The sequence below is a fragment of the Paraburkholderia sp. GAS334 genome (genome assembly GCF_050436625.1).
GTDB lineage: Bacteria > Pseudomonadota > Gammaproteobacteria > Burkholderiales > Burkholderiaceae > Paraburkholderia.
The window spans coordinates 114046-159130 of sequence record NZ_JBNDMO010000016.1 but is presented as its reverse complement, the minus strand read 5'-3'; the positions used below and the strand labels follow the sequence as shown (position 1 = coordinate 159130).

Sequence of the window (45085 nt, the reverse complement as noted above, 5' to 3'; positions counted from 1 at the left end):
TCGCTTCACCAGGAATCATTTGTAGAATGCAATTGACGTCCTGCCAGACGGCAGGTCTCTATCTGCCTTGCACACAAAAATTCAGACACTCCCGCACCCGCAGCGTCAATACAAAACGCTCGACCCGCGCAAACCTTGCTGTTTCACTCCAGCCTGAAACATCTCCAAAAGACCGGTGCTACCATGCCTGCGAGTCGCGACCCAACTGCGCGCGACGCACCTCCGATGGCCATCAAAAATCTCATACAGCTCCTCATCCTCGCCGCCTTGTGGGGCGCGTCGTTCCTCTTTATTCGTGTCGGCGTAACCGATTTCGGCGTCGCGCCATTGATGGCGTTGCGCGTCGGCATCGGTGCGCTGTTCCTCTTCGTCGTCCTGCTTGCACGACGCCCCGCCCGCGAAGCGTTCGGCACGCTGCGCAGCCGCGCGTGGCCACTCCTCGTCGTTGGTGTGCTGAATTCGGCGGCGCCGTTTTGCCTCTTCGCGTACGCCGAGTTGACGCTCTCCGCAGGCGCCACGTCGGTCATCAACGCGACCACGCCACTCTGGGGCGCGCTCGTCGCCTTCCTTTGGCTCAAGGACCGGCTGAGCGCACTGCGCAGCCTCGGCATGGTGATCGGCTTCGTCGGCGTATTGACGCTCGTCTGGGATCAGATCGCCACGCCACAAGGCGCCGGCGCCACGCCCACGACCACCGCGCTCGCCGCGGCCGCCGCCCTCGCCGCGACGCTCATGTATGGCATTGCGGCGAACTATGCAAAGCGCCATCTGACCGGTGTCGATTCGCTTACCGTTGCGACCGGTACGATGACGGGCGCCACCCTCCTCCTGCTGCCGATCGCCATCGCGACCTGGCCGGCCACTCCGATCTCCGTGCACGCATGGGCCGCCGAGATCGCCCTCGGGGTCGCCTGCACAGGCGTCGCCTATATGCTGTTCTTCCATCTGATCGCGGTCGCCGGGCCAGCCCGGGCCGTCAGCGTCACGTTTGTGATCCCGATCTTCGGCATCCTGTGGGGTGCGCTCTTTCTCGGCGAGCAGGTGTCGGCCGGCATGGTCGAAGGGTGTGCCGTGATCCTCGTCGGAACGGCGTTGGCCGCCGGCGTCATCAAGCGCATTCCCGGCTTCGGAACGCGAAGCCGCGAAGCCGGTTGACCTGACGTGGGCTCGCACAGCGGCGAGCAGTGCTGTCGGGACGGCGCCAGCCACGGAAGTAGTCCACCGCGTCTCCGGGTTCAGAACGCGTAACCTCGAAGCTGCATCAGCCGGCACGAGCCCGCCCTGTGTGGCGCAAGAAAGTTGTCCGCGTGCCGTGGTGGAGGCACGCGGGCGAAACCGTCACCCTGCGAGGACAGGCGACGGGCCAGCGAGGCCCTTGATTTTTATCGGTTTTTATTTCCCTGCAACTTAACAGGGAAGACTTGCGGGGCGTGTTACGGCGAAACGTCACGTAGACGCGACTGACCAGAATGCCCGCGCGGCGCCATCAGCCAAACTGGACGGATTCAACAGACATGAAAAAACCCGCCTGTGATCACACCAGGCGGGTTTTTTATCGCGCGAAAACCGCGGATCAGTGCAGCTGGTCGACCACCAGCGCCATGATCTGCTTCGCCGGCGCGGACGAATCGATCTCGCCCTTGTCATCGACGACAGCCACGCGCGTCTGGTTCGGCGTCACAGCGCGGACATTGACGCGGTACTGCTTCGCGACCTTCTCCTTCTTGCCGTGGAACACCTGGCTCCAGAAGCCCTGCTCAGCCGAGCTCATATCCTTCGGATCGACGTAGCGCACGAAGTACAGGCCACGCGTACGGTCGCGATCGTCAACCGTGAAGTTGCTCCGGTCGAGCGCAAGACCCACTCGCAGCCAGGCGCGGTCGTACGGCTCGCCGAGCGTCAGTTCCGTCGACGTGTACTGGCTGCCACCTGCAGCATCCCGTTCTTCCGCCGTGGGCACCTGCGCAGCGAGCGCGACATTCTGCGCAGCGGTTGCGGCCGCGGCGGATTTCGCACCGGACGCGCCGGTAGCGGCGGCAGGCGCGGTTTGAGCCCCAGCCGGCGACAGCGCGGCGCTCTGCAAATCCCCCGCTTTGCCACGAGAATCAGCCAGCGACAGCGATGCCATCAGACGCTTCAGGTATTCGGTTTCGAGGCCTGGATCGTTAGGCTTCGGCTGCCACTGGCTCGAATCGTTGTTCGGACCGGTCAGCGCTTCACGCATGCCCTTCTGGCTGACGAACACGTAAGTGCCCCCGTTCGGCGTGGCTTCGAGACGGGTGCGATATTTGTTGCGCTCGGACGTCACGTACGAGTTGCCCAGCGCCTTCGACAGCGTGTTACGGATAAGGCCGTCGCTGATCTGCGCGTGCGTTTCGTTCCAGTCGGTCTCCATCACGCCCTTGTCGCGCTGGTCGACGACCAGCAGGAAACCCTGCTCCTGCCAGAAACGGCGAATCTGCGGCCATGCCTGATCGGGCGACTTGTTGTCGATCACGAGCCAGCTTTCCGTGCCATCCCGCTGGATATGCATGTTCGCGACCGTGGGCACCACGGCGTTCGTGACGGGCGCGGTGTCCTGGACCTGCTTCAAGGTCGACAGTGACGTTTCGCCGCCCTGCGGCGGCAGGGACCGCTGATCGGACGTTTCTTCGATCATGTTCGGTGGCACGGCCAGTGACGTTTCCTTCGATTTCGAGTCGCTCTTGTAATCGACTTTAGTAGGCGACGGCGCGCTGCAGCCGGCGACGAGCCCGCCTGCCACCAGCAATGCTGCGAACCGCGAGGTAAGACGAAGATCAGTCATGTTCAGGGAATCCTTCCGCTACGCCACGGCAAGTTTCCGTGGATCAACCCGTGATTTTACCGGTCCCGCGCCAGGAAGTGCAAAAACCGGTGTTCGGGTGTGAATTGGGTGCCAGTTCGGGGGCGAATTCGGGCGACGACGATCCGGATGTTCGCGGGTTTGGACGCCTTCGAAATTTAACAGTTGATAACCATTTTAAGCTGAATTAAGACCACATCAGAACGCACCCTAAACTTATGTTTTATAAGACGTTTTCACAATATTTAGATCGACTTTTATGAGATCGCCCCGTGCTATCAGAGGGCATTTCAGTTCATTTAGGAAACCCAGGTGTTATCTTGAAATTAACGTCCCAAAACACCTGAAGAGACTCTCCTGGACAAGTCAATGAGCAAGGTCATCCTGTTTCACGCCGCGTGCGCATCGGTGCTCGTCAGCGCGATGAGTGCACCCTGCGCGTCCCACGCTGAACTGGGCGGTACAGCGACGTCAACTCGCGCTACAGGCGGCGCCGTCGTGCATTCGCTGCAAAACGGCCCGTTTCAGGTCCGGACAATGACCGACGAGGGCGGCACAACGATCAACGAATATTCGTCCAGCGCCGGCCGGATATTCGCGTACACCTGGCAAGGCCCGACGATGCCAGATCTGCAGACACTGCTCGGCAACTTCTACGAATCATGGCGCGACGGTGCCACGTCCGATCGGACACCGGTGAGCAGCCTTCATTCGACACGCGTCACGCGGTCCGACGTCGTTGTCGAATCGGGTGGCATGATGCGCAGCTACGTTGGGCGCGCCTGGTTGCCCGACGCGCTGCCCGCCGGCGTCTCGGCCGACGATCTGCACTGACGGAGCCGCGCGATGCCGACGAAGTTGCTTTGCGTGCTACTCCTTTGCGCTGCCATCACCGGTTGTGGCGGCGGGGGCAGCGGTGAGACCGCCAATACTGGCGCAAGCGCACCGACCTCAGCGACGCCGCCCGCCAGCGCGCCAGTCGGCGCGAGCACGCCCATCAAGGTTCCGGTACAGCAGTCGACGGTGCCCAACGTGCAACCGGTCACCGTCAGCGCGACACCGGGACTCACGCGCAACATGCTGATGACGAGCGTCACACTATGCGAACCCGGCACCGACCACTGCGCGACCATCGACAACGTTCAGGTCGACACGGGCTCGCAGGGACTGCGCGTGCTCGCTTCAGCATTGCCGGCAGGTCTGGCGTTGCCCGCAATACCGTCCACAAACGGCACCGTCGGCCAATGCGCGGTGTTTGGGACCGGCTACACATGGGGCGCCGTGCGCAGCGCCGACGTGCGCATGGCCGGCGAAATCGCCGCCGCGTTACCTATTCACATCATCGCCGATGCATCTGTTCCAACTGTGCCGGCGGACTGCGGACGCTCTGGACTCGCAATGATGTCGACGGGCGCACTTCGCGCCAACGGAATTCTGGGCGTCGGACTGTTCGCCGCAGATTGCGGCGGCGCCTGCGCGAACAGTCCGCTACCGCGCTGGTACTACGACTGCGTGCCGGGTGGCACGTGCACATCCAGCACGCAGCCCGTCGCATCCCAGGTCACCAACCCGGTCAGCCGCTTTGCGTTCGACAACAATGGCGTCGTCATTGACTTGCCTGCTGTACCAGACACTGGCTCTCCGTCCGTGTCCGGTTCGCTGATTTTCGGCATCGGCACACAGGCGAACAATGTCCCGGATGGCGCAACCGTTCTCAAAGCGAATACCGGTACGGGTTACATCACGACGACCGTCGACGGCAAGGTCTATACGCAAAGCTTCTTCGATAGCGGCTCCAACGGACTCTTCTTCGCCAGTACGACATTGAGCGTGTGTGGACTCTGGTACTGCCCGACGTCGCTGCAAACATCGACTGCCACGATCAAAGGCACGGACGGCGCGACAAACATCCTGTCGTTCCCGGTCGGCAACGCTCAAATGTTGTTCGCGACTTCAAACTACGCGTTCAACAATCTCGCCGGTACCGCCGGGAATGTTTTCGACTGGGGCCTGCCGTTTTTCTTCGGACGCAAAGTCTTTACCGCGATCGATTCCCGTCCGACGCCGGGGGGCCCCGGGCCGTACTACGCGTTTTAGCCCCGCCATGCCGACGATCAAGTCGCGACGCCCGCGCGGATCGATCGCGGCATGACGATGCGCTGCCTGCTCACTGCGATGGAGCGACTGCCTTTTGCCCGACGAACCGGATGTCCACGCGCCGGTCCGGCGCCAGACATTCGATCAAGGCTTTCCGGCCACGCACAGCACACGCGGTACCCGGTTGGGCCTTGCCATAGCCTTGCGCGTCGATCGGAATCGTCACCCCCTTGCTGACCAGATATTGTTTCACTGAGTCGGCACGCTGCCGCGACAACCTGAGGTTATAGGCCGAACTGCCGAGTCTGTCCGTATAGCCCGACACAACGATCCTGTCGGTCAAGCCACTACCTCGTAGCCGGTTCGCGATATCGTCAAGTCGCGCCCGTCCTTCCGGCGTGATTGCTGACACATCACCGCGATCGAAAACAAACAACGCATCCGCGGAAAGGGAAACCAGTTTCGGCAGCGGCGGTTGCGGCGGCGCAGGAACCACGCAAGTCGACAGCGCCTGCTCGCTAGCGTGAACCTGCTCCTGCAGCAGGTCAGTGCGTTGTTTCGCCTTGTCGAACGCGCGCGTCCAGGCTTCGTGGCCCGCGTACATCAATTCCACTTCGGAACATGCGACGAGCTTTCGCGCCTGCGGACACCAGGCGAATCTCGGGTCGACCCGGACCCTCATCAGTTGATCCCACAGGTCCGGACGCACCTTTGCCACTGTTCGAAGCGAGGGGTCCGTCTGAACCTGGGATTGAGCGGCAGACTGGGTCCCGCTATCGCCAGCATCCAGACTCGCTGTCAGCCGCGCTGCCTCGCCAATCGCCTCTTCAACGAAACCCCAGTCGTCATGGGCCGCGAACGCTTCCTTGCCTGCGTTGATCCAGCACTGCGCTTTCGCGCCCACATAGGTGTCTTTCCGTGGCCCGGAAGCATCGAGCCTGGCTTGCAGGGTATCCAGCACATCGCCACGGTGCTTGATCTGCGTGTAGACGTCGGTCCATTGCTTTGTAGCCGCACCGGAAGAGACATCCTGCGGTGCACCGAAACCACGCTGCAGAACAGTCGGATCCTGAATATTCAGTTGATCGCGCGAAGTTGACCCCGCACAACCGGTAAGCGCGGCAGCCATGGCCGCCGCGAGAATTGAGTGTTTCATGTCTTTCCTTCGGAACGGGCAATCGGCGATCGACGTACCAGACCGCCCGTTCCTTCACACAGTGACGGACGCCCGGATTCGATCAGTCGCCGAGAACGATGCCGATGCCGGCACGCACAATCGTGCTGGAGCTGCCCGAAGACGCGACACCGGCGTTGAAGTTGATCGTGCCTTTCTCATTCCAGCGCGATACACCAAGGCCCAGCGCGGCCTGCCCGCGGTACCCCGCCACGCCCGCGTTCAGCGTCGTGCGCCCGGGCAGATACGACGTCACGATCTGCAACGCAGAGGCTGCGGCAATCCCTTTACGCGTACTTCTGTCGAGATCCTGGATCGACTGACTGGTTTGTCCGAGCGCAGCGTTCAGCTGATTGACGTTCACTGCATCGGTGCCCTGTGTACCCGGCGCCACGTTTGTGATCTGCCGCTCAGCGCCGGCGCTACCCACCGAAACCGAATTGGTCCGATCCGCCACTGATCCCGCGCCGAGCGCCACTGCGCCATCTGCTGTTGCCGAACTGCCCCAGCCGAGTGCGGTCGCGTTGGTGGCACGCACACTCGCGCTGGACCCGACGACGGTCGCGCCGTTTCCAGTAGCGGCTGCGTTCGCACCGAACGCAACTGCGTCAGTTCCATTCGCTACGGCATTCGCGCCCAGCGCAGCGGCGTGCGTTCCGCTTGCCAGCGCAGGCTCGTTGTCACGGTCGCCGTTCACGCTCAGGAACGGGCTGCCGCCGCTCGCGATGTCGTTCGAGATTTTTCCCAGCGCATCGTTCAGTTGCCCGACATTCACCGCATCAGAAGCGAGCGTGCCCGTGCCTACGTTATGCAGGACCGTGCCGCCCGCGATACCGGCGCCAAGCGTGACATTGCTGAAATCGGTCGCACCGTCCCTGGTGTCATACGTGACCGCAGTCTTTGTGTTTCCATTGCCATCAATGACACCAGCCTGTTTCAGCTGCGCGACATTGACTGCGTCGGTATCCGCGGTACCCGCGGCGACGTTAGTGATCTGCCGCTCATGCCCGAGCGACCCCACGGATACGGAGTTGGCCCGATCCGTCGATGAATTTGCACCTATCGCAATCGAGTTATCGAAAGTCGCCTGCGCATTTCCACCGATTGCGACGGCGTCAGCGCCTGTCGCGACCGAGTCATCGAGTTTCGAATTGACATGCACGTACTTGACGCCGACGCTCGAATTCGTGATGTTGTTCAGGATCTGCGTAAGGTTCGTGATCGAGTTCGTGTTGTTCGTCACGCGCCCGTCGATGTTTGTCACTACATCGCCGACGCTGTTATACGTTTTGCCGTCGATGTTGTAGATCGGCTGGGTAATGGAGCCGTCCGGATTGACCGAGGTCCCGCCGCCCAGCGCATCGGCCACGGTACTCGCGAGGTTGTACATCTGGCCGCCATTGATCGCGTCCGTGCTACTGGCCGCGACCACGCCGGGCGCGACATTACCCAGCCGCACCGGTGTCGTGGAACCGAACCCGCCCAACGTGACGCTCAAGTGGTTGGCATCGTCATACATCACGGCATTCGCGACGCTGCCGGCGACGATTGATTTCAGCTGGCTGACATTGACGCCGTCGGTATCTGCCGCGCCCGCCGCAACGTTCGTTATGCGACGCTCCTCGCCCGCCGATCCAACAGACACTTCACCCGCAGGCACTGCACCCGCCACCGTACCGTTGCCCGGTCGATACGCCGGCTGGCTGAGGTCGGCTGTTGTCGTCGAATTGGCACCGAGTGCGACTGAGTTCAGCGCGCTTGCCCGCGCGTTACCGCCGATCGCCACTGACTCCGCTCCGCTCGCCACCGCATCGGCCAACGTGGAGTTGGTCTGGAAATACTTGATGCCGGCGCCGTTCTGAATGTTGTTGACCACATTCATGACGTTGGTCACGTCACCGTCGATGTGCGTGATTGCATCCGCCACGTTCGTGTAAGTGTCACCCCCTACCGTGTAGGCAGGCGGCGAGATTGCGCCGTCAGGTGTGACAGCCGCGCCCCCGCCCATCGCATTGGCGACGCTATTCGCGAGGCCATACAGTTGCCCACCGTTGATTGCGTCCCCGCTATTTTCGGCGACAGCGCCCGCTTTCAGGTTCGAGACTCCGACTGGCACCTTCGCATCCGCGCCGCCCAGCGTCACGTGTCCTTTCGACGTGTCGTCGTAAGTCACAAACGCGTTGGTCACGTTGCCGTTACCGTCAGTGTTAATGCCAGCCTGGCGCAATTGCCACATGTTCACGGCGTCGGTATCCGCCGAGCCCGCAGCGACGTTGACCAGTTGGCGCTCATCGCCAGCAGCACCGATGGAAACCGTGTTCGCACGGTCAGCCAGCGCATTGGCGCCGAGCGCGACCGAATGATCAGCGGTGGCCCGGGCATTGCCGCCGATTGCGACGGCCTCCGGGCCCTCAGCGGACGAATCGTCGAGCGTCGAGTTCACATGCAGATACTTGATGCCTGCGCCGTTCTCGATGTTATTAACGACGTTGGTCACGTTAGTGACCGCACCGTCCACATGCGTGATCGCGTCGCCAATGTTCGTGTAGGTGTCGCCTCCGATGTTGTAGGTCGGGCCCGTCATGGTGCCGTCCGGATTGACGCTCGCGCCCCCGCCGATCGCGTCCGCGACGCTGCTGGCAAGCCCATGGAACTGGCCGCCGTTAATCGCATCGAGGCTACTTTCCGTGACAGCGCCCGCCTGGACGTTCGAGATGCCGACTGGCGCGGCCGCGCCAGCGCCGCCCAGGGTGATATGCGCCTTCGACGTGTCGTCGTAGGTCACGAAAGCATTGGTGACGTTGCCATTGCCATCCGTGTTCATGCCGGCCTGGCGCAATTGCCCCATGTTCACCGCGTCCGTATCAGCCGTGCCAGCGGCGAGGTTGACCAGTTGACGCTCATTGCCAGCAGCACCGATCGAAACTGTGTTTTCGCGGTCGGCCAGTGCGTTCTCACCGAGCGCGACGGAGCGATCAGCCGTCGCTCTGGCATTGCCACCAATAGCGACCGTCCCTGCACCTCCGGCAGTCGAATCGTCCAGCGTCGAGTTCACATGCAGATACTTGATGCCTGCACCGTTCTCAATGTTGTTGACAACATTCGTCACGTTAGTGACCGCGCCGTCAACATGCGTGATCGCGTCGCCAATGTTCGTGTAGGTGTCACCGCCAACGGTATAGGACGGCGGCGTCATCGTGCCGTCCGGATTCAGGGCCGCTCCGCCGCCCATCGCGTTGATGACGTCCTTCAACTGCGTGACGTTCACCGCGTCGTTATTCGCCGTCCCCGCTGCCACGTTGACGATCTGCCGCTTCATCGTGCCGTTGCCCACCGAGACCGTGAACTCGCGATCGGCCACCGATGCAGCGCCAAGCGCCACTGCGTCATTCACGCTTGCAGAGGTGCCCGCTCCCAATGCCAGCGACCGGTCGGCGCCGACTGCGGTGAACGCATTCGAGCCAAGCACCGAAGAATCGTCGCCGTGCGCGATGGCGTCCGTTCCCACGGCCAGCGAATTTGCGCCGTATGTTCTGGCGAGGTAACCGATCGACACTGAGTTTTCGGCCCCGAATCCTGTTGTGGCGCTATTCCCGATCGCGGTCGCATTCAAGGCGAGCGCGCCCGCCGTCGAGCCGACAGCCGTCGCACCATCCCGGGCCGCGAACGACCCCGCTCCAATCGCATTGGAATTTTCGCCGACAGCGGACGACACCGGACCGATGGCCATTGCGTTCGTCGCCGAACTGGCGTACGTCGCATTGCCCTGCGTCACGTTAGGACTCACCGCAATGTAGACGGTCGGATCAGGTGCAGCCATGAGCGCTAGCGGCTGTGCAACCGAAGCCTGCGCAGCCTGAGTACTGAGCAGGCCGGCGAGAACCGTCTGCATCTGTTTGCTGTTTGCCGTTTCCGCGGCATCGGTTGCCCAGGCCGCAGGCATGCACGCCATCGCACCCAGCCCGACCATCGCCACGGCCACTCCCGCCCGCCTCGATGCCTTACTACGTCTTGCCGTAGCGAGTTCAGATACAGCAACCCAGGTTTTCGTGACGTCGTTCCAGACGACGCGATGCGATTTATTCATTTGAGACCTTAAGACGAGTAATGACTGCCTGGCTGAGCGCCGGCTTCAACGCGGCTTGCCTGGATTGAAAAGCCGCACCAGATACACATCTCATTCGCAATCCGAAATGACAGGGAGATAAAAGAGACCATCAAGAGGCACACCGACATCCTGTGTGCTCAACGTCCCACTCCCCGCCCACGCGTTGCAAATGCATGACGTGCCCGAAAGTGCCACTCCTACATGTCGGACAGAATTGCCCTACACATACGACAGTCGAATCCTACGAATCGGGTCTGCTTCGAGATACAAGAAAACTCCCAAAATCCGGAATCGTGCTCACCGCCGGCCTGGTTTTCTGCGAGAATCAGTGACGCGCAGATTTCGCCTCATGGTTAGTCATCCGTATTTTTTGAAGATTGATGAATACGTTTCCGCCCTTGTCCCTTGACTTTCTCGAGCAACACGTTCACTCCGGCGAACCCGGTCGCGCGTGCGACCCGCTCGTCAAGCTCCTCGCCCATCTACGCATGAAGCAAGGCGAGCTGGACGGCGATTTCTGCGCGTCGTCGATGGAGGGCCTTCCCATTGCCGCGCAGCACGAACGGTTTCTGGTTCGTCTGGCGAGTGCCATTTCGGCGCTCCTGATACATCCAGGCTTCGAGCCGACGCGGTCGCAGACCAGCGCGCTTCTTGGCCTGCACGCGTGGATAGGTGCGATCTACGCAGCGACGGCTTTCGGCAACGCGGATCACGTCGCGCGGTATATGAGCCCGTGCGGTGCCGGCGCCGACCTCGCTCAGCCAGACCCGGCAGGCGCCAAGCGCTGCCTGCTCTACTCGAACGAGTCAGACCTCGCGCTCGATCTCGAATCGCTCTGGATGCACGACAGGGCACTTGCCGCCGGCCTCGCACTCGCCCTGCTCTCGCCTGAGTTTCAGGGTTCGCGAACCGCGCATGACAAGCGGGAAGCGTTGCTCGCGTGGCTGCCCGGCAGGCTCGCCCAGATCGACGATCTCGATTCGTTGCCCACCGGGGTCCTGCACAACGTCTATATGTATTGCAGTTATGCCGATTCCCCCACGCGACACGCGATCAGGAAGGACATCAATGCGCTCGTCCGGCGCAAACTCGCGCAGCTCGGGCTGGACGACCTTCCACCGCCTCCGGTCGCATCGCACGGACGGGTCCGGAAGAAGCCGTTAATGATCGTCGTCGTGGAATGGTTTTCGGGCGGGCATTCGATCTACCGGACGCACTCGCGCGCGATCGAAGCGGCGCGGCAGCATTTCGAGGTCGTGGGGTTCGGCTTTGGTTACGCTGTCGACGCCGCGGGGCGCGCAGTATTCGACCGGTTCATCGAGCTGGCGGAACCTGAATACATCGGCGAATGTCTGGCCACGATCCGCGAATTTGCCCGGAACGAACAGGCGGACGTGCTGTATATGCCGAGTGTCGGCATGTTCGTGCTCACGGTGTTCCTGTCGAATCTGCGCGTCGCGCCGGTTCAGGTGGCCGGGCTCGGCCACCCGGCCACGACGCATTCCCGGCAGATCGACTATGTGAGCGTCGAGGAGGATTACGTCGGCGACCCGGAATGCTTCAGCGAAGAACTGCTGATCCTTCCCGCTGACGGGCAACCCTACCGGCCGTCAGCAGGCCTGCCCGGCATTGCGCCGCGCGTACCCGCACGGCGCGATGTCGTCGATATCGTCGTCACGGCCAGCGCAATGAAGATCAATCCACGCTTTCTCGAAGCCTGCGGTCAGATTCAGGCGCGAGCGGACGTGTGCGTGCAGTTTCACTTCATGACGGGCACGCGCAACGCCTTGCAGCTCACGCATATGCGCAAGGTCATCGCGCGAGCCGTGCAGGACGCGCAAGTTCACGGTTTTCACGACTACGGGGCCTATCTCGCACGCGTGAACAACGCGGACATGTTTATCAGCCCGTTCCCGTTCGGCAATACGAACGGCATCGTCGACGCGCTGACAGCTGGTTTGCCGGGCGTCTGCAAAACAGGTCCCGAGGTGTTCGAACATATCGATGGCGCGATGTTCGCGCGCGCGAACATGCCATCGTGGACGGTGACGGAAACGGTTGGGGCCTATATTGCCGCGGCGCTGCGCATGGCAACGGAACATGACGAACGCGAAGCGCTGCGCAGACGGCTGATCGACGCGAAAGCGGTCGACTGCTTTTTCACAGGACGTCCGGAGCAGCTGGGCGAGCGGCTGGCGCAGTGCGTACAGCAGAGACGCGCGGCAAGCGCATCGCGCGCGACGCAGGACGCACTATGATCCGCTGGCGAGCACCTTTTCGAGTGCCATTGAGCGGGCCGCCTCTTCGGCATCTTCCGCCGTCTCGAACACGCTTCCTGAGACGTGGACGTGATGCCACTCAGGCTGATCGGTAGCGTCGCGAAAAATGCGGAACCTGGCGCAGAAGCCTCGCGGGTTGACGGGCACGACGTCGATGTCCACCGACGCGCCTTCGATTTGATGTCTGACAAAGCCGTCCATCACGGGTCCTCCTGGTCGGCGATGTTTTTATCGTAGCACCGGCAGGCGCGCGTTGTCGGCTCTACAGTATCTATTCCGACGCTTCGCCCGCCGGACTGGCCAGATCGGATGGCGCGAGCCAGTGGAAGGCTGTCAGATCGAGTCCGGAGAATGTGCACTCGGCGGCAGCGGCGGTATAGACCTTCTTTTTCTTTCCCGTCACAGGTGTAGCCGGCGCGCCCGCCACCACAGCACCGCTCGCCCCAGCAGCAGGTGCCGACGCAACTGAAGCAGCCGAGGCGCCCGGCACACCCGCTGACGGGACAGCGCCGGAGGCCGAAGCAGAGCCTGCTCCACCCGGTGCCGGACCAGCCTGAGAACCCGCGCCAACGCGGGCCGCAGTCCCGGGGCCCGCATGCCCCACCACCACGCCCGAAGCCCCAGCCGTATCAGTTGCAACTTTTGGGGGCGCTTCAAACTGCCCTTCGACCACCACGCGCTCACCGCGAATGCCCGCACCCGTATGCGAGATCGTCAGCTTCTGCGGATACTTCTCAGCGAACTTGTCGCGCGTCATCTGCTCGCATGCGTCCGAATTTTTGTAGACAGCCGTACATCCTGCCGAGAGCATCGCAGCAGACGTCGCACATGCGAGAGATAGAGTCCGAATCTTCATTGGTTTTCCGTTGTTCAGGCCGCCGGCAATTGTATCGTACGACCGCGACACGCATGCCCCGCCCGCGACCGGAATCGGCCTGCTACGAAAAACCGGTCTACCGGAAAACGGAAACGTAACCTCGTCAGCCGCGTGCCGCCTTCGGAGGAGCAAGCTCACCGACCAGATCGATCAGCCGTCTTAACGGAGCCGGCTTGCGAAAAAACGCGGCCCATGGCACCACGCCGACGCCAGGCGGCGATGACGCCGAGACCAGCATCACCGGAATTGTCGCCAGTGCAGGCTGACGCTTCATCTGAAAACACAGTTCGACGCCGTCCATACAGGGCATATCCCAGTCCGTGATCACGACGTCCGGCTGCTCGCGCCGTGCTGCGAGCAGTGCGTGATACCCGTTTTCGACCGTCACCACCCGATGCCCCTCCTGTTCCAGAGCGAGCTTCAGTGCTTCGATGTCGCGGGCGTTGTCGTCAGCCAGTAAAACAGTGCCCATGGAACTCCCGACGCCTTGATGCGTGTTCATACATAACCCTGTGTCAGCAACGACCGTTCCTGCGGTAGTTATTTACTTCCCGAAAACCCGCCGTCGGATTGCTGCGCCGCCACAGGCAAGGCTTCGCGGCACCCGGTGGGGGCGGTGAGGCCAGTTGCCGCTTTCCTCGACGAACGCCCCAAACCGACTCCCTTAAAACCAGGACATGTCACAATGCATACACACGACCCAACGGCCGGACCGTCGTCGCATCGCGATCACCATGGCGTTTGCCAGGCGGGCACGAACCGTGCGTACCCGATGCGAACCACGTGCGTATCTGCGCGAACCCTGCCCGCGCGTGGCGGTCCCACTTCCTGATCCTGTTCGAACCGCGATCTGACATGTGTGGAGCGGATTCATGCCTTTCCTGACAGAAGACCACGACTGTCCCGGCTGGCGAGGTGAAATGGCCGGGCGCATTCGCGCGTTCAACTGGTCGGATACCGAACTCGGTGCGATCGACACCTGGACGCGCAGCCTGAGCGCAACCGTGAAACTGCTGCTGGCCTCGCCCGTTCCGCTCGTGATGCTGTGGGGCCAGCGCGGCTACATGATCTACAACGACGCGTATGCGGAGTTCGCGGGCGGTCGTCATCCGTACCTCCTCGGCGCGCCTGTCGAACTGGGCTGGCCGGAAATCGCTTCGTTCAACCGGCACGTGATGGACACCTGCCTCAGCGGCGCCACACTCTCCTATCACGACAAGGAACTCGTCCTGTTGCGTAACGGCCAGCCCGAAAACGTCTGGATGGACCTGTACTACAGCCCCGTCGCCGATGACGACGGCGCACCCGCAGGCGTGATCGCGGTCGTCGTGGAAACCACGCGTCGTGTGCTCATCGAGCGTCACCGGCAGATCGCCGAAGCCGCGCTGCGTGACACCAACGAACGGCTGCAACTGGCGCTCAACACGGGCGCCGTGCTGGGCACGTGGGTGTGGGACATCAAGTCGGACATCGTGCGCGGCGACGAACGCTTCGCACGCACCTTCATGTTGCCGCTCGACGCGACCACGCGAGGCATCCCGCGTGCCGGCATGAATCGCACGGTTCATCCTGGCGACGTCGACCGGATCGATCGCGCGATCCAGGCGTCGCTCGAATCGGGTGAACCGTATAAGGTCGAATACCGGATCCAGCAGCCGGACGGCCGCTATCTGTGGATACAGGCCAACGGCCGCTGCGAGTTCGATCGCGAGGGCGCGCCCTATCGCTTTCCTGGCGTGCTGATCGATATCCACGAACGCAAGATCGCCGAAGATGCATTGCGCCAGCTGACCGAAACGCTGGAGCAACGGGTCGCTGATGCACTCGCCGCGCAGGCCGTCGCTGAAGAACAGCTTCGTCAGGCGCAGAAAATGGAAGCGATCGGCAGCCTGACGGGTGGCGTTGCGCACGACTTCAACAACGTGCTGCAGGTGATCAACGGCAATCTCCAGATGCTCGCGACCACCGTCGGCGGGGACGCGGCCACGCAGCGCCGGATCCGCGCCGCGACCGACGCCGTGCAGCGCGGCGGCAAGCTCGCCGCGCAACTGCTCGCGTTCGCGCGACGTCAGCCGCTGTCGCCGGCGGTGGTGAATCCGCGCCGGCTGCTCGACGGCATGGACGAAATGCTGCATCGGGTGCTTGGCGAAACGGTGCGTATCCATACATCGCTAGGCGAGGACCTGTGGAATGTGCTCGTCGATCAAAACCAGCTGGAGAATGCGCTGCTCAACCTCGCGATCAACGGCCGCGACGCGATGCAAGGCGATGGAACGCTCACCATCGCGGCATCGAATGTCGTGCTGAGCGCCGAAGACTGCCGCGCGCGACCGGAAGCGTCGCCCGGCGACTATCTGACGTTTTCGGTTTCCGATACCGGTGTCGGCATGCCGCCCGAAGTGCTCGAACATGTGTTCGAGCCGTTCTTCACGACGAAGCCCGATGGTCGCGGAACGGGTCTCGGCTTGAGCATGGTCTTCGGCTTCGTGAAACAGAGCGGCGGCCACACGATGATCACGAGCGAGGTCGGGCGCGGCACGACGGTGAAGCTCTTCTTTCCGCGATGCGACGAGCAGGAATTACCGCTGTTGCCGGTTGAGGTCGCGGCGCCGGTCGGTGGCCGCGAAACCATTCTCGTCGTCGAGGACGATGCAGATGTGCGTCTGACCGCCGTCGAGATGTTGACGCAACTCGGCTACAAGGTACTGACCGCATCGGGCGGCGACAGTGCGCTCGAACTGCTCGATACCGGCGTGCATATCGACCTGCTGTTCACTGATGTCGTGATGCCCGGCACGATCCACAGCGCCGAACTGGCGCAGCGGGCGTCGGCGCTACCTACGCCGGTTCCCGTTCTGTTCACGTCGGGCTATACACGCGATGTGATCTTTCACCAGGGCAAGCTCGATCCCGGCGTGACGCTGCTCGGCAAGCCGTATCGACGCGACGACCTCGCGCGCAAGGTGCGCGGCGTGCTCGATGCGCACCGGCGGCGGCAGGCGGAACAGATCCAGGCGCCGCCTGCGCATGACGGCAACGCAGAAGCATCGGCGCCGGAGCCCACACGCGTAAACGGCACGGCGGTATCGGTGTTGCTCGTGGAAGACGATCCCGATTCACGCGCCGCGATGCGCGACCTGCTTGTTGCATTCGGCCTGCAATGCACGGCCGTCCATAGCGCCGAAGAAGCCATCGAACTCGTGCCCGCGCAGCGTTACGACGTGCTGCTGACCGACATCACGCTGCCGGGCATGTCGGGCAGCGATCTCGCGCGCACACTGCGTCGCGTGCAGCCGGGTATTCGTGTGGTGCTGGTGTCGGGATACGGCGATTCGACCGTGATCGGCGATAAAATCCCCGGTGCGCTGCTATTGCCGAAGCCAGTCGATATCGCGACGTTGCGTCGCGAGCTCACCGGAGCGGGCGGCTAGCGTCCCGCCTGCCGCGCACGCTACACGATCAACGGCTCATCCCACCTGCCACCAGCGCGGCAGTAACTGCCGCACTTCGGCGCGTCGATAGCGGTCGTCGATCAGATGCACGACGCCCGCGTCGTCCTCGGTACGGATCACGCGACCGGCGGCCTGCACGACTTTCTGCAAACCTGGAAACAGATACGTATAGTCGTAGCCCCTGCCGAACTTCGCTTCCATGGTGCGCCGCATCTGTTCGTTGACGGCGTTCATCTGCGGCAGGCCGAGCGTCGCGATAAACGCGCCGATCAGCCGTTCGCCGACGAGATCCACGCCCTCCGAAAACGCGCCGCCCAGCACCGCAAAGCCGACGCCCTTTCCCATTGTCGTGAAGCGGGCGAGAAACGCGTCGCGGCTGGCTTCGTCCATGCCGGGTTCCTGCGCCCACACCGGCAGTTGGGGATGCCGCTCGCGCATCAGCGCGACCACCTGTTGCAGATAGTCGAAGCTGCTCAGAAAGCCGAGGTAGTTGCCCGGTTGGGCCGCGTATTGCGCGGCGATCAGATCGGCGATCGGCACGAGCGAGCGCTCGCGGTCGCGCCAGCGCGTCGACACGTTGCCCGCGACGCGCACCGTCAACTGCTCCGCGCGGAACGGGCCATCGACATTGAGCCAGCCACTCTCCGCCGGCAACCCAAGCGTGTCGCGATAGAAATGATGCGGGCTCAGCGTGCCGGAGAACATCACCGTCGTGCGCGCCGCCGCATAGCGTGGTGCGAGAAACGGCGCCGGAATCACATTGCGCACGCACAGGACCGAGTTGACAGTCGCGCGGCCCGCGTAGCGTTCGGTTGTGAGCGTGACGTCGAAGATCGAATGCGCGCCGAACTGCTCGACGAGCGACGTGAAATGCATCGCATCGAAATAGAAACGCAGCAGCGTTTCATTGCCATCGATCGTGTCGGGCGCTTCGGCCAGTTGCTCCGTCATCGCGCTGATCAGATTCTGCGCGGCCACTTGCAGACGCGCGGGCACAGCCGCGTGGACCACGTAGTTTTCGGTTTGCGTGCGGTTCAGCGCATTCCATTCGCGCGACAGCTTTTCGAGCGGCTTTTTCAGCGCTGCGGGCGCGGTCTTACGCGCGATCCGCAATGCGGTCTGATCGAGGCTCGCGGTGTACATGCGGCGCGCGCGCTCGAGCAGGTTATGCGCTTCGTCGACGAGCACGGCCACGCGCCACGGGTTCATCTGCGTGAGCGCGTACAGCAGCGCGCTGCTGTCGTAGTAATAGTTGTAGTCGCCGACGACCACATCGCTCCAGCGCGCCAGTTCCTGCGCGAGATAGTACGGACAGACATCGTGCGCGAGCGCCGCCGTGCGCACCGACGCCCGGTCGAGTCGCCCGGATGCGAGCGCCGCGCTGCGTGCGTCGGCGAGCCGGTCGTAGAAGCCGCGCGCGAGCGGGCACGATTCGCCATGACAGGCCTTGTCCGGATGCTCGCAGGCCTTGTCGCGCGCGACGAGTTCGAGCACGCGCAGGGGCAGCGGATCACCCTGCTGACGCAGCGTTTCGATAGCGTCGAGCGCGAGCGCGCGACCCGGTGTTTTCGCGGTCAGGAAGAAGACGCGGTCGATCTGGTCCGCCGCGCACGCCTTCAGCAACGGGAAGATCGTGCCGAGCGTCTTGCCGATGCCCGTCGGCGCCTGCGCCATCAGACATGTGCCATCACGGGCTGCGCGATACACCGATACCGCGAGTTCGCGCTGACCGCTGCGAAACGCGCGATACGGAAACTGCAGCGCGGCCAGCGCCGCGTTACGCGCGTCGCGATGCGCTTCCTCTCGCGCGGCCCAGTCGCTGAAACGCTCGCACTGATCGACGAAGAACGCTTCGAGCGAAGCCCCCGTGTGGTGCTCGGTGAGCAGCGTTTCTTTCTGGCTCGCGATGTCGAAATACACGAGCGTGACGTCGAGCGACGACAACCCACGCTGCTGGCACAACAGATGTCCATACACGCGCGCCTGCGCCCAATGCAGCGCACGGTGGTTCGCGGGCATCGTATCGAGATCGCCGCGATGCGTTTTCACTTCTTCGAGACGGTTCAGCACGGGATCGTAGCCGTCCGCGCGGCCCCTGACGGTGAGGCCACGATGCGTGCCGGTCAGCGTGATCTCGGATTCGTATCCGCTCGCGCGACGCGCGGATACCGTGGCGTGACCCGCGATGCCTTCCAGCGCGGTCGGCGCAGGCGTGAAGCGCAGGTCGAGATCGCCGCGCTTCGCCGCGAATTCGCACAACGCCCGCACGGCGACGACGTAGGTCATGCGTCTGATCCGTTGGCTCTGCCGGCCAGGCCGACCCGGTCAACGATGGGGGTTTCATCAACCCCGTCGACGCAGACAGCCGGATCGGCGACATCCCTGCCCTCGAGCGGAACCACAGCGCCAGCCGCATCAACGTGCCCGTCAGCCCATCGCACATCGACTACGCGCACGGGCATCTCATGCTGCACGCAGTACTCCAGCCAGCGGATCTGGTTGTCCTGCAAACGGTCGCCGGGACCTTTCACCTCAATCAGTTCATATCGCTGTTCGGCGGGCCAGAAGCGGATCAGATCGGGCAGCCCCGAGCGGTTGCTCCGGATATCGGCCAGCAACCGTTCGAACCAGCGCTTCAGATGCAGCGCCGGCAGGCAGTCGAGCGCGAGCGTCAGCAGTTCGGGCGTGAGCAGCCCCCAGAACACGAACGGCGACTGCACGCCGAACTTCGTCTCGAAGTGAAGCAGGATCGTGCTCCGATACGCTGCGTTGTCGAGTTGCGCGAAACACGCATCGAACAGCGCGGCGCGACGCGACTGGAAATCGGCCGCGTGGAGATCCGCCGGACCGCGCTGGAACGGGTGAAAGAACGCGCCCGGAATCGCAGCGAAAATCGCGTCCCAGCACAGCAGCCCGAACAGCGAATTGATCAGCCCGTTCTCGACATAATGGACAGGCGCGTCCGCGCAGCCAAGATGGTCGCGCACGACGTACTCAACCGGTCGCGGTTCGGAAGGTCGCGCCAGCACCAGTTCGCTGCGGGCAACCGGCCGCGCTCTCGCATTGCGCGCGACCGCCTGCCCCAACTGCCGCCGCAGCCGCGGCAACATCCGGGCGACGCGCTGGCTTTCCTCCTCGCTTTCGGGCTGGGTCGCCGCCTGCAACGCCAGCGCGAGCGCCTGATCGCACTGGCCGCTGCGCTCCAGCGCGCGCATACGTCGATGACGTGCGCCAGGCCAGTCGCAACGCTCGTACACACAGAGCGCGACTGCCCAGTCGTGCCGGCGCTCTGCATGCTGGCCGATACGAAACAGCAGCTTCGCGCGACGCGTTTCGAGCCATGTGTTGTCACTGCGGCACGCCTCGACGGCCGACAGCAGGTTATCGAGCGCGTCGCCTTCGTTCAGGACATCGGGGAGCGTATCAATGCTATCGCGGCACGCATGCAGCGCGAGAAACACCTCGACGTCGGCCCGCTGCTGGAACGCGCGCGACGACGGCTCGAACGCGACGCGCTCGTACTGAAACACGCCAAGGTCGGCGAGCACGAATTCCGACCAGTCCTGGTGCAGGTTGCCGAAGAACATCAGCCGCAGACGATCGCACAACGGCGCGATGGTGACGCACAACACGCGCTCTTCGGATTGCGGATCCCACATGGAATACCGGCGCGCCTCGCCGTATCGCTCGCGCAGCGTAGCGAGCAGATCGGCCTTGCGGGTCGCGGATTTCACCGGAAGATCGGGAAACAGGCGGGCGAGTTCCGGACGCGTGACGAGACCAGAGAGTTCGTCGAGCGTCAGAAGCGGATCGGGATCGACCCAGCCTCGCGCGACGAGCGGCTGCGCGGCATCGAGCGGGCAGCCGATCTCGTCATACGTGAGCCGGCTCGAACGGAATAACGGCCCCTTGCGCATTAGCATGCGCACGAGCAGCGCCTGGGATGCTTCGGGCAGTTCGTCGAACGACCGCAGGAAATCCCGCCCGGCGGTATCGAGCAGGTCATCGTAACGTTCCTTGAGCCACGCGAGCGCGCGCTGAAAGTTCCGCAGATAGTAGTGAGGATCGGGAGAAGCCGTCGGCACGGGCATGCGCACAAAAGCTGTATGTTTATACAGCCATCATATCAGGACCGCGACGGGAGTCCGGCGCACACGCGCCACGCCCGCCATCGCAGGCGAAGCGCTCGAGACGTTTCACTGCCCCGTCGGCTGCACGTAAGTCCGCACGCCTGCCAGCGGCGAACCGTACCCGCCCGACTGTGTATTGTTCGGCAGACCATTGACGAGTTGAGCACGCGGATCGGTCGGATTCAGATTCATCTCACCAGCCTGCTGGTTGCCGTGCGATGGATACTCGCTGCCGAGCGGCGCGTGCGGCATCAACTTTGGACTGTTGGCGGGCAGGCTCATGTCGTCCTGCGCGGAAAGCCCCTGAGCGAAGGCCGATCCTGTCGCCGCGCACAACGCAGTGAAGAAGACCAAAGACAACAAACGGGGTGGTCGCGACATGCTCGACTCCTTCGAGGTCGTGTATCGACTCATCCAGTGTAGGTGATGGAAAACACGTGCGAGGACTACCTGTTTTCCCTCTACACGTTTTAATCCGGTCACATGCGGGTGGATAATGAACAGCATGACACGCCATTCCCGACTCCCGCTCCCGTCCCCGGCCCGCGCATTCCGGCGCACCGCCGCAACGTTCTGCGCCGTGCTTATGCTCGCCGCATGCACGTCACCCGGCCCGACCTCAGGCACCGCATCTGCCGCGCTCGACACCGCGCTCGCGGGCCCGCAGCGAACCGACAAGGCAAAAGCACGCGACGTCTACCGTCATCCGAAGGAAACGCTCCAGTTCTTCGACGTTGAAACGTCGCAGACGGTGCTCGAAATCGCGCCGGGCGGCGGCTGGTACACCGACATCCTCGCGCCGTATCTGCATGACAGCGGGACGCTCTACGAGGCGCAATACGAGAGCCCGTCGCCCGCCGCCGCGGAGGAAGAGAAAGCCAACCGCGCCGCATTCGAGAAGAAGCTCGCGGCGACGCCAGCGGTCTACGGCAAGGTCGTGGACGGCACGTTGCGCGGCGGTCAGTTCAACGGCTTTCCGGCCAGCGGCAACGTCGACCGCGTGCTCACGTTCCGCAATATTCACAACTGGATCGAAGACGGCGAGATCGACGCGAACCTGCGCGCCTTCTACGCGGCGCTGAAGCCGGGCGGTGTGCTGGGTGTCGAGGAGCATCGCGCGCGGCCGGACACGTCGGTGCAGACCATGATCACAACGGGCTATGTCACCGAAGCCTATGTGATCCAGCACGCTCAGGCGGCCGGGTTCGTGCTGGCCGCACGCAGCGAGGTCAACAGCAACCCGCGCGACACGAAGGACTACCCGAACGGCGTCTGGTCGCTACCGCCGACGTACGAGGGCGGCGACACCGATCGCGCACGCTTTGCGGCGATCGGCGAATCGGACCGGATGACATTGAAGTTTGTGAAGCCGGCGCAGTAAGCGCCGGTTCTCCTCCGGAACCCGCTGGGGCTAGCCGTGCGGCAAGCCGCTGGGGAAAGGTGGTGAAGCGCGAAAAATCGCGCGACGAAAATGATCAGTCGTCCCAGCTGTCCGGCAGTGTCTGCGTCAACGTCGACACGAAGCTGGCGGTTTCCCGCTGCCTCGGGCGCGTGAAGATATCGCGCGCCGGGCCCGATTCGATCACCGCGCCGTCGGTCAGGAACACGACATCGCGCGCAATCGACGCGGCAAGCCGCAGATCGTGCGTCGCCATCAGCATCGTCATGCCTTCCTTCGCGAGCTGCCGCAGCACATCGACCACTTCGGCAGCCAGGCCCGGATCGAGCGCCGATGTCGGCTCATCGCACAACAGCACATCCGGCGACGGCGCCAGCGCCCGCGCAATCGCGACACGCTGCTGCTGACCGCCGGAGAGCGTCGACGGCCACGCGTCCGACTTGTGGGCAATGCCCACCTTCGTCAGCAGTTCATGCGCCCGCACGCGCGCGCGTTCAGCGTCCCACTTCTGTACGGTGATGAGCCCTTCCATCACGTTCTCGATAACCGTGCGGTGCGGAAACAGCTGGAAGTTCTGGAACACCATGCCGGTGCGCCGACGGATGGCGAGCACGGCATCGCGCGAGGGCTTTTCCGTGCGGCTGAATTCGAGCCGCTGGTCGCCGAGTTCGAGCGTGCCGGCTTCGGGAATTTCCAGCAGGTTCACGCAACGCAGCAGTGTGCTCTTGCCGCTGCCGGACGGTCCGATCAGCGCCGTGACATTGCCCTGCGCGAGCGCGAGATCGACCGAGTTCAACACCCGGTGATCGCCAAAATACTTTTCGATTTTCTGCAGTCTGATCATCAGTTACCGCCCGTGAAAAGCGCGTGGCGCCCGAAACGCCGTTCGAGCCTGACCTGCGCCGACGACAGCACCGAACTGAACACCAGATAGATCAACGCCGCTTCCGTGTACAGGATCAGCGGCTCATACGTCACCGATGCGATGCGCTGCGCGGCCTGGAAAATCTCCGGCACGGTCAGAACGGCGGCGAGCGACGTATCCTTCACGAGCGCGATGAACGAATTCGACAGCGGCGGCAGCGCGACGCGCGCCGCTTGCGGCAGAATCGCGCGACGCAGTGCCTGGCCGCGCGTCATCCCCATCGAGTACGCGGCTTCCCACTGCCCCTTCGGGATCGATTCGATCACGCCGCGGATGACCTCGGAATTGTAGGCGCCGACGTTCAGCGAGAAACCGATAATGGCCGCCGTCAGCGGATCAAGCACGATCCCGACATTCGGCAGGCCATAGAAGATCACAAACAGCTGCACAAGCAGCGGCGAGCCGCGAATCAGCCAGACGTAGAACCGCACGATAGCCACGGACCAGTTCGGTCCGAAGAGCCGGATCAGCGCGACGGCAAACGCCAGCGCGAGACCCAGCACGAAGGAAATCAGGGTGAGCGGCACCGTAAACACCAGCCCCGCGTACAGCAGGGGCCAGAGTGACGTACCCATCAAATGCAGCCATGCCGGCATGATTCAGGCTCGCTTTTGAGGCTTTACTTGGATACGTCTTTGCCGAAGTACTTGTTCGAGATCTTGTCGTAGGTCCCGTCGGCCTTCATGTCGGCGAGCGCCTTGTTGATCGCAGCCTGCAGTTCCGGATTGCCCTTGCGGATCAGCACGCCCGACTGGTCGCTTTCAGAAGATTCATCCAGCGCGGCGATCTTCACCTTCGCGTCCGGCTTGTGCTTCTTGAAGTCGAGGTACGACAGCGAATCGTTCACCGTCGCATCGACGCGGCCCGACGTCAGCAGGTCGATCGATTCGTTGAAGCCTTGCACCGGCACGACTTCCGCGCCGTGTGCGGCCGCCATCTTGCCGAAGTTGCTGGTCAGCGTGTTCGCCGACTTCTTGCCCTTCAGGTCGTCGAAGGTCTTGATGGTCGTATTGTCCGAACGCACGATCAGCGCCGCGTGCGACGTGATGTACGGGCTCGAGAAATCGTACTTGGCCTTGCGTGCGTCGGTGATCGACACTTCATTGATCACGGCGTCGTAGCGGTTGGCATCCAGGCCGGCGATCAGGCCGTCCCACTTGCCTTCGATGAACTCGGCCTTCACGCCCAGACGCTGCGCGATCGCGCGGCCGATTTCGACGTCGAAGCCGGTCAGCTGGTTCGACGCATCGTGGAACGTGAACGGTGCGTACGTGCCTTCGGTGCCGATCTTGAACACGCCCGCCGATTTGATCTGCGCGAGTCCGTCAGCGGCGAAGGCCGAGGTTGCGACGACAGCCTGCAGCAGGCCGACCAGCAGAATGGAGCGAATCGATTTCATCAAATAGTCCTCTTGGTGTTGTAGGTCCGGCTTCGGCGCGCTTTGCGTGTTTGCAATGCTACCGGTCCGAAGAGCGCAGCGGACTGTAGCAAAGACCCCTTATTTCCACAAAGCATTTCGATGGCGATTTATATTACTTATAGTTATAAAAAGGTAGGCTGAGCCGCAGGAAGCACGCGGCGGGCAGAATGATACTGCGGCGACGGAACGTTCGCCTATCGGGCCGTTGCTTTCAAAGTTGCTCCTGGACGTGTAGCGCGCCGCTTCGCTAACGTGACTGCCTACGGGCTATCGATCGGCGCTGCTGCGTAAAAGGCCGTCGCATAGTCGACGAACGCGCGCACTTTCGCGGGCATGAATTTGCGGTTGCTATACGCGAGCCGCAACTCAATATCGTTGTCGAGCAATTCGTAGTTTTCCAGCAGTTGCACGAGCCGGCCATCACGCAGTTCGTCTTCGATCAACGAGCGCGGCAATGCGCCCAGCCCGAAGCCATTCAGCACCATCTCCTTTCTTAGCGACGCGTTGTTGGACGAGATCTCAACGTTCAGATCGACGGTCGTTTCTTCGTCGTCGCGCCGAAAGCGCAAAGGCAAACCCTGAATCGACGGCGACAGCGCAACGAACTCATGTCGCACGAGGTCTTCCGGCGTGTCGGGGCGCGCGTGCGTCTTCAGATAGGCGGGCGACGTCACCACGACCATCGCGATGCGCGTGAGCGGGCGCGTGATCATCTGATCGCTCGTCAGCATGAACGGCAGCAGGATGCCGAGATCGTAGCCCTCCTCGATCAGATCGACGGGTCGCTCGCTCAGCGTGAGATCGAGATGCACCGTCGGAAACTCTTTCTTGAAGCCTGCTATCAGCGGCACGAGCAGGTTCACGGTGGCGGTTGTGTGCGCAACCACCCTGAGCACACCCGTCGGTTCGCTCACACCGTGACGCGCCTGCGCTTCCAGCGCATCGAGTTCCGCCAGAAGTCGCGAACAGCCCTTGAAAAACTGCTCCGCGACTTCGGTGGTCGAGATATGACGCGTCGAACGTTGAAAGAGGCGCACGCCGAGGCGCGTTTCGAGTTCGCTCACCGAGCGGGAAATGGCCGGCGTCGACAGACCGTGTACCCGCGCCGCGCGCGTAAAACTGCGAACTTCGACTACGGTGCAGAAGATACGCAGCGATTCGAGGTGATCCATGGGCGTCCCTTGATCGACGCACGCAGGGGCGATTCATCTGCAGCCGTGACGTGAGGAATATCGGCGTCCCGATGCGGGCATACGTGCCCGATTATTGTATGCGTTGACGAATAAACGCGTTGCGGGTAGCGGACGTGCCCGGACTGGCGCGACCGGTGTGGTGTGCCCGCGGGCAGGATTGAGCCAAAGGTGGGAGAATCACGGCCCGGGCTGCGTCAGTTGCGGCCCGACGCCACGCAGGCGTCTTTCATGCAGTGACTACGCAGGGTATACCGCCATGTTTCAGGGAACCGTCTCCACCGCGTTGCCAAAGCGCGATTTCTATATCGAGCTGGCCGCACAGGCTCGCGGACTGCTCGCGGACGAAACGAATCTCGTCGCCAATGCCGCGAACCTTTCTGCGCTGCTGTTCAACGCGATGCCGGACGTGAACTGGGCAGGCTTCTATTTTCTCGTCGAAGGCGAGCTCGTGGTCGGACCGTTTCAGGGCAAACCAGCATGCGTGCGCATCGCCATGGGCCGCGGCGTGTGCGGCACCGCCGCGCAAACCCGCGAGACGCAACTCGTGCCGGACGTCAACGCATTCGCGGGGCACATTGCGTGCGATTCAGCGTCGCGCTCGGAACTGGTGGTGCCACTCGTGATGCGCGATGGCGCGCTGCTTGGCGTGCTCGATATCGACAGCCCGCTCCCGTCGCGTTTCACCGAAGAAGACCGCGACGGCATCGAAGCGATCGCTGCCGTGCTGGTGGCGACGCTTACCCCCTCAGACGCTGTCCTATAACGAGCGGCGTCCACGCGTGTAAAAAAACCGGATGCCTTAAACGGACATCCGGTTTAATCGACGCCGCATGCGCCGGTAGAGGACAACTGGCTTCAGGCTTTCGATCCTACTGCCCGCCCGACTGGGCCGAGCTGGTCGTACCCGCGCCGTAGCCCGTGTCGCCGGGTGCACCAGCGTGGTTGGCGGCCACTTTCGCCTCAGCGGTCTCAAGATCGACCGGATAATTCACCTCATTCATACCGGGGTGGTAGCCTGCGCGTTCGAGTTCAGCAAGCTCGGCTTTCACCTGTGCGCGCGTGACCGTGTTGTTCGACTGCTGCGCATACGATGCGAGCGGCGCGGCGAGCAGCGTGGCAGCAGTCAGGGCAGCAGCGGCGACACCATATAGACGGGCTTTCATGACAACGACCTCCAGATCTTCCGTGTGAACCGCTTCAGACACCATGTATGAAACGCGTGAGATCAGGATAATCAAAGCATTCGCCCGCTTAAATCCCTCCATCGGTAAAAGATAATCACAAAAAAAGTGAAGAATCGCGCACGCTCAACGCGCTACCGGCTCCACTGCCTTCAAACGATTGGCGACGCGCACCGCTTCGAAATATGCCGGGTTGGGTGGCCGCTTCAGATAGCGTCCCGCGCCGCGCTGCGCGCGCAGATCGCCATTGGCCCACGCCACGTGACCGCGCGAAAGCGTATGCGTCGCCACGCCCTGCACGTTCATCCCTTCGAATACGTTGAAGTCGACGTTCTGGTGATGCGTCTTCACGGAGATCGTGCGCGTCGCCTTCGGATCCCAGACGACGAGGTCCGCGTCGGCGCCCACTTCGACCGCGCCTTTGCGTGGATACAGGTTGAAAATCTGCGCGGCGTTCGTTGATGTCACGCGCACAAACTCGTTAGGCGTGAGGCGCCCCGTATTCACGCCGTGATGCCAGAGAATCGACATGCGGTCTTCGACGCCGCCGCAGCCGTTCGGAATCTTCGTGAAGTCTTCCCGTCCCATTGCTTTCTGCGACGCGCAGAACACGCAATGATCGGTTGCAGTGGTGTGCAGATGGCCGCCCTGCAGCCCGCGCCATAACGCATCGCGATGCTCTTTCGTGCGGAACGGCGGGCTCATCACGTGCGCGGCCGCACGTCCCCAGTCGGTGTCGCGATAGACCGATTCGTCGATCACGAGATGTCCCGCGAGCACTTCGGCGAAGACACGCTGGCCTTCGCTATGCGCGCGGATCACAGCATCGAGTGCATCTTTAGCGGAAACGTGCACGATATACACGGGCACGCCGAGCACCTGTGCGATGCGGATGGCGCGATTGGCCGCTTCGCCCTCCACTTCCGGCGGTCGCGACAACGGATGCGCTTCCGGTCCTGTAAAGCCGCGCGCGAGGAGCTGGCGCTGCAACTGGAACACGAGCTCGCCATTTTCCGCGTGCACCGTCGGCAGCGCACCAAGTTCAAGCGCGCGTGCGAAACTGTTCACGAGGACCTCATCGTCGGCCATGATCGCGTTCTTGTAGGCCATGAAGTGCTTGAAGCTCGACACGCCATGCTCGTGCACGAGCGTCCCCATGTCGCGATGCACCGACTCGTCCCACCACGTCACGGCGACGTGAAAGCCGTAGTCCGACGCAGCCTTCTCAGCCCAGCCACGCCAGTCGTTGAACGCCGCCATCAGCGGCTGGCGCGGCGACGGGATCACGAAGTCGATGATGCTGGTCGTGCCGCCCGCGAGACCGGCAGCGGTGCCGCTATAGAAGTCGTCGCTGGCTGTCGTGCCCATGAACGGCAGTTCCATATGCGTGTGCGGATCGATGCCGCCAGGCATCACGTATTGCCCGCCTGCGTCGATCACGGTCGCGCCCGCGGGCGCGTCCAGATCGACGCCAATCTGCGCGATGGCGCCGCCTTCTGCGCTGTCATGACACAACACGTCGGCGCGATATGTCTGGTTGGCGTCGACCACCGTCCCGCCACGAATCAGGGTTGCCATGCTGCAGTCTCCTTCGGTTGACTCTCAACGCTACAAGCATCGAAACGGTCGGTTCAGGCGCGCGCGATACCCGGACTTGCACGCTTGCCGAGCTTCATCCACACGCCGTAGATAATCGCCGCCAGCGCCAGACCCACAAACCATGCATACGTATAGAGCGTGTTGAACACTTCCGGCACGTTCGGGAACGCAGCGGGAAACGCGGTATGCAGAAAGCCCGGCAGATTCGGCAACACGCCGATCGCCAGCGAGACGACCGCCGCCATGTTCCAGCCGCCCGTGTACGCATATTCGCCGTTTTCGTCGAAGAGTTCGTGATGATCGAGACGCGTGCCGCGAATCAGGAAGTAGTCGACCATCATGATGCCCGCTACCGGACCGAGCAACGCCGAGTACCCGACGAGCCACGTGAAGATATAGCCCTGCGTGGTCGCGAGAATCTTCCACGGCATCATCACGATTGCGATGGTCGCGGTGATCATGCCGCCCGTCTTGTATGAAATGCCCTTCGGCCAGAGACTCGAAAAATCGTAGGCGGGCCCGACGAGATTCGCCGCAAGATTGCAGCACATCGTGTCGAGCGTCAGGATGATGAGCGCGATGCCCACGCCGACGCCTGTCATACGGCTTGTCAGGTCGATCGGATCCCAGATTGCCTTGCCGTAGATCACAACCGTCGCGGACGTCACCACCACCGAGATCACCGACAGCAAGGCCATTGGCACCGGCAGGCCGATTGCCTGACCGACCATCTGGTCGCGCTGCGTCCGCGCAAACCGCGTGAAGTCCGGAATATTCAGCGCGAGCGTCGCCCAGAAACCGACCATCGCCGTAAGACCCGGCCAGAACGTGACCCAGAAAAGACCTTCCTTCTTGCCGCCCGCAGCGAACTGCGAAGGCGTCGACAGCATCGAACCGACGCCGCCCGCTTTCGATGTCGCCCACCACACCAGCGCGATACACATCACCACCTTGATCGGCGCGGACCAGCTTTCGAGCCAGCGAATCGAATCGGTGCCATTGACGATGAAGTAGATCTGCAACGCCCAGAACGCGAGGAAACACGCGGCCTGCCCGATCGAAATGTCGATGAATGGCAGCGGCGTGCCCTGCAACGCATTGCCCGTGAGAATGTTGAGCAGCACGTAGATCGCGCTGCCACCCAGCCACGTTTGAATGCCGTACCAGCCACACGCGACGATTGCCCGCAACAACGCCGGCAGTTTCGCCCCTTGCGTGCCGAACGACGACCGCACGAGCACCGCATACGGAATGCCATGCTTCGCACCTGCATGACCGATCAACAGCATCGGCACAAGCACGATGAGGTTGCCGAGCAGCACGGTCGCCACGGCCTGCCACGGCGACATACCCTGCTCCGTCAAACCGGCCGCGAGCATGTATGACGCGATGTTCATCACCATGCCGACCCACAGCGCGGCGAAGTGATACCACTTCCACGTGCGCTGCGCCTTGCCGGTCGGCGCGAGGTCGTCGTTATAGAGCGAACTGTTGCGTACGCCCGGTTGCAATAGCGAATCGCTGGTTCCAGCAGACTGATTCATCGAAGGCTCTCCCATCGTCGAAAAACTGGCGCATCGTCGTTAAGTGGTGAAGTGCGATGCGTCCAGCGTGTGTAGACCACTAGGCCGCGTGTGCGGATACAGGTGCTGGTGCTACGGTTTCGTCGGTTGTTGCTGTGACTGCAGAAGGATTGTTCGGATGCGTGGTCCAGTTCGAATACGCGCCCGCATCGACGCGCTCCATCGTGATGCACTGATCGACCGGACACACGTGCATGCAGAGGTTGCATCCGACGCAGTGCGCGTCGATCACTTCGAAGTGACGCACGCCATCTTTCTCGCGGAGGATTGCCTGATGCGCGGTGTCCTCGCACGCGATGTGGCACAGGCCGCACTGGATGCACTTGTCCTGATCGATGCGCGCCTTGATGTCGTAGCTGAGGTTCAGGAACTTCCAGTCAGTGACATTCGGCACGGCACGTCCGCAAATATCGTCGAGCGTTGCATAGCCTTTTTCGTCCATCCAGTTCGACAGGCCATCGGCCATGTCGGAGACGATGCGAAAGCCGTAGTGCATCGCAGCGGTACACACCTGCACGCTGCCCGCGCCCAGCACCATGAATTCGGCGGCGTCGCGCCACGTCGTGATGCCGCCGATGCCCGAGATCGGCAAGCCTGGCGTTTCAGTATCACGCGCGATCTCCGCAACCATGTTCAGCGCAATCGGCTTGACTGCAGGGCCGCAATAACCGCCGTGCGTGCCTTTGCCATCGACGGTCGGCAGCGGCGCCATTTCGTCGAGATCCACCGCGACGATGGAGTTGATCGTGTTGATGAGCGACACGCCGTCCGCGCCGCCTTTGTATGCCGCGCGCGAGCCGAGGCGAATGTCGGTGATATTCGGTGTGAGCTTCACGAGGCAAGGCAGGCGCGAGCCTTCCTTGACCCAGCGCGTGACCATCTCGATGTATTCCGGCACCTGCCCCACGGCTGCGCCCATGCCGCGTTCGCTCATGCCATGCGGACAGCCGAAGTTCAGCTCGACCGCATCGGCGCCGGTGTCTTCGACAAGCGGCAGGATCCACTTCCAGTCACGCTCATTGCACGGCACCATCAGCGAAACGATCATCGCGCGATCGGGCCAGTCGCGCTTCACCTGTGCGATCTCGCGCAGGTTCTCGTCGAGCGGACGATCGGTGATCAGTTCGATATTATTCAGGCCCGCGATGCGCTGGCCATTCCACTGCACCGCGCCGTAGCGCGAGCTCACATTGACGACATGCGGATCGAGGCCGAGCGTCTTCCACACGACGCCGCCCCAGCCCGCTTCGAATGCGCGATTGACGTTATAGGCCTTATCGGTGGGTGGCGCGGAGGCCAGCCAGAAAGGATTCGGCGACGTGATGCCGGCGATGGTGCAACGAAGATCGGCCATATCTGGCTCCGTGGGGTGATCGCTTTTTATCGCTGCGCGTTGCATCGAGGCACGCGCCCTGCTCGTACCGTCGTTACGCTGCGCGCATCGCCGTGCGTGCGAACACGCGATCGATCGATGCCGCTGCGAGCTTGCCGTCCTGTACCGCCTGCACAGTCAGATCGAGGCCGGTGGCCGCGCAGTCCCCGCCTGCCCAGACGTTGTCCAGCGACGTACGTCGTTCTTCATCGACCGCGATACGTGTGCCGTCCGTTGCCAGGATTTCAGCATCGAGTCCTGTCGCGACGAGTGTCTGGCCGATTGCCTTCAGTACGACATCGGCGGCGATGGTGAAGCGCTCGCCTGTGCCGACAGGGCGTCCACCGTCTTCGTGCGTGCGCTCGAATTCAACGCCGGTGACCGTCCTGCCGTCACCCAGCAAACGCACGGGTTGCGCGTACAACACGATCGATACACCCTGTGTCTGCGCGAATTCCCGCTCTGCCCACGTCGCGCTCATTGCGTCGACGCCGCGCCGGTACACCATCGATACGCTTTCGGCGCCGAGCTTGCGGCTTTGCACCGCCGCGTCGATCGCGGTATTGCCACCGCCGATCACCACCACGCGACGGCCGACCGGCAGCGTCGAAAGATCGTCCGCCTGACGCAGGCGCGCGATGAAATCGACGGCGTTTTCGACGCCATCCAGCGCTTCGCCTTCGATCTGCAACGCCTTGACGCCCGTTAGGCCGACTGCGAGAAACACTGCGTCGTGTTGCTGGCGGAGCTCAGTGAGCGTCACATCTCGACCGAGCGCGACGCCCGTCTTTAGTTCGATGCCGCCGACTGAAAGCAGCCAGTCGACTTCCCTTTGCGCGTATTCATCGACGGTTTTATAAGCGGCGATGCCATATTCGTTAAGGCCACCGGCTTTGGGGCGCGCGTCGAATAGCGTCACGCGATGACCGCCAAGCGCTAGCCGATGTGCGCACGCAAGCCCAGCCGGGCCCGCGCCGACTACAGCAACATGTCGACCCGTTTCCGCCGCACGCCTGAACAGCCTGAGATCACGCGCCATCGCCCAGTCGGTTGCATGACGTTGCAAAGCACCGATCGCGACGGGCTTTTCGTCCTGATGGTTGCGCACGCAAGCGCCTTCGCAAAGAATTTCCGTCGGGCACACTCGCGCGCACATACCGCCTAACGGATTCGCGGAGAGAATGTCGACCGCTGCGCCTTTTAGATTGCCGTTGCCGATCTTGCGGATAAAACCGGGAATATCGATCTGCGTGGGACACGCGTTCACACACGGTGCGTCGTAGCAGTAGTGACAGCGGCTCGCGGCAATCGCCGCCGCGCCGGGTTCAAGCAACGGCGCGACGTCGGTAAACTGACACGCGAGCTGGTCGGCCTGTAGTCGGCCTGCGGCGATATCGCCGGTTTCCTTCGTAGCCATGCGCGCTCCTTCGACAAGAGAAACAACACGAACCCGCTGGCTTTGCCTTAAGCCAGGCCAGCATCGAAATCAGGAAACAAACTTCAAAGAGCGTTTAGCAAAGAGGGGTTGGGCAGCGGCTACGAAGCGGGCTCACACGCTCGCTCCAGCATCGCGTGCAGCAGTACGTTCGCGCCCGCTTCGATCCATTCGATCGTGGCGTCTTCGATCTCGTTGTGACTGATGCCGTCGACGCACGGCACGAACACCATCGATGTCGGCGCAACCTGCGACAGATAGCAGGCGTCGTGACCCGCGCCTGACACGATGTCTCGATTGGGATAGCCGAAGCGTTCGGCAGCCGCGCGGACTGACTTGACGCAAGCCGCGTCGAACGCGACCGGCTTGTAGTAAAAGATCTGTTCGAGCTGCGTTTCAAGGCCGATTTCGCCCGCAATGCGCGCGACGCCCTCACGCAGCTCCGCATCCATCTGCGCGAGCACGGCATCGTCGGGATGACGGAAGTCGACCGTGAAGAACACGCGCCCCGGAATCACGTTGCGTGAGTTTGGATACACCTGCATCATGCCGACCGTCGCGCAGCCGAACGGCGCGTGATTCAGCCCGACGCGATTCACGAGATCGACCACACGCGACGCACCCAGCAACGCATCGCGCCGACGCGGCATCGGCGTCGGACCTGCATGCGCCTCCTGCCCGGTGAGCACGACCTCGTACCAGCGCTGACCTTGCGCGTCGGTCACGACCCCAATCGTTTTGTGTTCGGCTTCGAGAATCGGGCCTTGCTCGATATGCAGTTCGAACGCAGCATGAACCGGCCGGCCGCCGCACGGAATATCGCCTGCGTAGCCGATACGTTTGAGTTCTTCGCCGATCGTCTTGCCGTCGACGTCCTTGCGCGAAAGACCGTAGTCGAGGGTAAACACGCCCGCAAACACGCCGGATGCAACCATCGCCGGCGCAAAGCGGGAGCCTTCCTCGTTGGTCCAGATCACGACTTCGACCGGATGCTCGGTCTCGATGCCGTAATCGTTGAGGCTACGAATGACTTCAAGGCCACCGAGCACGCCGTAGATGCCATCAAAACGACCGCCCGTAGGCTGCGAATCGGCATGCGAGCCGGTCATCACCGGCAACGCCGATGCATTGCGGCCCGCGCGTCGCATGAATACGTTGCCCATCTGATCGACGCTGACGGTGCAACCCGCCTCCTTTGCCCAGCTCACGATCAGGTCGCGCCCTTCGCGATCGAGATCCGTTAGCGCCAGACGGCAGACGCCGCCTTTAGGCGTCGCGCCGATCTTCGCCATCGTCATGAGACTGTCCCAAAGACGCTGGCCGTTCACCTTGATCGACACGTCGAGCCCTGCTTCCGTCACTGCGTTCATCAGTCTCTCTCCTCACCGAATCGGGACATTCAAATGGGCCATTCCGTACGCAAACGCGGTGCATCGCCGACACGTCGTGGGGCATCGCGCCCGCCTGCGGTGCACACGGCGACCTTCACCGTCTACGTGTTTTCCCTGCTCAACCAATCCTGTCCAGTTGGACAGGTTGTAGACGATTACCGGCTATATTTCAATGACTTCTCACTGAGCGAAAAGCGTGCCATTGCGCTGCAACATGCCGGAAGGCACGTCGTTCGCATGTGTACGACACTACGCGTTTGCAGGCCGCATTGCGACTACAATGAGGCGCGACGCGGCACCCGAGCCACACGAGGCCATGATGAAAAGTGACGATGCGCCAGCAATGACCGTCGAAGACGAAGAAGCGGCAAAGCCAATGCGGCGGCGCAAGGCACACATCCGCAACACGAACGAGGCGCATCTGCTCGCGTGCGCGGAAGCCGTTTTTGCAGAGCGTGGTCTTGAAGGCACTAGCACAGCGATGATCGCGGAACGTGCGGGTCTCCCTAAAGCGAACCTGCATTACTACTTCCCGACAAAGCTTGCGCTTTACCGACGCGTGCTCGATGACATCTTCGAGGAGTGGTACCGCGCCGCGGATACGTTCGACCGCAGCGACGATCCGGTTGAGGCAATCGGCGGCTATGTGCGCGCCAAGATGGAACTGTCGCGGCGTCGTCCACTTGCCTCGAAGGTGTGGGCGAACGAAATCATTCGCGGCGCGACGCACATGCAGGACATCCTGGCGGGTCGCGTGAAGCCATGGATGGAGACGCGCGTCGTCGTGATCAACGACTGGATCGCACGCGGGCTGCTCGCGCCCATTGATGCGCGCACGTTCCTCTTCATGATCTGGGCGATGACCCAGCACTACGCCGATTTCGACGCGCAGATCGAAGCGCTGGCCGGCAAGCGTGCGCTCTCGAAGAAGGCTTTCGACGAATCGACCGAACAGGTCGTCGCTCTAGTGATTCGGGCGTGCGGTGCCAAAGCGGCGAGCGCCAAATAGAAAAAGGGACGCGCCCCTGCTCATGCGCGTCCCTTCCCTGCTGCGTCAGGTCAATCTCATTCGATCAAACCACCGCAGCAAGTCCCAGAGTAAAGGCTAAAGCGGTGATCGAAATGATCGTCTCGCAGACGGTCCATGTCTTGAAGGTCTGCGGCACGGTCATGCCGAAGTATTCCTTCACGAGCCAGAAGCCACCGTCGTTCACGTGCGACAGGATCAGCGATCCCGCACCCGTCGCGAGCACAAGCAGTTCGGGACGCACACCACCCGTTGCAGCCGCGGCCGCTGCGATCGGCGCGATGATGCCCGCAGCCGTTGCCATTGCAACCGTCGCCGACCCCGTTGCGACACGAATCAGCGCCGCCACGAGCCACGCCAGAATCAGCAGCGGCACATGCGCACCGGTCGCCACATCGACAATCGCCTTCGACGCGCCGCTGTCGATCAGGATGCGGCCAAAGCCCGCGCCTGCACCCACCACCAGCGTGATGCTTGCCGTCGGCGCCAGGCATTCGTTGGTGAACTTGAGGATCTGCTCACGCCCAAAGCCACGCGTCACGCCAAACGTGTAGAAGCTCAGCAGCACCGCAAGCAGCAGCGCCATGTCCGGGTGACCAATCAGACGCAGTATGTTGTTCGCCGTCGACTTCGCCGGTGCAATGACATCGGCCCAGCTACCCACCAGCATCAGCAGTACGGGCAGCAACACCGTCAGCAACGTTATGCCGAATCCCGGCAGTTCCTGCGTCGCACGTTTTGCGTCCTGCTCGATGAACTGCTGCGCCATCGGGTTGATGCCATCGAGCACGACAAAGCGGCTGATGAGCTTCGAGAACAGCGGACCCGCAATCGCCGCAGTCGGAATGCCGACAATCAGCGCGTAGAAAATCGTGTGGCCGATATCCGCGTTGTATGCCGTCACTGCAAGCAATGCGGCCGGATGCGGTGGAATCAGACCGTGCACGACGGAAAGGCCCGCCACCATTGGAATGCCGACGCGAATCATCGACGTGCCCGTCCGTTGCGCGACGTTGAACGCAATCGGGATCAGCAGCACGAAGCCGACTTCGAAGAACACCGGCAAGCCGACCAGAAAGGCGATACACATCATCGCCCAGTGCACATTCTTAGGCCCGAACAGGCTGATCAGCGTGCGCGCGATACGCTCCGCCCCGCCCGATTCGGCCATCATCTTGCCGAGCATCGTGCCAAGACCAACCACGATCGCAATGTGACCGAGCGTGCCACCCACACCTGTTTCGAACGATTTCAGAATCGACGTCATCGGCATGCCGACGGCAAGCGCCAGCGCCACCGACACCATCATCAACGTGATGAACGGATTCATCCTGAAGCGCGCGATCAGCACGACGAGCGCGATGATGGCGATCAATGCATAGACGAGCAACAGACTTCCCTGGACGGTCGCCATGTTTCTTCTCCTTATTGTGTAGAGCGATGAGCAGCCGCTGCGCTCAGCGCAACGAGCGGGCTCTGTCCGTTTAGAACTTGTGGCGGATGCCGGCAACCGTCACGAACTGACCGTTGTTGCTCGACGCATTGGAGATGCCCTCAACCCATGCCTTCGAACCCGACGAACGCTGATAGATGCCGTTCAGGTACAGGTCCGTTGTCTTCGACAGGAAGTACTCGCCGCCAAGGCTTAGCTGGTTGTAGTGGGCGTTCTTCGCGATTGCCGAACTGCTCGTCTGGTTCGTGTAGATGTAGCCGAGCGCGAGCAGGGTCGCGGGCGTCAGCTGGTAACGCGCGCTCGCTTCATAGTTCGTGAAATGCAGGCTGCCGCCCGAGTTCAGCTGGAACTGCGAGTTCGTGTACAGCAGCGCGAAGATCGCCGGGCCGAACACGTACTGGCCGCCCGCGCCCCACACCTGGTTGCGCGCGACGTTGCTGATGATCGAAGAGCCCGTGTTGTAGTAATTGTCCGACGGCGCCGCGCCGGTTGTGCTCGTCGCCGGATGGTCCGTCAGCGAGTACGCCGCGTCGAGGCGGACCGGCCCGTTCACGTAGTCGGCGCCGACGCTCCACGCGCGGTTGTTCGAGAAATCACCTGCCGCGTTCGAGAACGCGTACATCGCGTTAGCGGTCAGGCCGGCGATGGTCGGCGTCGTGTACTTGACCGCGTTGTTCGTGCGGTACGTGTTGTTCAGGTCGTCGTTATCGTAGACCGCGTTGCCGTACTGGCTCATCGCGCCGACCCCGTTAATCTGCAGGTTCGAGAGGTAGTCCTGCACGCTGTTGTACTGACGGCCCAGCGTGATCGAGCCGGCCTTGTTGTTCGTCAGTGCAACCCACGCGCTACGGCCGAAGATGCGGCCGCCCTGACCTGCCGCACCCGTTTCGAGGCTGAACCCGTTTTCCAGCTTGAACGACACCTTGTTGCCGCCACCCAGATCTTCCGTACCGAGCAGGCCCCAGCGCGAGCCCTGCACATTGCCCTGCGTCGCCTGGAAGTTGCTCTTGCCCTTCTGGTTGTTCGTGTAGGTCAGCCCGGCGTCGACGATGCCATACAGCGTTACGCTGCTTTGCGCATACGCGGCCTGCGTGGCGAGTCCAGCGGCGGCGACAGTGATCGCCGTACGGAAGATCTTCTTATATTTCATGGTTTCCTCAAGTCAAAAGAAAGCGAACGCCGGATAAGAATGGTCATCCGACGCCCTACGGAGTACTAAACAGACGAGTCAAGGCAGCACCGGAGATTTCCGGCGCCCGGTCAGGCAAACTTCAAGGGGTGAAAATCAGTGCGTCAGTCGGGCCAGTTCCTGCGTCCAGCCACATGGCGCGCGTCGCGCTGGTGGAACGGTGTCACGATGGGTTGCGGTGCGCTTCGCGCATGTTCGAGTTCGTCGACGATGCGCGCGAGCACGGTCTGTTCTTCGCCCGGGTGCAGATTGCACGGATCGAGGAAGAAGAAATGCAGTTCCGCCTCGTGGTCGCGCACGATCACCGGGGCACCGCCGCGCTGGGGACGCGCGAGCGCATCGGCGAGATCCCATGCGGTAATGCGCGCTTCCTGCGGATCGATATGCAGTTTCAGACGGTCGAGCGGATTGCCCGTCGGGTCGGGATCGAGCTGCGCCCACACGCCGGCAAAGCGGTTCAGCGCTTCGCGCCACAGCGTCAGGTAACCGCGTTCGCGCGCGCGGATCGCAACGTGATCGCGCGTCTGCCACGCTTCGAGCGCAGCGATCGCGCCAACGATGCCTTCCTTGCCGACTTTCATGCCCCGGCCAATGCCGCCGTTCTGGAAATATGCGGCACGTACCCGCGCTTTCGTGCCCGCGACGATGCCCGCCGTCAGACCGCCGAGGAATTTGTGCGCCGAATACAGCACGAGATCCGCGCCCGCTTCGATGAAACGCTTCAGGTCATATTCGGACGCCGCGTCGACGATCACCGGCACGCCCTTTCCATGCGCAACCGCGATGAATTCTTCGAGCGTGATCATGCCGAACTGGACCGTGTGATGCGAGACGACGTAAAGCGCCGCTGTGGTGCGCTCTGTAATGGCAGTCGCCAGCTGATAACCATGCGCTTCGGTTGCGGCGCCAACAGTTACCACGCGTGCGCCGGCAAGACGGATCGCCTGGTCGATGGGTGCGCCATAATTGACGAGGTGACCGGTCTGGATCACGACTTCATTGCGCAACCCGGTCGTGTCCGGAAGCTGCTCGATCAGGCCGTGATCGTCGCCCGTCATGGTTGCGGCGATGCACAGCGTGATGGCCGCGGAACACGATGCGGTCACGTAACCGCTTTCGCTTCCGCAGGCCGCGGCGATCGCCGTCGACGCTTTCTTCTGCAGATCGTCGATCTCGACGAATTGCGGCAGTATCTGCGCCACCGCCTCGATCACCGGTTCGCCGACGATGGACGCGCCAAGGCTCGTCATCGTGCCCGAGACATTGATGACAGGGCGTAAGCCAGATCGAGAGCGGATGTCCATTGCGACGCCTCCGGAAATTTTATTTCCTAGTTATGGAATATATGTTGTAATTGTGTATCAGTCTAACATACAATAACCCTGCGTCAACTGGCCAAAAACAATCCGATTCCAAGGAGCACGATGTCCCGCACGCCCCGCCCCGCCGAGCCTGAACACGCCTCGCAGCCGTCCGAAACGACCGCCGCCGCGCCGCGCACGCGCACCGGCGCGATCGATCGCGCCGTGCAGATTTTCGACGCGCTTCAGGAAGCGAACCACCCGGTCACCGCGTATGAAGTCGCGCGCACGCTGGGCGCACCGCTGTCGACGGTCTATTCGATCATCAACGATCTCGTGGAAAAGAACCTGCTCGCGCGCACGCTCGAAGGCGCGATCTGGTTCGGCTCGCGGCTCTACGGCTACGGGCTGACATACGCGAGTTCGCTCGATTACCTGACGGTCGCGAACGAGGAAATGCACCGGCTTTCGGCACAGGTCGAAGAAACCGTGCAGGTGTGCGGGCTCGAGGAAGGCATGATGGTCGTGCTGCAGATGGCCGAAGGTCCGGGTCATTTTCGTGTGACGTCGCGTGTCGGCAGCCGCGTGCCGCTCAACTGGACAGCGTCGGGGCGTCTGCTGGTTGGGCATTTGCCGGATGCCGAGCGCGTCGCGTTCTTCCAGAAGCATGCGAAACCTTCGCCGACGGGTCGCTCGGAAACGCGTCCCGAGGTGCTCGCGCAGATCGCGCGCGATGCGTTCCAGTCGCGTCTGTCGATCCAGATCGGCGAATCGGATGCATCGGTGGCGTGCCTTGCGGCGCCGGTCCTCGATAAGGCAGGCGACTGCGTATTCACGATTTCGATCGTGATGCCGGAGTCGAAGGCGGAACAGGGCGCGGAACGTTTTGCCCACGCACTGCAGGACGTGGCCGCGCGAATCGAGGCGCGACTTGGCTGGCAGCACCGCACGCCCGAAGCGGCGCCTTGAGCCGGGCCTCTCTTCGACCATGAGTACGACGCGGCCCTTCCGCAGGCCGGATCGTCGGACACACCCGAACTACTGCCTTACGGCAAACGCTATCCCAGATGAACTGTTACGACCGGCTGCGCGCACGCGGCCTGACCCTCCCGCAGGTGCCGACGCCCATCGGCAATTTCGCCCACTGCACGCGCGAAGGCGATCTACTGTTCCTGTCGGGTCAAGGCCCGCTGAACGAAGCCGGCATGCTGATGACCGGCAAGGTCGGCGCAACCGTCACCACCGATGAAGCCTATCAGCACGCACAACTCGTCGGTCTGAACCTGCTGGCCGTGCTGCATTCAGAACTGGGCGATCTGGGCCGCGTCAGACAGGTGATCAAGCTGCTCGGCATGGTCAACGCAACACCGGATTTCGCCGAGCATCCGCGCGTGATCAATGGCTGTTCCGATCTCTTCGTCGATATCCTGGGCGATGCGGGGCGGCATTCGCGTTCGGCTGTCGGCGTCGGCTCGCTGCCCGGCAACATTACCGTCGAAATCGAAGCGATCGTCGCCGTGCGGGATTGACGGCCCGCGTGCGTCACACAACCGGTCAGGCAGCCATCGTGTCCCGCGACGCCCTACGCTCCCGCTGTTTCGCCAGATACAGATCTTTGAAGTGAGCGCTTCAATCGCCTGCGGGGCGCGCCGCTGCGCGCCCCGCCCGGCGCTGGCCTGCGGCGAAATCCCGGCAGGCGCGTGCGATGGGCGCTATTGTTCCTCGTGCGCCCTCACGTCCTTAAAGGAGGAAAGCATGACCACGATTTCCTGGGTTGTTGTTGCGGACGGCAGTCGCGCCCGTATTTTCGAGACCCACGGGCTCAAGCTGGAACTGCGTGAAATTGAAGGCTTCACCGATCCGCAGGCCCGCACGCGCGACCCCGAACTACGCAACGGCGAGCCGGGCCAGAATGGAAAACCCGCGCCGAACAGCCCGAACGACACCGCACGCGACCAGTTTGCCCGCATGCTGGGCGAGTATCTGGACAAGGGTCGTATCCAGCAGCGCTTCCACCGGCTCCGTCTTGCGATCGAACCACGGTTTCTCGGCCTCGTGCGCCGGCATATGAGCGACGAGACCCGCAAACTGGTCTTCGAGGAGATCCCGGAAGACATCTCCAAGCTGGCCCCCAAAGACATCCAGCGTCATCTCGAACAGCACGGATAGACTCACCCGGGGCGCCCGCCCGGCGGGCGCATTGCTGCTTTCCCTGATCTAGCGCGTTTTTGCACCAATTCGCCCCCGACCGCGTCAACTTTCTGCCTAGCTTGCCGTTATAATACGCATGGCTTTCAACGAGGTAGGCAAGTGGGCAGCATCGGTTCAAATAATGTGTCGGCACGCACCGACACGGTGCATCAAGGTAGGCCGAGCTTCTCCGAACGCTTCTCGCGTGCGTTCGGCGCGTCCACTATCCAGCGGCTGAAATCACTCCCGCTGCGACGCATCGCTGTTCCCGCGCTTGCGCTTGTCGTCTGCACCATCGTCCTGCTGGTCATCCAGCATCTGTCGAAAACCATCGACTATCACTCCGTCGTCCGCAGCCTGCGCCATCTGTCGCCGCAGGCGCTCATCACGTCGCTCGTCGCGACTGCCGCCAGTTATGTTGTCCTCGTCGCCCGCGATGCGGTCGGCCTGCGCTCGCTCGGCGCGTGCGTCTCGCGTCCGGTGTTGTGGATCGGCGCTACGGTCGCGTCGGCGCTCGGCAATGCGACCGGTTTCGGCGCGCTGACCGGCGGCGCCGTGCGCATCCGCATCTACGGCGCCGAAGGCATCAAGCCGGCGCAGGTCGGCAGGCTCACCCTGTTCACGAGCGTCACGCTGGGTCTGTCGCTGGTTCTGCTCTCCGGTCTCGGCATGCTGTACGCCGCGCCGTCGATGAGCCGCATGACCCATCTTTCGCCAACGCTGCTGGTCTGCACCGGTCTCGCCATCGTCGCGCTCTTCGCGCTCTTGATCGGCGCGTGCCGGCCGGTTGCACGCCAGATCCAGATCGGCCCGCTCAAGCTCGATGTGCCTGCGCGCCGCGATCTGGTCGCGCAGCTGGCGCTCGCCGCCGCCGACGTCGCCGCCGCCAGCATTGCGCTGTGGGCGCTGCTGCCGCAGACGGACATCGGCTTTGCCCACTTCATCGCGATTTTCTCGATGGCGATGCTGCTCGGCATGATCGGCCACACGCCGGGCGGTCTGGGCGTGTTCGAAGCATCGATGGTGTTCGCGCTCGGCGGCACGATGCCGACGCCGGCCATGGTCGCCGCCCTGCTCGCCTATCGCGTGATCTACTTCGGCGTGCCGCTGCTGCTGTCTTCCGCGCTGCTGGCCGGTTTCGAAGGACAGGCGCTCAAGGCGCGCTTTGCGTCGCGCAACTCGCAGCACATCACGCAGCTCGCGCCCCTGTTTCTGAGCGTCATCACGTTTGCGGTCGGCGGCATGCTCGTGATTTCCGGTGCAACGCCCGCGTTCGGACGCCGTCTCGCGATGTTGCAGACCGTGCTGCCGCTGTGGGTGCTCGAAGGCTCGCAACTGCTCGCGAGTCTGCTCGGCGTGCTGCTGCTGTTCGTCGCACGCGGTCTGCTGCGCCGGCTCGACGCCGCATGGTGGCTCACGATGCTGCTCGCGCTCGCCAGTCTCGCGCTCTCGCTCACCAAGGGCCTCGCGTTTGTCGAAGCCGGCGTGCTGAGCGTGCTGATCATCTTGCTGGCCACGACGCGCCAGCGCTTCAACCGTTCATCGTCGCTCTTTAGCGAGCGGTTCACTGCGACGTGGCTGGTGTCGGTCGGCATCGTGATGATCGTGGCGTCGTGGGTGCTGTTCTTCGCCTTCCGCGATGTGCCGTACAGCCGCGACCTGTGGTGGGATTTCGCCTTCGACGAACGCGCGCCGCGTGCGCTGCGCGCGACGCTCGGCGCGTGTCTGTTCGCGACCGTCATCGCCTTCTGGCAACTGCTGCGTCCGGCCGCCGGGCGTTTCGTCATGCCGCCCGCGGTCGACCTCGCCGACGCCGCGAAGATCGTTCGCGCGCAGGAGCGCAGCGACGCCGGCCTCGCGCTGATGGGCGACAAGAGCTTCCTGTTTTCGAAGTCGCGCGAAGCGTTCCTGATGTACGCGAAGCACGGCCGCACATGGGCCGCGCTGCACGATCCGGTCGGGCCGCGAGAGGAATGGGTCGAACTGATCGGCGAGTTCATGGCACTCGCGCATGCGCACGGCGGACGCGCTGCGTTCTATCAGGTCCGCGCCGACGCCCTGCCGCTCTATCTCGACGCCGGCCTTTCGCTGATGAAGCTCGGTGAGGAAGCCCGCATCGTCCTGAGCGATTTCGAACTGGCCGGCGCGCACCGTACGCATCTGCGCTATGCGTTAAAGCGCGGCGAACGCGATGGTTTGACGGCCGAGATGTACGAGCCGCCGCACGTGCCCGGCCTGCTGCCGACGCTGCGCGGCATTTCCGATGCGTGGCTCGACAGCCGTTCCGCGAAGGAAAAGAGCTTCTCGGTGGCCGCTTTCACCGACGACTACCTGGCCGCGCAATCCGTGATGCTGGTGCGTCAGCAGGGCACGCCGGTCGCGTTCGTCACGTTCATGACGACCGACCTGAATCTGGACGCGACCGTCGGCGTGATGCGTCACGCGCCCGACGCGTCGCCGTATGCGATGGAATATCTGTTCACCAAGCTCGCGCTGCATCTAAAGCAGGAAAATTTCCGCAGCCTGAGTCTTGGCATGGCGCCGCTGTCGGGCATGAACCCCACGCCGCTGGCTTCACCGTGGCACCGTCTCGCCGGTCTGATGTGGCGTTTTGGTTGCCGCTTCTATAACTTCCGCGGTCTGCGGGGCTTCAAGAGCAAATTCCAGCCCACCTGGGAGCCGCGTTATCTCGCGGCGTCGGGTTCGGTCGGCGTCGTGCTGACCCTCGCCGACCTGTCGCTTCTCGCCGAAGGCTGGCGTTCATGAAATTGTTGAAGATTGCACTGGCCCTGGGATTGTCCTCGGGCCTTTTTGCTTCCGTATTGCCGGATGCTGATGCCGCCACCGGCACTGCCGCGGCCGCTCCTTCCGGCGCCAGGGTGAGCGCTATTGCGGGTTCCGTCACGACGGTGTCGGGCGGCCGCTTCGGCGACGTCACTGTGACCCGGCCGACGGGCCCGATGCGTGGCCTCGTCGTGCTTTTCTCGAAGGCTGACGGCTGGCGCCCCGCCGACCAGCAGGCCGCCGATGCGCTCGCGAAAAACGGCGCCATGGTCGTCGGCGTCGATACGGCGCGCTACGCCGCGACGCCGTTCACCAAACCGGAGGTCTGCCACAACCTGGTTGGCGACGTGGAAAACATCAGCCACCAGTTGCAGCGCGAAGAACAGTCGAGCCGCTACTTCCTGCCGATCGTCGCCGGCACGGGCGAAGGCGGCCTGGTTGCTACACGCATGCTGTCCACGGCGCCGTCGAACACGCTTTCCGGCGCGGCATCGGTCGATCCCGACGCAACGCTCGACGCGCGTTTCAACTCATGCCCGCCCGATCCGACGATCAGCCGTGGCAACGGCCTGCCGGGCTTCGTCGAAGTCGCTTCCACGACGACGGCTGCCGTCGACGCGCCCGCGCCCATCGGCGGCAAGCCGGTGCCGGTGCGGCGCTTCGCAGCGACCATGTCGACGGCCGACACGATGGTCGCCCTGC

Annotated in this window: 35 protein-coding genes (1 of these 35 cut by a window edge); 13 read left to right on the top strand and 22 right to left on the bottom strand. The window is 62.9% G+C overall.

Annotated features, from left to right (window positions below; translation table 11 throughout):
- Positions 1 to 225: 225 nt before the first annotated feature.
- Positions 226 to 1155 (top strand): DMT family transporter, encoded by a 930-nt coding sequence (locus P3T21_RS25840; protein ID WP_429258801.1) that lies wholly within the window; start codon positions 226 to 228, stop codon positions 1153 to 1155.
- Positions 1156 to 1573: 418 nt separating this feature from the next.
- Here the strand turns inward: P3T21_RS25840 and bamC are convergent, their stop codons facing one another.
- Positions 1574 to 2806, bottom strand: a complete 1233-nt coding sequence (gene bamC, locus P3T21_RS25835; RefSeq protein WP_429258800.1) for an outer membrane protein assembly factor BamC — start codon at positions 2804 to 2806, stop codon at positions 1574 to 1576.
- A 387-nt stretch (positions 2807 to 3193) separates the two neighbouring features.
- Between bamC and P3T21_RS25830 the strand changes: the two genes are divergently transcribed.
- On the top strand, positions 3194 to 3658 hold the full coding sequence (locus tag P3T21_RS25830) for a DUF2844 domain-containing protein (protein WP_429258799.1): 465 nt from the start codon (positions 3194 to 3196) through the stop codon (positions 3656 to 3658).
- 12 nt (positions 3659 to 3670) lie between these two features.
- Positions 3671 to 4921: a DUF3443 domain-containing protein gene (locus P3T21_RS25825; protein WP_429258798.1), complete on the top strand. Its 1251-nt coding sequence runs from the start codon at positions 3671 to 3673 to the stop codon at positions 4919 to 4921.
- 70 nt (positions 4922 to 4991) lie between these two features.
- On the opposite strand, the gene P3T21_RS25820 is transcribed toward P3T21_RS25825, so the two are convergent.
- Both P3T21_RS25820 and P3T21_RS25815 read right to left on the bottom strand, forming a co-directional pair.
- Complete coding sequence (locus P3T21_RS25820; RefSeq protein ID WP_429258797.1) at positions 4992 to 6077, bottom strand: OmpA family protein; 1086 nt, start codon at positions 6075 to 6077, stop codon at positions 4992 to 4994.
- Positions 6078 to 6159: 82 nt separating this feature from the next.
- Complete coding sequence (locus P3T21_RS25815; protein WP_429258796.1) at positions 6160 to 10182, bottom strand: ESPR-type extended signal peptide-containing protein; 4023 nt, start codon at positions 10180 to 10182, stop codon at positions 6160 to 6162.
- A gap of 401 nt (positions 10183 to 10583) precedes the next feature.
- Here P3T21_RS25815 and P3T21_RS25810 point away from each other — a divergent pair, with 401 nt between their 5' ends.
- The gene (locus P3T21_RS25810; RefSeq protein WP_429258795.1) at positions 10584 to 12461 is read left to right on the top strand and encodes a glycosyl transferase family 1; all 1878 of its coding nucleotides are present in this window, start codon (positions 10584 to 10586) and stop codon (positions 12459 to 12461) included.
- On the opposite strand, the gene P3T21_RS25805 is transcribed toward P3T21_RS25810, so the two are convergent.
- The 3 genes from P3T21_RS25805 to P3T21_RS25795 all read right to left on the bottom strand — a co-directional run bounded on the left by P3T21_RS25805 (position 12456) and on the right by P3T21_RS25795 (position 13831).
- Positions 12456 to 12683 (bottom strand): hypothetical protein, encoded by a 228-nt coding sequence (locus P3T21_RS25805; RefSeq protein ID WP_429258794.1) that lies wholly within the window; start codon positions 12681 to 12683, stop codon positions 12456 to 12458. The genes P3T21_RS25810 and P3T21_RS25805 overlap by 6 nt on opposite strands.
- A gap of 70 nt (positions 12684 to 12753) precedes the next feature.
- Entirely contained in the window at positions 12754 to 13338 is a 585-nt protein-coding gene (locus P3T21_RS25800; RefSeq protein WP_429258793.1) for a hypothetical protein, read from the bottom strand.
- 124 nt (positions 13339 to 13462) lie between these two features.
- Positions 13463 to 13831, bottom strand: a complete 369-nt coding sequence (locus P3T21_RS25795) for a response regulator (RefSeq protein WP_429258792.1) — start codon at positions 13829 to 13831, stop codon at positions 13463 to 13465.
- 400 nt (positions 13832 to 14231) lie between these two features.
- Between P3T21_RS25795 and P3T21_RS25790 the strand changes: the two genes are divergently transcribed.
- On the top strand, positions 14232 to 16790 hold the full coding sequence (locus P3T21_RS25790; RefSeq protein WP_429258791.1) for a response regulator: 2559 nt from the start codon (positions 14232 to 14234) through the stop codon (positions 16788 to 16790).
- A 36-nt stretch (positions 16791 to 16826) separates the two neighbouring features.
- Here P3T21_RS25790 and P3T21_RS25785 read toward each other — a convergent pair whose 3' ends face one another.
- The 3 genes from P3T21_RS25785 to P3T21_RS25775 all read right to left on the bottom strand — a co-directional run bounded on the left by P3T21_RS25785 (position 16827) and on the right by P3T21_RS25775 (position 21322).
- Entirely contained in the window at positions 16827 to 19097 is a 2271-nt protein-coding gene (locus P3T21_RS25785) for an ATP-dependent DNA helicase (RefSeq protein WP_429258790.1), read from the bottom strand.
- Positions 19094 to 20902 carry a VRR-NUC domain-containing protein gene (locus P3T21_RS25780; RefSeq protein WP_429258789.1) on the bottom strand — a complete coding sequence of 603 codons (1809 nt, stop codon included), beginning with the start codon at positions 20900 to 20902 and terminating at the stop codon, positions 19094 to 19096. The genes P3T21_RS25785 and P3T21_RS25780 overlap by 4 nt, the downstream gene beginning before the upstream one ends.
- Before the next feature lie 105 nt (positions 20903 to 21007).
- Complete coding sequence (locus tag P3T21_RS25775) at positions 21008 to 21322, bottom strand: hypothetical protein (protein ID WP_429258788.1); 315 nt, start codon at positions 21320 to 21322, stop codon at positions 21008 to 21010.
- A 124-nt stretch (positions 21323 to 21446) separates the two neighbouring features.
- On the opposite strand from P3T21_RS25775, the gene P3T21_RS25770 reads away from it, so the two are divergent.
- Positions 21447 to 22322 (top strand): class I SAM-dependent methyltransferase, encoded by an 876-nt coding sequence (locus tag P3T21_RS25770; protein WP_429258787.1) that lies wholly within the window; start codon positions 21447 to 21449, stop codon positions 22320 to 22322.
- A 94-nt stretch (positions 22323 to 22416) separates the two neighbouring features.
- Here P3T21_RS25770 and P3T21_RS25765 read toward each other — a convergent pair whose 3' ends face one another.
- From P3T21_RS25765 to P3T21_RS25750, 4 genes are all read right to left on the bottom strand, one after another.
- Positions 22417 to 23184: an amino acid ABC transporter ATP-binding protein gene (locus tag P3T21_RS25765; protein WP_429258786.1), complete on the bottom strand. Its 768-nt coding sequence runs from the start codon at positions 23182 to 23184 to the stop codon at positions 22417 to 22419.
- Positions 23184 to 23861: an amino acid ABC transporter permease gene (locus P3T21_RS25760; protein ID WP_429258785.1), complete on the bottom strand. Its 678-nt coding sequence runs from the start codon at positions 23859 to 23861 to the stop codon at positions 23184 to 23186. The genes P3T21_RS25765 and P3T21_RS25760 overlap by 1 nt, the downstream gene beginning before the upstream one ends.
- A 23-nt stretch (positions 23862 to 23884) precedes the next feature.
- Positions 23885 to 24664: an amino acid ABC transporter substrate-binding protein gene (locus P3T21_RS25755; protein ID WP_429258784.1), complete on the bottom strand. Its 780-nt coding sequence runs from the start codon at positions 24662 to 24664 to the stop codon at positions 23885 to 23887.
- A 281-nt stretch (positions 24665 to 24945) separates the two neighbouring features.
- A complete protein-coding gene (locus P3T21_RS25750) occupies positions 24946 to 25857 on the bottom strand; it encodes a LysR family transcriptional regulator (RefSeq protein ID WP_429258783.1) in 912 nt (303 codons plus the stop codon).
- Positions 25858 to 26134: 277 nt separating this feature from the next.
- On the opposite strand from P3T21_RS25750, the gene P3T21_RS25745 reads away from it, so the two are divergent.
- Entirely contained in the window at positions 26135 to 26641 is a 507-nt protein-coding gene (locus tag P3T21_RS25745; protein ID WP_429258782.1) for a GAF domain-containing protein, read from the top strand.
- Positions 26642 to 26747: 106 nt separating this feature from the next.
- On the opposite strand, the gene P3T21_RS25740 is transcribed toward P3T21_RS25745, so the two are convergent.
- The 6 genes from P3T21_RS25740 to P3T21_RS25715 all read right to left on the bottom strand — a co-directional run bounded on the left by P3T21_RS25740 (position 26748) and on the right by P3T21_RS25715 (position 34418).
- Positions 26748 to 27041 (bottom strand): DUF4148 domain-containing protein, encoded by a 294-nt coding sequence (locus P3T21_RS25740; RefSeq protein WP_429258781.1) that lies wholly within the window; start codon positions 27039 to 27041, stop codon positions 26748 to 26750.
- A 144-nt stretch (positions 27042 to 27185) separates the two neighbouring features.
- Positions 27186 to 28637: a dihydropyrimidinase gene (hydA, locus tag P3T21_RS25735; RefSeq protein WP_429258780.1), complete on the bottom strand. Its 1452-nt coding sequence runs from the start codon at positions 28635 to 28637 to the stop codon at positions 27186 to 27188.
- A 53-nt stretch (positions 28638 to 28690) separates the two neighbouring features.
- Positions 28691 to 30202 (bottom strand): NCS1 family nucleobase:cation symporter-1, encoded by a 1512-nt coding sequence (locus P3T21_RS25730; protein WP_429258779.1) that lies wholly within the window; start codon positions 30200 to 30202, stop codon positions 28691 to 28693.
- Between the two features lie 79 nt (positions 30203 to 30281).
- Complete coding sequence (gene preA / locus P3T21_RS25725; protein ID WP_429258778.1) at positions 30282 to 31595, bottom strand: NAD-dependent dihydropyrimidine dehydrogenase subunit PreA; 1314 nt, start codon at positions 31593 to 31595, stop codon at positions 30282 to 30284.
- A gap of 73 nt (positions 31596 to 31668) precedes the next feature.
- Entirely contained in the window at positions 31669 to 33030 is a 1362-nt protein-coding gene (locus tag P3T21_RS25720) for an NAD(P)-dependent oxidoreductase (RefSeq protein ID WP_429258777.1), read from the bottom strand.
- A gap of 119 nt (positions 33031 to 33149) precedes the next feature.
- Positions 33150 to 34418 carry a Zn-dependent hydrolase gene (locus P3T21_RS25715; RefSeq protein ID WP_429258776.1) on the bottom strand — a complete coding sequence of 423 codons (1269 nt, stop codon included), beginning with the start codon at positions 34416 to 34418 and terminating at the stop codon, positions 33150 to 33152.
- 301 nt (positions 34419 to 34719) lie between these two features.
- Between P3T21_RS25715 and P3T21_RS25710 the strand changes: the two genes are divergently transcribed.
- Positions 34720 to 35448: a TetR/AcrR family transcriptional regulator gene (locus P3T21_RS25710; RefSeq protein ID WP_429258775.1), complete on the top strand. Its 729-nt coding sequence runs from the start codon at positions 34720 to 34722 to the stop codon at positions 35446 to 35448.
- A gap of 64 nt (positions 35449 to 35512) precedes the next feature.
- Here the strand turns inward: P3T21_RS25710 and P3T21_RS25705 are convergent, their stop codons facing one another.
- The 3 genes from P3T21_RS25705 to P3T21_RS25695 form a co-directional block, all read right to left on the bottom strand.
- Positions 35513 to 36880 carry a gluconate:H+ symporter gene (locus P3T21_RS25705; protein WP_429258774.1) on the bottom strand — a complete coding sequence of 456 codons (1368 nt, stop codon included), beginning with the start codon at positions 36878 to 36880 and terminating at the stop codon, positions 35513 to 35515.
- 70 nt (positions 36881 to 36950) lie between these two features.
- On the bottom strand, positions 36951 to 38069 hold the full coding sequence (locus P3T21_RS25700; protein ID WP_429258773.1) for a porin: 1119 nt from the start codon (positions 38067 to 38069) through the stop codon (positions 36951 to 36953).
- Between the two features lie 143 nt (positions 38070 to 38212).
- A complete protein-coding gene (locus tag P3T21_RS25695) occupies positions 38213 to 39412 on the bottom strand; it encodes an aminotransferase class V-fold PLP-dependent enzyme (protein WP_429258772.1) in 1200 nt (399 codons plus the stop codon).
- A gap of 120 nt (positions 39413 to 39532) precedes the next feature.
- On the opposite strand from P3T21_RS25695, the gene P3T21_RS25690 reads away from it, so the two are divergent.
- From P3T21_RS25690 to P3T21_RS25670, 5 genes are all read left to right on the top strand, one after another.
- Positions 39533 to 40378 carry an IclR family transcriptional regulator gene (locus tag P3T21_RS25690; protein WP_429258771.1) on the top strand — a complete coding sequence of 282 codons (846 nt, stop codon included), beginning with the start codon at positions 39533 to 39535 and terminating at the stop codon, positions 40376 to 40378.
- A 98-nt stretch (positions 40379 to 40476) separates the two neighbouring features.
- Entirely contained in the window at positions 40477 to 40938 is a 462-nt protein-coding gene (locus P3T21_RS25685) for a RidA family protein (RefSeq protein ID WP_429258770.1), read from the top strand.
- Between the two features lie 226 nt (positions 40939 to 41164).
- Entirely contained in the window at positions 41165 to 41578 is a 414-nt protein-coding gene (locus P3T21_RS25680; RefSeq protein ID WP_429258769.1) for a host attachment protein, read from the top strand.
- Between the two features lie 246 nt (positions 41579 to 41824).
- A complete protein-coding gene (mprF, locus tag P3T21_RS25675; protein ID WP_429258808.1) occupies positions 41825 to 44365 on the top strand; it encodes a bifunctional lysylphosphatidylglycerol flippase/synthetase MprF in 2541 nt (846 codons plus the stop codon).
- Positions 44362 to 45085 carry the start of a virulence factor family protein gene (locus P3T21_RS25670; RefSeq protein ID WP_429258768.1) on the top strand. The gene runs 749 nt beyond the window's last position, so only the first 724 of its 1473 coding nucleotides appear in the window; the start codon lies at positions 44362 to 44364; its stop codon lies off the right edge, out of view. Before mprF ends, P3T21_RS25670 begins: the two co-directional genes overlap by 4 nt.

Excerpts from the sequence above, each read along its gene's own strand:
- P3T21_RS25840 (WP_429258801.1), top strand. The coding sequence starts at position 226 with ATGGCCATCAAAAATCTCATACAGCTCCTCATCCTCGCCGCCTTGTGG.
- bamC (WP_429258800.1), bottom strand. The coding sequence starts at position 2,806 with ATGACTGATCTTCGTCTTACCTCGCGGTTCGCAGCATTGCTGGTGGCA.
- P3T21_RS25830 (WP_429258799.1), top strand. The coding sequence starts at position 3,194 with ATGAGCAAGGTCATCCTGTTTCACGCCGCGTGCGCATCGGTGCTCGTC.
- P3T21_RS25825 (WP_429258798.1), top strand. The coding sequence starts at position 3,671 with ATGCCGACGAAGTTGCTTTGCGTGCTACTCCTTTGCGCTGCCATCACC.
- P3T21_RS25820 (WP_429258797.1), bottom strand. The coding sequence starts at position 6,077 with ATGAAACACTCAATTCTCGCGGCGGCCATGGCTGCCGCGCTTACCGGT.
- P3T21_RS25815 (WP_429258796.1), bottom strand. The coding sequence starts at position 10,182 with ATGAATAAATCGCATCGCGTCGTCTGGAACGACGTCACGAAAACCTGG.
- P3T21_RS25810 (WP_429258795.1), top strand. The coding sequence starts at position 10,584 with ATGAATACGTTTCCGCCCTTGTCCCTTGACTTTCTCGAGCAACACGTT.
- P3T21_RS25805 (WP_429258794.1), bottom strand. The coding sequence starts at position 12,683 with ATGGACGGCTTTGTCAGACATCAAATCGAAGGCGCGTCGGTGGACATC.
- P3T21_RS25800 (WP_429258793.1), bottom strand. The coding sequence starts at position 13,338 with ATGAAGATTCGGACTCTATCTCTCGCATGTGCGACGTCTGCTGCGATG.
- P3T21_RS25795 (WP_429258792.1), bottom strand. The coding sequence starts at position 13,831 with ATGGGCACTGTTTTACTGGCTGACGACAACGCCCGCGACATCGAAGCA.
- P3T21_RS25790 (WP_429258791.1), top strand. The coding sequence starts at position 14,232 with ATGCCTTTCCTGACAGAAGACCACGACTGTCCCGGCTGGCGAGGTGAA.
- P3T21_RS25785 (WP_429258790.1), bottom strand. The coding sequence starts at position 19,097 with ATGACCTACGTCGTCGCCGTGCGGGCGTTGTGCGAATTCGCGGCGAAG.
- P3T21_RS25780 (WP_429258789.1), bottom strand. The coding sequence starts at position 20,902 with ATGCCCGTGCCGACGGCTTCTCCCGATCCTCACTACTATCTGCGGAAC.
- P3T21_RS25775 (WP_429258788.1), bottom strand. The coding sequence starts at position 21,322 with ATGTCGCGACCACCCCGTTTGTTGTCTTTGGTCTTCTTCACTGCGTTG.
- P3T21_RS25770 (WP_429258787.1), top strand. The coding sequence starts at position 21,447 with ATGACACGCCATTCCCGACTCCCGCTCCCGTCCCCGGCCCGCGCATTC.
- P3T21_RS25765 (WP_429258786.1), bottom strand. The coding sequence starts at position 23,184 with ATGATCAGACTGCAGAAAATCGAAAAGTATTTTGGCGATCACCGGGTG.
- P3T21_RS25760 (WP_429258785.1), bottom strand. The coding sequence starts at position 23,861 with ATGCCGGCATGGCTGCATTTGATGGGTACGTCACTCTGGCCCCTGCTG.
- P3T21_RS25755 (WP_429258784.1), bottom strand. The coding sequence starts at position 24,664 with ATGAAATCGATTCGCTCCATTCTGCTGGTCGGCCTGCTGCAGGCTGTC.
- P3T21_RS25750 (WP_429258783.1), bottom strand. The coding sequence starts at position 25,857 with ATGGATCACCTCGAATCGCTGCGTATCTTCTGCACCGTAGTCGAAGTT.
- P3T21_RS25745 (WP_429258782.1), top strand. The coding sequence starts at position 26,135 with ATGTTTCAGGGAACCGTCTCCACCGCGTTGCCAAAGCGCGATTTCTAT.
- P3T21_RS25740 (WP_429258781.1), bottom strand. The coding sequence starts at position 27,041 with ATGAAAGCCCGTCTATATGGTGTCGCCGCTGCTGCCCTGACTGCTGCC.
- hydA (WP_429258780.1), bottom strand. The coding sequence starts at position 28,637 with ATGGCAACCCTGATTCGTGGCGGGACGGTGGTCGACGCCAACCAGACA.
- P3T21_RS25730 (WP_429258779.1), bottom strand. The coding sequence starts at position 30,202 with ATGAATCAGTCTGCTGGAACCAGCGATTCGCTATTGCAACCGGGCGTA.
- preA (WP_429258778.1), bottom strand. The coding sequence starts at position 31,595 with ATGGCCGATCTTCGTTGCACCATCGCCGGCATCACGTCGCCGAATCCT.
- P3T21_RS25720 (WP_429258777.1), bottom strand. The coding sequence starts at position 33,030 with ATGGCTACGAAGGAAACCGGCGATATCGCCGCAGGCCGACTACAGGCC.
- P3T21_RS25715 (WP_429258776.1), bottom strand. The coding sequence starts at position 34,418 with ATGAACGCAGTGACGGAAGCAGGGCTCGACGTGTCGATCAAGGTGAAC.
- P3T21_RS25710 (WP_429258775.1), top strand. The coding sequence starts at position 34,720 with ATGAGGCGCGACGCGGCACCCGAGCCACACGAGGCCATGATGAAAAGT.
- P3T21_RS25705 (WP_429258774.1), bottom strand. The coding sequence starts at position 36,880 with ATGGCGACCGTCCAGGGAAGTCTGTTGCTCGTCTATGCATTGATCGCC.
- P3T21_RS25700 (WP_429258773.1), bottom strand. The coding sequence starts at position 38,069 with ATGAAATATAAGAAGATCTTCCGTACGGCGATCACTGTCGCCGCCGCT.
- P3T21_RS25695 (WP_429258772.1), bottom strand. The coding sequence starts at position 39,412 with ATGGACATCCGCTCTCGATCTGGCTTACGCCCTGTCATCAATGTCTCG.
- P3T21_RS25690 (WP_429258771.1), top strand. The coding sequence starts at position 39,533 with ATGTCCCGCACGCCCCGCCCCGCCGAGCCTGAACACGCCTCGCAGCCG.
- P3T21_RS25685 (WP_429258770.1), top strand. The coding sequence starts at position 40,477 with ATGAACTGTTACGACCGGCTGCGCGCACGCGGCCTGACCCTCCCGCAG.
- P3T21_RS25680 (WP_429258769.1), top strand. The coding sequence starts at position 41,165 with ATGACCACGATTTCCTGGGTTGTTGTTGCGGACGGCAGTCGCGCCCGT.